At 50.9% G+C, this 57671-nt stretch carries 49 protein-coding genes and 1 pseudogene (2 of these 50 cut by a window edge); 34 read left to right on the top strand and 16 right to left on the bottom strand.

Annotated features, from left to right (window positions below):
- Positions 1-227, top strand: the 3' end of a protein-coding gene (locus tag X474_RS03690; RefSeq protein WP_197281959.1) for a cache domain-containing protein. 2299 nt of this gene lie to the left of the window's left edge; only the last 227 of its 2526 coding nucleotides appear in the window; its start codon lies off the left edge, out of view; its stop codon occupies positions 225-227.
- Positions 228-257: 30 nt separating this feature from the next.
- Here X474_RS03690 and X474_RS03685 read toward each other — a convergent pair whose 3' ends face one another.
- Complete coding sequence (locus tag X474_RS03685; protein WP_044346829.1) at positions 258-1196, bottom strand: YceI family protein; 939 nt, start codon at positions 1194-1196, stop codon at positions 258-260.
- Positions 1197-1609: 413 nt separating this feature from the next.
- Between X474_RS03685 and X474_RS03680 the strand changes: the two genes are divergently transcribed.
- From X474_RS03680 to X474_RS03660, 5 genes are all read left to right on the top strand, one after another.
- Positions 1610-6343, top strand: a complete 4734-nt coding sequence (locus X474_RS03680) for a PAS domain S-box protein (RefSeq protein ID WP_197281958.1) — start codon at positions 1610-1612, stop codon at positions 6341-6343.
- A gap of 14 nt (positions 6344-6357) precedes the next feature.
- Positions 6358-6885, top strand: coding sequence for a V4R domain-containing protein (locus X474_RS03675; protein WP_044346827.1), 528 nt, complete (start codon positions 6358-6360; stop codon positions 6883-6885).
- A gap of 50 nt (positions 6886-6935) precedes the next feature.
- Positions 6936-9680, top strand: a complete 2745-nt coding sequence (locus tag X474_RS03670) for a response regulator (RefSeq protein ID WP_052514819.1) — start codon at positions 6936-6938, stop codon at positions 9678-9680.
- A 4-nt stretch (positions 9681-9684) separates the two neighbouring features.
- Positions 9685-10809 (top strand): response regulator, encoded by a 1125-nt coding sequence (locus X474_RS03665; protein WP_197281957.1) that lies wholly within the window; start codon positions 9685-9687, stop codon positions 10807-10809.
- A gap of 260 nt (positions 10810-11069) precedes the next feature.
- Positions 11070-12650 carry a PASTA domain-containing protein gene (locus X474_RS03660; RefSeq protein WP_156360602.1) on the top strand — a complete coding sequence of 527 codons (1581 nt, stop codon included), beginning with the start codon at positions 11070-11072 and terminating at the stop codon, positions 12648-12650.
- Between the two features lie 86 nt (positions 12651-12736).
- Here X474_RS03660 and X474_RS03655 read toward each other — a convergent pair whose 3' ends face one another.
- The 3 genes from X474_RS03655 to X474_RS03645 form a co-directional block, all read right to left on the bottom strand.
- The gene (locus tag X474_RS03655; RefSeq protein WP_044346823.1) at positions 12737-13969 is read right to left on the bottom strand and encodes an MFS transporter; all 1233 of its coding nucleotides are present in this window, start codon (positions 13967-13969) and stop codon (positions 12737-12739) included.
- Between the two features lie 203 nt (positions 13970-14172).
- Complete coding sequence (locus tag X474_RS25980; protein WP_156360601.1) at positions 14173-14508, bottom strand: hypothetical protein; 336 nt, start codon at positions 14506-14508, stop codon at positions 14173-14175.
- 972 nt (positions 14509-15480) lie between these two features.
- A complete protein-coding gene (locus X474_RS03645; RefSeq protein ID WP_044346820.1) occupies positions 15481-16404 on the bottom strand; it encodes a LysR family transcriptional regulator in 924 nt (307 codons plus the stop codon).
- A 108-nt stretch (positions 16405-16512) separates the two neighbouring features.
- Between X474_RS03645 and X474_RS03640 the strand changes: the two genes are divergently transcribed.
- The 10 genes and pseudogenes from X474_RS03640 to X474_RS03600 all read left to right on the top strand — a co-directional run bounded on the left by X474_RS03640 (position 16513) and on the right by X474_RS03600 (position 26041).
- Positions 16513-16956 (top strand): PACE efflux transporter, encoded by a 444-nt coding sequence (locus X474_RS03640; RefSeq protein WP_044346818.1) that lies wholly within the window; start codon positions 16513-16515, stop codon positions 16954-16956.
- A 239-nt stretch (positions 16957-17195) separates the two neighbouring features.
- Positions 17196-17630 (top strand): MarR family winged helix-turn-helix transcriptional regulator, encoded by a 435-nt coding sequence (locus X474_RS03635; RefSeq protein ID WP_044346817.1) that lies wholly within the window; start codon positions 17196-17198, stop codon positions 17628-17630.
- A 52-nt stretch (positions 17631-17682) separates the two neighbouring features.
- Complete coding sequence (locus X474_RS03630; protein ID WP_044346815.1) at positions 17683-18243, top strand: flavin reductase family protein; 561 nt, start codon at positions 17683-17685, stop codon at positions 18241-18243.
- A 1359-nt stretch (positions 18244-19602) separates the two neighbouring features.
- On the top strand, positions 19603-20343 hold the full coding sequence (locus X474_RS03625) for a FadR/GntR family transcriptional regulator (protein ID WP_044346813.1): 741 nt from the start codon (positions 19603-19605) through the stop codon (positions 20341-20343).
- A gap of 53 nt (positions 20344-20396) precedes the next feature.
- Complete coding sequence (locus X474_RS03620; RefSeq protein WP_044346812.1) at positions 20397-21395, top strand: sialic acid TRAP transporter substrate-binding protein SiaP; 999 nt, start codon at positions 20397-20399, stop codon at positions 21393-21395.
- 97 nt (positions 21396-21492) lie between these two features.
- Positions 21493-21978 (top strand): annotated as a pseudogene (locus X474_RS27190) (TRAP transporter small permease); the annotation flags it as partial.
- A gap of 138 nt (positions 21979-22116) precedes the next feature.
- Positions 22117-23403, top strand: a complete 1287-nt coding sequence (locus tag X474_RS03615) for a TRAP transporter large permease (protein WP_353743124.1) — start codon at positions 22117-22119, stop codon at positions 23401-23403.
- A 78-nt stretch (positions 23404-23481) separates the two neighbouring features.
- Entirely contained in the window at positions 23482-24753 is a 1272-nt protein-coding gene (locus X474_RS03610; protein ID WP_044346810.1) for a nickel pincer cofactor-dependent isomerase, group 22, read from the top strand.
- A gap of 195 nt (positions 24754-24948) precedes the next feature.
- Positions 24949-25290 carry a hypothetical protein gene (locus X474_RS03605; protein WP_044346808.1) on the top strand — a complete coding sequence of 114 codons (342 nt, stop codon included), beginning with the start codon at positions 24949-24951 and terminating at the stop codon, positions 25288-25290.
- A 220-nt stretch (positions 25291-25510) separates the two neighbouring features.
- A complete protein-coding gene (locus X474_RS03600; RefSeq protein WP_044346807.1) occupies positions 25511-26041 on the top strand; it encodes a carboxymuconolactone decarboxylase family protein in 531 nt (176 codons plus the stop codon).
- 63 nt (positions 26042-26104) lie between these two features.
- On the opposite strand, the gene X474_RS03595 is transcribed toward X474_RS03600, so the two are convergent.
- Positions 26105-27013: a LysR family transcriptional regulator gene (locus X474_RS03595; RefSeq protein WP_044346806.1), complete on the bottom strand. Its 909-nt coding sequence runs from the start codon at positions 27011-27013 to the stop codon at positions 26105-26107.
- 137 nt (positions 27014-27150) lie between these two features.
- On the opposite strand from X474_RS03595, the gene X474_RS03590 reads away from it, so the two are divergent.
- Together X474_RS03590 and X474_RS03585 are read left to right on the top strand one after the other, a co-directional pair.
- Positions 27151-27753 carry a flavodoxin family protein gene (locus tag X474_RS03590; RefSeq protein WP_044346805.1) on the top strand — a complete coding sequence of 201 codons (603 nt, stop codon included), beginning with the start codon at positions 27151-27153 and terminating at the stop codon, positions 27751-27753.
- A 59-nt stretch (positions 27754-27812) separates the two neighbouring features.
- Positions 27813-28463: a lactate utilization protein gene (locus X474_RS03585; RefSeq protein WP_044346804.1), complete on the top strand. Its 651-nt coding sequence runs from the start codon at positions 27813-27815 to the stop codon at positions 28461-28463.
- A 61-nt stretch (positions 28464-28524) separates the two neighbouring features.
- Here X474_RS03585 and X474_RS03580 read toward each other — a convergent pair whose 3' ends face one another.
- The 3 genes from X474_RS03580 to X474_RS03570 all read right to left on the bottom strand — a co-directional run bounded on the left by X474_RS03580 (position 28525) and on the right by X474_RS03570 (position 32992).
- Positions 28525-29073, bottom strand: coding sequence for an SAM-dependent methyltransferase (locus tag X474_RS03580; RefSeq protein WP_044346803.1), 549 nt, complete (start codon positions 29071-29073; stop codon positions 28525-28527).
- A gap of 40 nt (positions 29074-29113) precedes the next feature.
- Positions 29114-31207, bottom strand: coding sequence for a TonB-dependent receptor (locus tag X474_RS03575; protein WP_044346802.1), 2094 nt, complete (start codon positions 31205-31207; stop codon positions 29114-29116).
- Positions 31208-31534: 327 nt separating this feature from the next.
- Positions 31535-32992, bottom strand: coding sequence for an aldehyde dehydrogenase family protein (locus tag X474_RS03570; RefSeq protein ID WP_197281956.1), 1458 nt, complete (start codon positions 32990-32992; stop codon positions 31535-31537).
- Between the two features lie 467 nt (positions 32993-33459).
- Between X474_RS03570 and X474_RS03565 the strand changes: the two genes are divergently transcribed.
- Positions 33460-34116 carry a class I SAM-dependent methyltransferase gene (locus X474_RS03565; protein ID WP_052514815.1) on the top strand — a complete coding sequence of 219 codons (657 nt, stop codon included), beginning with the start codon at positions 33460-33462 and terminating at the stop codon, positions 34114-34116.
- Between the two features lie 31 nt (positions 34117-34147).
- Here the strand turns inward: X474_RS03565 and X474_RS03560 are convergent, their stop codons facing one another.
- Entirely contained in the window at positions 34148-34594 is a 447-nt protein-coding gene (locus X474_RS03560) for a MarR family winged helix-turn-helix transcriptional regulator (RefSeq protein WP_044346801.1), read from the bottom strand.
- Positions 34595-34801: 207 nt separating this feature from the next.
- Here X474_RS03560 and X474_RS03555 point away from each other — a divergent pair, with 207 nt between their 5' ends.
- From X474_RS03555 to X474_RS03540, 3 genes are all read left to right on the top strand, one after another.
- The gene (locus X474_RS03555; protein WP_044346799.1) at positions 34802-36295 is read left to right on the top strand and encodes an L-lactate permease; all 1494 of its coding nucleotides are present in this window, start codon (positions 34802-34804) and stop codon (positions 36293-36295) included.
- A 36-nt stretch (positions 36296-36331) separates the two neighbouring features.
- Positions 36332-38392, top strand: coding sequence for an acetate--CoA ligase family protein (locus X474_RS03550; RefSeq protein ID WP_044346797.1), 2061 nt, complete (start codon positions 36332-36334; stop codon positions 38390-38392).
- A gap of 314 nt (positions 38393-38706) precedes the next feature.
- Positions 38707-40248, top strand: a complete 1542-nt coding sequence (locus X474_RS03540) for a glutamate synthase-related protein (RefSeq protein ID WP_044346794.1) — start codon at positions 38707-38709, stop codon at positions 40246-40248.
- 101 nt (positions 40249-40349) lie between these two features.
- On the opposite strand, the gene X474_RS03535 is transcribed toward X474_RS03540, so the two are convergent.
- Entirely contained in the window at positions 40350-41219 is an 870-nt protein-coding gene (locus X474_RS03535; RefSeq protein ID WP_052514814.1) for a LysR substrate-binding domain-containing protein, read from the bottom strand.
- 112 nt (positions 41220-41331) lie between these two features.
- Here X474_RS03535 and X474_RS03530 point away from each other — a divergent pair, with 112 nt between their 5' ends.
- Complete coding sequence (locus X474_RS03530) at positions 41332-41676, top strand: carboxymuconolactone decarboxylase family protein (protein WP_044346792.1); 345 nt, start codon at positions 41332-41334, stop codon at positions 41674-41676.
- A gap of 159 nt (positions 41677-41835) precedes the next feature.
- On the opposite strand, the gene X474_RS26425 is transcribed toward X474_RS03530, so the two are convergent.
- Positions 41836-42087: a hypothetical protein gene (locus tag X474_RS26425; RefSeq protein ID WP_197281966.1), complete on the bottom strand. Its 252-nt coding sequence runs from the start codon at positions 42085-42087 to the stop codon at positions 41836-41838.
- Positions 42088-42108: 21 nt separating this feature from the next.
- On the opposite strand from X474_RS26425, the gene X474_RS03525 reads away from it, so the two are divergent.
- Positions 42109-42780 (top strand): thioesterase family protein, encoded by a 672-nt coding sequence (locus tag X474_RS03525; protein ID WP_231688281.1) that lies wholly within the window; start codon positions 42109-42111, stop codon positions 42778-42780.
- 35 nt (positions 42781-42815) lie between these two features.
- Here the strand turns inward: X474_RS03525 and X474_RS03520 are convergent, their stop codons facing one another.
- The 3 genes from X474_RS03520 to X474_RS03510 form a co-directional block, all read right to left on the bottom strand.
- Positions 42816-44012: a putative sulfate/molybdate transporter gene (locus X474_RS03520; protein ID WP_044346789.1), complete on the bottom strand. Its 1197-nt coding sequence runs from the start codon at positions 44010-44012 to the stop codon at positions 42816-42818.
- A gap of 9 nt (positions 44013-44021) precedes the next feature.
- A complete protein-coding gene (locus X474_RS03515) occupies positions 44022-44783 on the bottom strand; it encodes a sulfite exporter TauE/SafE family protein (RefSeq protein WP_044346787.1) in 762 nt (253 codons plus the stop codon).
- Positions 44784-44878: 95 nt separating this feature from the next.
- A complete protein-coding gene (locus X474_RS03510; protein ID WP_044346785.1) occupies positions 44879-45232 on the bottom strand; it encodes an ArsR/SmtB family transcription factor in 354 nt (117 codons plus the stop codon).
- Positions 45233-45406: 174 nt separating this feature from the next.
- Here X474_RS03510 and X474_RS03505 point away from each other — a divergent pair, with 174 nt between their 5' ends.
- Both X474_RS03505 and X474_RS03500 read left to right on the top strand, forming a co-directional pair.
- Positions 45407-46273, top strand: coding sequence for a bifunctional helix-turn-helix domain-containing protein/methylated-DNA--[protein]-cysteine S-methyltransferase (locus tag X474_RS03505; protein ID WP_044346784.1), 867 nt, complete (start codon positions 45407-45409; stop codon positions 46271-46273).
- Positions 46274-46661: 388 nt separating this feature from the next.
- A complete protein-coding gene (locus X474_RS03500) occupies positions 46662-47492 on the top strand; it encodes a sulfite exporter TauE/SafE family protein (protein ID WP_044346930.1) in 831 nt (276 codons plus the stop codon).
- Between the two features lie 171 nt (positions 47493-47663).
- Here the strand turns inward: X474_RS03500 and X474_RS03495 are convergent, their stop codons facing one another.
- Positions 47664-48605, bottom strand: coding sequence for an alpha/beta hydrolase (locus X474_RS03495; protein WP_156360600.1), 942 nt, complete (start codon positions 48603-48605; stop codon positions 47664-47666).
- Between the two features lie 31 nt (positions 48606-48636).
- Positions 48637-49227, bottom strand: a complete 591-nt coding sequence (locus X474_RS03490; RefSeq protein WP_044346928.1) for a TetR/AcrR family transcriptional regulator — start codon at positions 49225-49227, stop codon at positions 48637-48639.
- Positions 49228-49562: 335 nt separating this feature from the next.
- Between X474_RS03490 and X474_RS03485 the strand changes: the two genes are divergently transcribed.
- The 8 genes from X474_RS03485 to X474_RS03450 form a co-directional block, all read left to right on the top strand.
- Positions 49563-50513 (top strand): patatin-like phospholipase family protein, encoded by a 951-nt coding sequence (locus X474_RS03485; protein ID WP_044346783.1) that lies wholly within the window; start codon positions 49563-49565, stop codon positions 50511-50513.
- A 229-nt stretch (positions 50514-50742) separates the two neighbouring features.
- A complete protein-coding gene (locus tag X474_RS03480; protein WP_044346782.1) occupies positions 50743-52548 on the top strand; it encodes an ABC transporter ATP-binding protein in 1806 nt (601 codons plus the stop codon).
- A 109-nt stretch (positions 52549-52657) separates the two neighbouring features.
- Positions 52658-53479 (top strand): hypothetical protein, encoded by an 822-nt coding sequence (locus tag X474_RS03475; protein WP_044346781.1) that lies wholly within the window; start codon positions 52658-52660, stop codon positions 53477-53479.
- Between the two features lie 52 nt (positions 53480-53531).
- Positions 53532-54329, top strand: a complete 798-nt coding sequence (locus tag X474_RS03470; protein ID WP_044346779.1) for a glycosyltransferase family 2 protein — start codon at positions 53532-53534, stop codon at positions 54327-54329.
- On the top strand, positions 54326-55204 hold the full coding sequence (locus tag X474_RS03465; RefSeq protein WP_044346778.1) for a glycosyltransferase: 879 nt from the start codon (positions 54326-54328) through the stop codon (positions 55202-55204). The genes X474_RS03470 and X474_RS03465 overlap by 4 nt, the downstream gene beginning before the upstream one ends.
- Positions 55201-55953, top strand: coding sequence for a glycosyltransferase family 2 protein (locus X474_RS03460; protein WP_044346777.1), 753 nt, complete (start codon positions 55201-55203; stop codon positions 55951-55953). Before X474_RS03465 ends, X474_RS03460 begins: the two co-directional genes overlap by 4 nt.
- 2 nt (positions 55954-55955) lie before the next feature.
- Positions 55956-56897 carry a glycosyltransferase family 2 protein gene (locus X474_RS03455; RefSeq protein ID WP_052514811.1) on the top strand — a complete coding sequence of 314 codons (942 nt, stop codon included), beginning with the start codon at positions 55956-55958 and terminating at the stop codon, positions 56895-56897.
- A protein-coding gene (locus tag X474_RS03450; RefSeq protein ID WP_052514809.1) for a glycosyltransferase family 2 protein crosses the window boundary here: on the top strand, positions 56894-57671 show its 5' portion. 176 nt of this gene lie beyond the right edge of the window; the window shows 778 of its 954 coding nt (coding positions 1-778); its start codon is at positions 56894-56896; its stop codon lies off the right edge, out of view. Before X474_RS03455 ends, X474_RS03450 begins: the two co-directional genes overlap by 4 nt.

Genomic DNA, 57671 nt, shown 5'->3' with positions numbered 1-57671 from the left:
GGTTTGATCTGGTCATCCTGGACCTGGGCATGCCGGGCATGGGCGGGAAAAAATGCCTGAAACAACTTCTGGCCCTTGATCCGTCCCTAAAAATTCTGATTGCCAGCGGTTATTCGGCTGACGGCAGGATTCAAGACACACTGAACCAGGGAGCCTCGGCCTTTATCGCAAAACCATTTCGCGGAAACGAACTGCTGAAGGCGGTAAGACGCCTGCTGGACCGCTGAAAAGTCAATCCGGCAAGTCGTTTCAAACATTTAAATCGCCGAATCTTGCCTGGGGCCGGTCACTATCCGCAACTCCAGGCTGATCAGGTCATAGACCAGATGCATGCCCAGGAACTCAAAAAACCTGGCGGAACCATAAATTATGCCCCAATTTGTGCGATCAAGATCAAAGTGAGCTTCGGCCAAAAGGCAACCCTTTTTAGTCAGGTTAACCGTGGACAAAAAATCAAGACTCGCGGTCTTGCCCCTTAGAAGCAAGTCCCCTGCAATCTTATAGTTGGGAGAGCCGCGAAAAGGTTTCTCCAAAAGATGGGAATCGGTAATTCTGAAACGGGCATGGGGGAAAAGCCTGGTAAAGAAAAAGTCATCTGATTTCAAATGATCAATCAAAACAGGATGGAATTTATCACCTTTCAAATTCTCATTGCTTATGCTTTCCATATCCAAGGTGAAGACTCCGTTTATGGAGCTGTTTTTAACTTGAAGGGTGGCATCCGATAATTGCACATGCCCAAAATGGGTGGTGGTGGCATTGCGGCCAATCCATTTCAGGGTGCTTCGAGTTATGTCCACCGGGTAATTACCGTCTTTAATACATAAATAAACGCCCGTATCCGACTTTTCGGATACAGCCTCTCCCTCAAGGGCAAACCCCGCCTCAGACCAGGCCTTAAGGCCTCCTTCCAAGACAAGAACCTGACCATAACCGGCGCTTAGCAATTTTTCCTCGGCCACCAAAGCATCCATGGAACTTTCACTGGAACCGTAAACAACCACTGTTTCAGTTTTGTCCGAAACGGCCTGCTCCATGGTTTCCAGGAAGTCCACCTTAAAAACACAGGCATTTACAGCCCCCGGCAGATGAGCCCTTCGGAAATGACTCTTGGTCAAGACGTCCACCAGGACCAGGTTTTCGGATCTGCCAAGCCACTCATGAAGATCCTCTGCCAAAAGCCTGTCATGCCCCATAGTTAAGCTCCTTTGTGGAGTTTTCACTTTGTCGCCGCACTTGATTATTCAGCCATCATGCAAGTCAGACAGCCGACTGAAGGTTTCAATCTTTCTTTCCCCACTTTTAACTTCCCCAACCCACCTTTTGTTTGATAGATCATCACCGAGCGCAACACATATCCTTACCGGATTGAACTGTACGATTGACCCTATAATACCTATAGGATAATCTGATAATTAGCCTCAGACAAAATCTATATGAAGCCGACTTGAAAAACCCGATACCCAAAGGCTAAGGCCCAATTTCGTCCTACAGTCATAAGGTCATTCTAATGCATCTTAAATCACAAAGAAAAAGACCAACGATTGCCACAAAACCAAGAAAACACAAAGCAGCCCAGAGATGCCTGCTCAAAAGGCCTGTTAAACTTTTGCCGGTTCAAATCCTTCTGATCATTTTGCTTTGCCTGGTTCTTAATTCCGCCATGGCAAGCACCTCACCCGTACGTTTCCTATCCTCGGTTCAGCTCAAAAAAAACATTTCCTTTACCTTGCTTATCCCGCGAGAAGATCCTTTTTGGCAAAAAAATACCGAGTTTGCCAAAATAATGGCCAAGAGCCTGGATATCAGGCTTAAAGTCAAGGCCTTTCAAGACGACCCCCAAAAGCTCTTCAACCTGACGGAGGAGGCCTGCCGTGAAGGCACTGACGGAATAATTTTTCAGTCATTTGAAAACACGGGCGAAAAACTGCTTGAAGTTACAGAAAAATACAAGGTCCCTTCTTTTCTGATCAATACTCCACTTTTAAAAGCGGATTTCTTGCCTCGCAGTAAATACAGATACTGGTTGGGGCAGATGATCCCGGATGACTTGAAGGCCGGGACCACCTTGATTCAGCAACTTATGGACCAGGCCCGGAAAGGGAGAGTGCACTCCCACCATATTTTAGCCATAACCGGCGATCCCAATCAGGAGGCGTCAATAAACCGCCAAAAAGGTTTGGAAAAATACTTGAAATACGCCCGTGACGTAAAAAGCCTGACCATTGTCCATGCAGACTGGGACCCCAAAAAAGCAGTCGCCAAATTCAAGGAACAAATCAAACAAAACCCGCAAATCAATATAATTTGGTGCGCCAACGACAACATGGCCCTGGCTGTGGCGGAAGCTGCGGAAAAGGAGATGCCTGGAAAACAATTTTACATAGGAGGAATAGACTGGGAGGCGAGAGCCATCAAGGCCATAGGAGAAAAAAAACTTGCGGTCAGTGTGGGCGGTCATTTTGCCGAAGCAGCCTGGGCAATCCTTTTGCTCTACGATTACTTAAACGGAATGGATTTCGCTACGGAACAAATAAATTTTCACAGCCCCATGATAGCCATTAACCAAAATAATTACCTTTTATTCACAGACTTGATGAGCCTGAAGCCGGATGAAATGGACTTTCGACCCCTTTCCAAAATCCATAATTCCAAAAGAACCGGGTATGAATTTAATTTGCAAAAGTTGGCTACCAACCTGGAAGACTTCACTCAGGCAGCGGCCAAAAATTTCAGCCTCACCCCCCGGGAGAAGAACTTTTTAAAAGCCCACCCCCAAATAAGCCTGGGTGTGATGGATGCCTGGCCCCCCATGAACTTTATGGATAAAGAAGGCAGCCCCAGTGGTATAGGAGCGGATTATATAAAAGCCCTGAATAAACTTTTAGGTGGTGTTTTGAAAATAACACCCGCTCCTTTTGCCCAAAACTTAAGCCAGGTGAAAGATAAAAAACTTGACGCCCTGATGGATGTTACACCCAAACCGGAAAGGGAAGAATTCCTTAACTTCACCAGACCCTACCTTACCATTCCCCATGTCATTGTGGCCAAAAGAGACGGCCCTTATTACGCCGCTGAAGAAGATCTGGCCAATAAAACACTGGCCCTGGAAAAGGGCTTTTACTCGGTAAAGTATTTCCGGGATAAAGATCCGACCCTAACTATCAAGGAATACCCGAACACCGCCCTGGCACTTGACGCAGTGGCCCGGGGTAGCGCAGACGCTTATGCGGGAAACCGGGCGGTCGCCACCTGGATCATGGACAACGAAATAATGCAAAACCTCATGGTCCAGGGCAGGATCAAAAGGCCCGGTTCAGTCCTGGCCATAGGAGTGCGCAAAGACTGGCCCGAGTTGGCGACTATTCTCGACAAGGCCCTGGCAGCCCTGCCTGTGGACCAGATAAGGGAGGTTCAAAGACGCTGGACAGGACAAGAAGGCAAACAATGGGAAAGCCTCAGTTCACAGCTTTCCCAATCGGAAACGGTTTTCTTAAAAAAGCATCCTGATCTGCGTCTTGGGGTCACTTCCGCCTGGGCTCCTTACAGCTATCTGGATCAGGAACAAAAACACGCCGGTGTGGCCTCGGATTATCTGAGAATCATAGCAAAAAAGTTAGGAATAACCCTGACCCCGATCACGGGGTTAAGCAATGAGCAGACCCTGAAGCAAATCAAAAAAGGGGAGATTGACATAATCCCCACCATTATGCCAGGCCCTGATCATGCCGAGTTTCTTGACTTTACAAAACCCTATCTCCGGTTGCCTCTCTTGGTTATAACCCGTAAAGACGCCCCCTATATCTCCAGTCTTTCAGGGCTCAAGAAAAAAGACATCGCCATGATCAGGGGACACACACCCCAAAAGCGGCTGGCTGAAGACCTTCCCGGCCTCAATTACCTTTGGTTTGACAACCTGGAAGAGGCTTTCAGGGCTGTCTCCGAAGGAAGGACATTTGCCATAGTAGAAACCTTAGACGCCCTGAATTTCGCCAAAAACATCCTTGAAATAGAAAACTTAAAAATCGCGACACCTACAGACTATTCCATTGAAATAGCCATGGGGGTGCGTAAAAACCTGCCTCTTTTGGCCACCATCCTGGACAAAGGGCTAAGCCAGTTTACTGACAGGGAAAAATCCATCATTAAGGAGAAGTGGGGCAACATAAGGGTGCAGAAACGCACCGATTGGCAAATGGTTGTAATTGCAGTCGTCCTTACGGGGATGGGTGTGGGAATTGTCTTGCTGGTCTTTTTCTGGTGGAACCGCAAGCTGGCCGGAGAGGTGGCCCAGCGAAAGGCCGCAGAAGAGCGCTTTAAGACCATGGCAGCCAACGTGCCCGGGGCCATATTTCAAACCAAAATCATGCAAAACTGTGAGCTGGAACATCTCTATCTGAGCCAGAAGACTAAGGATTTCTTTGGGTTTGATGCAGAGGAGGTACTCCAAAAAAAATTACTTCTGAAATTCCATCCGGAAGATCAAAAGCGGATCAAAAGAGAGTTTCAGTATGCCTTAACCCATAAAAATATTATCAATATTGTAGGCCGGATTGTTCTGCCTGACGGCACAGAAAAATGGATCCGATTATCTGCCTCACCGAGTTACTCGGAACAACATGGGCTGATCTATAACGGCTTTATTCTGGATATAAGCAAACGCAAAAATGCGGAGCACGAATACCTGGCCAGCGAGCGCAAAATCAACGCCATGAGTCGAGCGGTGGAAGACGCCCTTATAATGATAGATGACCATGGCAAGGTGCTTTTCTGGAACCCGGCTGCGGAAAACCTTTTTGGCTACACTCAGGAAGAAGCCATGGGGCTTAATGTACATAGCCTCACTGCGCCGCCCCATTATAAGGAACAAATTCAAGCCGGTTTTAAAAGATTCGCCATGACAGGAGAAGGAAATGTTCTGGGGAAAACAGTTGAAATAGAGGCCAGCAATCGAAAAGGGATCCTTTTCCCAGTGGAGGTGACCCTCTCCTCTTTTCAATTTGATGACAGATGGTATGCGGTAGGCACGGTCCGGGATATCTCGGAAAGGAAACAAGCCGAAAAAGAACTAAAACAATCCAGGGAAGATTTCCGCATTATCGCCGATTACACCTACAACTGGGAGGCCTGGCACGACAGAGAAGGCAGGCTCTTATGGATGAATCCGGCGGTTAAAAGGGTCACAGGCTACACCAAAGAAGAATGCCTGCAAATGCCGGACTTCCCCAAACCCATTATCCATCCCAGTGATTTTAAACTCTGGGGAAAATGCCTTATGCAGGCCCAGGAGCAAAATCAGGGAAGCGATAAGATCTTTCGTATTATCACTAAAGAGGGTGAAGAGCGTTGGGCTTCCTTGTCCTGGAACCCGGTCTTTGACCAGGAAAAACATTTCACCGGTTTCCGGACCAGCGTAGAAGACATAACCTATCGCAAACTGGCCGAGGACCAGTTGAAATTTACTCAATACACCGTGGATATGGCAGTCCAAAGTATATTCTGGGTGGACCCCATCTCAGGAAAAATTGTCTATGTAAACGACGCCGCCTCCATATCGCTCGGGTACAGTAAAAAGAAGCTCCTGGAATTAAAAATCAGTCAAATTGATCCTTCTTACGAGGGAGAAAACTTTGCTCAGCTTGTTTCTTCCTTACGGAGAAAAAAAGTCTTGAACATCCAAAGCAAGCATCTGGCTAAAAACGGAAGCACCTTGGATGTGGAACTCTCCCTCTGCCTTTTAACCCACAACCAAAGGCAAGTGATTATTGTATTTGCCAAGGATGTAACTGAGCAAAAAGAAGCGGAAAGAATGCTCAAAGAGAGCCAAGGCCGACTGGACATGGCTCTCACCGCCTCCAACACAGGCCTTTGGGACTGGTACCCCGAAAAAGACATTCACTACCATAGCGATCAGTATTTCATGCAATTGGGATACAACCGCGGGGATTTCCAGGGAGTCCAAAACCCTTTATTGGAAATGATGCATCCGGAAGACATTATCCGTTTTGAAAAAGGCATGGAGATTTACACCTCCGGCCAATCAAATAATTACAACCAGGAATTCCGTTTAAGGGCCAAAGACGGCTCTTACCGCTGGATACTTTCCCGCGGCAGGGTCATGCAAAGAGACCCCCAAGGAAAGATTCTGAGAATTCTGGGGGTGCACCTGGATATTACCAAACGTAAAAAAGCCGAACAGGAGCTAAAGGAAAATCTGGAAGAGCTTGAACGCTTCAGCAGGTTGGTGGTCGGCAGAGAAGAAAAAATGATAAACCTCAAACAGGAAATAAACAGCCTGCTGAACAACCTGGATCAGGAGCCCAAATATAAAATCGTAAATTAAACAGAGGATAAAAAATGTTTAAGGAAGAACGAAATAGCGCCCAGTTTAATTGGTCCATGATCGGTGATATTGAAAAGGGCAGGCCCAATCTGGGCAATAACATGGAGGTGGCTGTATATCGCCTGATGCAGTTCACTATGCGGGATATAATGATCAAGAACCTGGGGGTGGAGGCGGCTGAAAAAATAATCTATGAAGCGGGGGAGCTCGCGGGTAAGGAATTCTGCCTGAAGTTCGTTACCAAGGGCAACGATTTGAGTGACTTCTTGCGGGAAGTTCAAGAAATTATGGAAAAACTCAATATCGGAATCGTCCGCATCGAACACTATGACCCCCAAAAACAGATGATCACCCTTACCGTGGCCGAGGACCTGGACTGTTCGGGTTTGCCGCCCTGTGGCGAAACCATCTGCACTTATGACGAAGGTTTTCTAAGCGGCCTGGTCAGTCAGCACACGGGAATCAGTTTCATAGCCAGGGAAACGGACTGTTGGTGCAACGGAGACAGGGTTTGCCGCTTTGAAGTAAAACCGGCACTATAAAAATAAGCGCCTTTTTCAATTCAATCCTCTTTGAGCCGAGGCAATAGTGCATGGCGGATTTTAAGGCCCAGGACATAGATAAAATTTCAGAGCTTTTCTATCGTCTGCTACATGGCGAGACGCCGAAGCCCATATCACTGCCTTCTGATTATCCTGAGAATGAAATCAAGCAGGCGGTGGGCTATATAAACAGCTTCTTGGATCAATACCTCGCATCTGCGGAATTGGTTCGCAAATTATCTTTGGGCAAGGTATTTTCAGCGCCTCCCCAGAGCAATTTAAGCCTTGCAGCCGCAGCCAAAAACTTACAGGCTTCCTTGCGCAATCTCACCTGGATTACCCAACAGGTGGAAGGAGGCAATTTCAGCCACAAAGTATCTTTCATGGGCGAATTCGCCGAGGCCTTCAACAGCATGACCCATCAGCTGAAGACATCTTTTAGGGAGAGAAACGAGGCTGCGGAGTCCATGCAACAGCAGATCAACGAACTGGCCCGGGCCAGGAGGGCCATGCTGAACATGATGGAAGACTTAGACGAGGAAAAGGCCAAGGCCGAGAAAGCCACCCAGGCCAAAAGTGACTTTCTGGCCAACATGAGCCATGAGATAAGAACCCCCATGAACGCCATTCTAGGCCTGAGCCATCTGGCCCTGAGGACAGACCTTACCGAAAAGCAACGTGACTATCTGGAAAAGCTCCAGCAAAGCGCCCAGGCCCTTTTGGGGATTATAAACGATATACTGGATTTTTCTAAAATAGAAGCGGGCAAGCTGGATATGGAGACTATTTCATTTTCCCTGGACCAGGTTCTGGCCAACCTCTCCAACCTGGTCACCTTAAAAGCCCAGGAAAAAGGTATTGAGCTACTCTTTGATATTGACCCTGAGTTACCCCGCTCCCTGAAAGGAGACCCCCTGCGCCTGGGGCAGATCATGGTCAACCTGGCCAACAATGCGGTTAAATTCACCGACAAAGGGGAGATAGTTCTTTCGGCCCGTTTACTGGAGCAAAAGGACAACCAGGTAAAGGCCCGATTTAGTGTTCGCGACACCGGCATAGGCATGACTCAGCAGCAGATAGATAGACTGTTTCAGGCATTTTCCCAGGCAGACACCTCCACCACTAGAAAATACGGCGGCACAGGCCTGGGCCTGACTATCAGCAAGCGCCTGGTGGAGATGATGAATGGCGAGATATGGGTGGAGAGCGCTCTTGGAAAAGGCAGTGAGTTCATATTCACCGCCATATTCGGCCTGGATAAGATGAAAAAGCCTGAAAGACTTACCCCAGACCCGGATCTGCGAGGACTTGAAATTCTGGTGGTGGATGATAATGCAACCAGTCTGCAGATTCTCACAACCATGCTTAAATCAATGTCGTTTAATCCATCGACCGCTTCAGATGGTAGACAGGCGGTTGAAATGGTGCAAAAGGCTGCCTCCCAAAAGCCCTTTGAACTGATCCTGATGGACTGGCATATGCCTGAGATGGACGGCCTCAAGGCCTCCAGAATAATTCTGGAAGACAAGAATCTGCCCAAAATCCCGGCCATAATAATGGTAACCGCCTATGGCAGGGAAGAGGTAATCAAGCATGCGGAAAAAATAGGCATCAGCGGTTTTCTTTTAAAACCGGTTGGTCCTTCCCTGCTCCTTGACACCATAATGACCGTTTTCGGAAAGCAGTCCCAGATTATAGAAAAAACAACAACCTTTGAAAAAGAAAAGGGAGGGGCCTACACCGAACTCACCGGGGCCAGGGTGCTTTTGGTTGAAGACAATGAGATCAACCAACAGGTGGCCCAGGAGATACTCGAGAATGCCGGTCTCTCCGTAGAATTGGCCGAAAACGGAAAAGTGGCCCTAAAGAAGCTGGAAAAACAAGAATTCGAAGCGGTTCTAATGGATGTTCAGATGCCTGTCATGGATGGTTATACCGCGACCAAGGCATTGCGTAAAATTAGGCGTTTTCAAAACCTGCCTATTATTGCCATGACCGCCAATGCCATGGCCGGTGACAAGGAAACCGCCATTTTAGCTGGGATGAACGACCATGTAGCCAAGCCCATAGACCCGGATCAGCTATTCAGCTCTTTGAGAAAATGGATCAAACCCGCGAAACAGGCACCCCTCTCCCCTTCCCCTTCATCTTCCCCCAAAAGCGCAAAACTTGAAACGGAAATTGAGTTGCCCTCTCATATACCAGGCCTGGACATCAAGGCAGGGTTGACCCGGCTGGGAGGTAATAAAAAACTTTACTGGAACCTGCTGATCAAGCTCGGAAGCGAATATGAGGGCATGGCAGATGATATCAACCGGGCCTGGGAAAAAGGAGAAAAGGCGGAAGCCGAACGCATGGCCCATAGCGTCAAGGGGGTGGCCGGTAATGTGGGAGCCATGGACCTGGCCCAAAAGGCCGCCGACCTGGAAACCTGTATGAAGCAGGAAGATAAAGAAAACCTGCCCGGACTGCTGGAGGCTTTTTCCTTCTCTTTAAGCCAGTTGATTTCCGCCCTGAAACAGATTCAGCCCGCTTCTTCTGAAGAGCCCCGGGCCGATGATTCAGGAACAGAGGCAACGCCCCAGGAGTTGGCAGAGGCCGTAAACACCATCCTGCCCCATCTTAAAGCCAAAAAGCCCAAGCCGGCCAAAGAAGCCCTTGAAAAAGCCGAAGGCCTAAACTGGCCATTTGAACCAAGGGAGGATTTTATACAGCTCGGCAAACTTATCAAAAAATATAAATTCAAGGATGCCGCTCTCGCGGCTGAAATTCTAATAGAAAAGTTAAAAGGATGACACCATGACTATCAAGGAGCTAAGCGAATGTAAAGTCCTGGTGGTGGATGACACCGAGGCCAACCTGGACATCCTGGTGGACGCCCTGGGTGATTTGTATGACCTTTCAGTTGTCATGGACGGAGAAACAGCCCTGGAAGCGGTGGCCGAAGAGCCACCTGATATTGTCCTGCTTGATATTATGATGCCCGGTATGGACGGTTACGAGGTTTGCACCACTTTAAAAGAAAACCCACAGTTCAAAAAAATCCCCATAATCTTCCTAACTGCCCTTACAGAAATAGAGAATAAAACCAAGGGTTTTCAGTTGGGCGCAGTGGACTACATAACCAAGCCCTTTGAGGTGCTGGAGGTGCAGGCCAGGGTCAAAACCCACCTGTCACTGGTTCTGGCCAGCCAGGAGCTGGAACAGCAGAACCAGATACTGGAGCAAAAGGTTCTGGAACGCACCATGGAGCTGGCCCAGACTCAAGATGTGACGATTCACAGCCTGGCCACCCTGGCTGAGACCAGGGACAATGAAACCGGCGGTCATATCCTGCGCACCCAGCGCTATGTCAAAGTTTTGAGTGAGCATCTAGCCCAAAATGAAGCATATAAAGACCAACTGGACAAGACCACGATCGATCTATTATTTAAATCCGCCCCTCTGCACGACATAGGCAAGGTGGGGGTGCCGGATGCAATTTTACTGAAGCCGGGGAAACTGACAGACCAGGAATTCGATATCATGAAAACTCACGCCCGGCTGGGTTATGATGCCCTGCTCAAGGCCGAAGAGGCCTTTCACATGAAGGAAAAGCCCTCTTTTCTGCGACACGCCCGGGATATTGCCCTTACTCATCACGAAAAGTGGAACGGGCGAGGCTACCCTCAAGGTTTGTCGGAAGAAAAGATTCCCCTTTCCGGAAGATTAATGGCTGTGGCAGATGTTTATGACGCCCTGATTTCCAAAAGGGTCTATAAACCGGCACTTCCACATGACAAGGCTGTGGAGATAATTGCCGAGGGTAAAGGCGAGCACTTTGATCCTCTAGTGGTGGAAGCCTTTTTAGAGCTTAGGGATGAATTTAATAGAATAAAAGAACAATTCGCTGATCAGCATTATGAAAGCACGAAAACAGACTAAGGCGGCTGACCGAGAAAGGCATTTCCAAAGACCGGCTTCCAAAATGCTGGAGATCCATCAAAGCAATAAGCTATCTGCAATTAAAATTCAGGGCATTGAATCTACATAACTCTTTTGTGTTATCATCAAATTATATTGAAAAACACCTCTATTGCCCCGGCCCTGCCCGCTTACCGCTGACCAAGCACTTGCCCCAAAGCAGCATCTGCCGCAACAAAAATCAACCCCTTGGCGCCAAAACAAAAACAGGGATCAGTGCCATGAACAATCGGCTGGTCAGGTATTTGTGCTTTGTAGTTGGATTGTTTTTTTTATTATGCCTGAACCAGGGAGAGGCCTGGGCAGGTCAATGGCGGTATATCGGTTCAGCCAAACCCGGGCATATGTATTTGGCCGACAGTGCCCCGAAACTTTTAAAAGTGCTTCCCACAGGCAAAATCTATTTCAGATCCAAAGATAAAAAATATTGCCAGAAATTTTTTATTCTTTACCAGAGAGCAGGTCGGGATCAAGGAGACCGGACCTATCCGGTTATAAAGGCCCGGCGTTGGGAAGATGTCATTGACTGGATAGACAAAAACAAACTTTACAAAAATTTCCCTCTTTATGAACTGTTCCATTTCTGGAATAAGCACATGCCCGACACAACCACCTGGAAACGCCGTTTCCCTACTTTAAAAGCCATAATTACTTATAAAATCGCCTGCGAAACCGGCACTCCCGGCCTGGCCAACATGCGCGTAAATCATTACCCTCCGGTAAAAAGAACCGTGTATGAGAAGCAATGGGTATGGCACTCGAAATGGTGGATTACAGGCGAATACAAAAAGGTGCCCGTAAAAAAATGGATCAGCCCCCCTGCATCACGCAAGGCCCTGGGCAAGACCCAAATAAAAGAAGAAATTGTTTATGCCCTGCCGCCTGGCAGGCATCAGCTGGAAATAAGGTCCAAGGTGGATATAGATCCCAACCACCCGCTGGTCAAGTTCAAGCAAATCTATAATTGGAAAAAATACGCAAAACACCCCATTGAAATAATTGCTGATAAAATCGCGGGCTATATAAGCATCAAAAGCATATTTAAAAAGGCCGCAACCTCTCATGCGCAAAATACGGTGAGTGTCTATCAGCTGGATATCCCCGCCATCATGCCGAACTTAAGGGGCATGCACAAAACAAAGGCCTATTACAAGTTACAAAGTTGGTCTTTGAAACCACGCTTTAAAATATTTTACACCGGCAACAAAAGACTGAATGATCAGGTGAAATCCCAAAAGCCTGCGGCAGGCACACTGCTCAAGGCGGGCGCGGCTGTTGATTTCATTTACTATGTGCATAACCCCAAAAGCAAAAACCAGGTGCGGAAGACAGGCAACCAGCAAAAGCCCCCAAAAGTAAACCGTGAAGAAATCAGGGCCAAGGTAAAGGCCCTCAAAGATAAATGCTATAAGGATTGCCAGAAAATATGGCAGGCGTGCCGGGATAAAAACTGCGCTCCCCCGGGATACTCGGGCTGTTCCTCAGACTGCGGCGGCTGCCCTGGCGACCCTTGCGGATGGGTTTTGAATACAGACTGGTTTACCATAGACCCCTCTTACGGAGCCTGTGCCAAAGGCATTGTTTCCTTTGCCCAAGGCAAGGGAAAAAGCTGTTCAAACAAATTCCTGGCCGATAAAAAACCGGGTCGTATTATTCGCTACAGATCCTGCATGCAAAAGGCCTTTAAGGCTTGGGTTGCCCGCTGGGATAAAAACTGCCGCGAGCCCGCCTGCAAAAAAAAATGCATACAGGCAGGGAAAAAATTCAAGGCCCTGGTGCAGGGTTCCTGCATCTGCCAATAGGGTCGGCCGTTCAGGTTGTCCAAGGGCCCCTGAACGGGGACTAAGAGCTTTTCGCTAATCGGCCCCTGTTCCTGATTTTCTTGGACCTAATTCTCCACCGTTTCTTTGGGCAGTTTCCACAGGGCCAGGATGCAGGCGACTATATAAAGAGAACCGGCCAGGAAAAACACGGTCCTGACCCCCAGGGCAGCCGAGATGCCAACCCCCAAAAGCGGGCCCAGCATGCGAGCGCCGGAGTTAACCGAGCTGTCCAGGCCATATACCGCCCCCTCATCTCCATGCTTGGTCAGATGAGCCAAAAGGGCGCTGATACCGGTTACGGAACCGCCCAAGGCTACGCCGTAGAAAACCTGCAACACCAAAAGCTGCCAGGCGTTTTGGGCAAAACCATGGCTAACGAAAAACACACCAGCCAGGGCAAGGCAGACAATCAAAATTTTACGGTGACTGCCCCGGTCACCGACCTGCCCCAGATAAACCGAGAAAAAAGCGGTGGCCAGAGATGAAAGTCCAATCACCACACCGGTAAAACTGTTTACTCCTTCCGGGTCTTCAAGCAGAGTCAAGGCAAACAAAGGCAGAATGGGAATAAATAGAATCCGGCTCATCTGATTTATAAAGCGCAGGCTGTAAATCAACATAACCCCGGGAAGGGAAAGTATCCTGCGCCAGGATGCTATAAAGGAAACTTTCTTATCACCTTTGTTTACAACCGGCTCAAACTCCTCTTCCACTCCCCAAAGGGTGATGAAGCCGGCCAGCAATAGCAAAATGGCAGTAACATAAAAGGCGGCGTCATAGCCAAAGGCATCTGCCACCACGCCGCCTATCACCGGCCCCAGCCCCAACCCCAGGCCCACGCCCACCGTCATCATGCCCATGGCATAGCCCATTCTTCCCCGAGGCACGCAAGCAGCCACCAGGGCATTGGTCGAGCCCATTATGCCGGTGATCATTCCCTGAATCATGCGTAAAAAAACCAGCTCTTCCGCGGAGCTGACAAAAGCCATAAGAGACATGATCACCACCCCGCCGAACATGGCTCTTTCCACCATGATTTTTCTGCCCCAGCGATCAGACAAAGCCCCCCAGATGGGAGAGGCGATCATCATGGAAAATGCCTGGCCTGAATAGACCAGACCAACACAAAGGTCGACCCCCAGGGAGGTCGCGGAACCCAATGATTTCACGTAAAGCGGTAAAAAGGGAAATATGCTGGAGAAGCCTATCATCGCGATCATCCTGGCGAAAAACATTACATATAGAGTTCTCTGCCAGGAGGTGTTGTTGATTTTGTCTATAAAAAATGAAAAACGCATTAATCGAAAAACCTGCACCATAAAAGGCGTATTCAGTATTGGATCACTTTTCCTACCAATACGGAAACCCTAAAAAGAGAAACGGCCAACCATTGCTGACTGACCGGAAAATCTTTGCATTATCCCCCGCAAAGGGAAGTTTTAAACTTTATTACTGTTTTTTAAAAAAAATATACCCAATCTTAATAAAAACAAGGGCTTTCTTATTTCTTTTCTTTTTCCAATTCCCGTAAAACCGAGTCAGCCATCTCGGGAAAGTATTTATGTAGGCAATCCGGACACATGCTATGGCTCACCTGAGCTTGGGATTGAGCCCCCAAAAAGTCCTCAACACTCTGCCAGGTATCATCATCTATCCTGATTCTCTTGCACCAGCTGCACATGGGTAAGAGCTCCCGCATTGTATCGAGTTCATCCTTAGTCTGGTTCAACTCCTTTTCCAGGCGCTGTTGATTGACCTTAAGCATACCCAAGACCGTAGTTAACACACCCAGAAGCGTGGCTGTCACGGCCAGGGTCTGACTGTTCTGGTAGGCCATGAAATCCGTTTGATCTGTTCCGCCAAATAAAAAAGGCGCTAATCTCATAGCAGAAAATATAAAAATCAATAAAAAACCGGTCATCAAGAGTTTTTCTTCACCCTCGACCACCTTACCCAGATGCTTTCGGGCAGCTATGAAGAGTCGAAAACTATATGCGGACACTACAAATGAAACGATAATAATACGAGGAAAAACATAAGGACTTGTAAGCCAAAAATAGGTGAGCAGCATAAAAGAGGCAACCAAGCCAATCAGGGGAGGCCAAATACGGGATCGTATCCCTAAAAAGCGATCCAAACCAATCCAGATCAAAAGCTGATTCGCAAAAATAAGACCGTTTGCCAAAATAACAGTTATAACTCCAGGGAGATAATGCCTGAGGCCTATCAATAACAGACCCAGCATCAGGCATACCATGCCCAAGGTCCACAACCCAAAGCCGGGATAGGTCTTCCTGGTAAAGCTCATATAAAGCATCACCAACACCAAAACCAAGTTAACTGCCATATTATTTAAAAACAAGGTCCTCAAATCAAACATATAAAAAGCACCCGTTAACCAATCGAAAAAAAGAATAATCTAAAATTTATTTTATTCTGAATAGCAAATCCTTGTCCACAATTTTAGCTGAAATTATTCTATGTTGCTCACCCTATTGTTAGCTGGAAAGCAAGCAAGATACAACTATCAAAAGTTAAATATAAATACGGTTTTTTGAAGCCAAAAGTACTATGATTTATTTACATATAAACAAAATTCCAGAAAAAATTCCACCACTGATTACCTTTAAATCATCCTCTTTGGTGGAATTTGACTTTTTAGTTGCCAACACCGGGCTTCAAGCAAAGATGCTGATTAATCCGCCCCCACACCAAGCCGAAACCCTGGTTTAGGCAAAACAACCTTGCTTCAGAGGTGATTCCGGCCCACGAAAAACCAAGGATTTCAAAGGGGGTGTTGAAACTTTGCTCAATATCCCACAGCCTTTTTTATCTGGAAAAATTCCTGCATAAGCCACATTCCGGCGTGGCCCAATGAACGGCTTTGTGACCAGATAAGATAAATGGGGGCCTGGTATGGGGCCATTTCCTGCCAAAGGGGCAGACGCACCAGCCTGCCCGAGCTCAACTCCTCTTCCACCAGATGCAGCGGTAAAAAGGCATAGCCAACTCCGCGGCAAACCAGATCACGAATCACATAAGAACTTTCCACCATCCAGGTTCGGCTGCCAAAAACAAAGGAATCCGGCTCCCTTTCCCCTCCCCGGCTGGTGATGCAGAGCTGACGGTGAGGTTCAAGATCCTGGGGCCTGATTCGTTTTAAAGCGGCAAGGGGGTGGTCTTTTGCCGCCACCGGGAAAAAATTCATGTAAGCCAACCGCCTGGCCGACATGGCCTTATCCGGAAAATCGTAAGGCACTAAAAGCCCCACATCAGCCCTGCCTTCCTCCACCAGGGTCTGGATATCGGTCAACACCCCATAAAGCAGCTCAAGCTCGGTTTGGGGGAATTTCTCCGCAAACCGCTCAAGGACCCGACTCAAGAAAGGCTGGGGGATTATCTCGTCCACGGCAATGCGTATATGGGCGTCTTCTGTGCTGGCAAAGGCGTAGGCCCGATCCAAGAAACCGTTCACCCTTCTCAACACATTTTGAGCATCCTTTAACAGGACTTCCCCTTCCCTGGTTAGAACCGGATATTTTTTGCTGCGGTCAAACAACTTCACCCCGGCCCCCAGCTCCAGGTTGGTCACGGCAGTGCTTACCGCGGATTGAGCCTTACCCAAACGCCTTGCCGCGGCGGAGATGGAACCTGTCTCAGCAGCCAGGACAAACGCCTCCAACTGATCAAGGGAAAGATGAGAGAACCTTCTGCGCCACCAAGTATCGATCATAATAAATCCATCTAAAAATCAGATAGAAAATAACTTTTACCAATCTATTTTAGCGATACAATCCCGCAGTGGACAAGTCCTGCGCAAAAGAGATTTTAGGAGAAAACAATGAGAAAAACCTGGGACCGCGCCAGGCATGCAATTCTGTTTGAGGTTGTGCTGCTGGGCATCAGCATTTTGGTGCTCAACCTGATGCTGAAACAGCCTTCTGCTGCCATAGGAAAAACCGCGGTAACTTTAACCATTTTGGCCATGCTCTGGAACGCCGTTTACAACTATCTTTTTGACAGGCTTCTTTTGGCCTTTAAAAGGCCCTTATACCCCAGAGGCTTCCGACTCCGGGCGGTTCATTCCGTCAGTTTTGAGTTGGGTTTCATGAGCATAACCATACCCATAGTGATGTTTCAACTGGGCCTGAATCTGTGGCAGGCCTTTTTGTTTGACCTGGGCTATGTGGTGGGCGTGCCGATCTATGCCCTTGTATTTAACTGGCTTTATGATGTGATATTCCCGGCGCCATCCTCTCCGGCAATGGCCGGGGCCGGAGATTAGATAAAGCCCTCAACCAAGGGAACAAGACTTGCTGAATACTGCCAGGCCCCAAAAACAATCCGGGGTCTGGCAATTTTTACTTACCCGCCGGACCCAAAAAAACTTTTAATAAAAGAAATGCTGCTGCAAGGCCTGCATACCTGTTTCATTGCCGATCAGGACCCACTTTTTCAGTCAATTAATTTGACAGCATTCAAATTCTTTGTTATTTGTATGTACAAACATCTAACAGGGTCGGCATGAAATCAAATCAACACATACTGCACAACTGCCTCTATTTCACAGCCAACTCCCTCTCCAGGGTGATCACGAAAATGGCTGAGCAGGAATTTGCCTTAACCGGACTCTCGCCTTCACATGCCTTTCTGGTCATGCTGGTTATGGAAAATCCGGGTATTGGGCAGACCGAACTGGCCCGCGAACTTAACCTTGCCCCATCCACAGTAACCCGATTCATAGACACCCTGGCGCACAGGGGATATTTGGAACGAAAAAGCAAGGGCAAGGCATCCCGCATATTTCCCACCCGGGCGGGAGAGGACTTGAGAGGCCCCATTAAGCAGGCCTGGAAAAAACTGCACCAGCGCTATGCCAACATACTGGGGCAGGAAAAAGGAGATGAACTTGCAAGGCAAATAGACCTGGCTTCAGCAAAACTTGCCGAGACTGTGTAATTTTTTTAGCATTTGTTTTTTGTATGTACAAACAATAAACAAGGAGAACAACATGCAGGCACTGGGACCGGTAAACGCCCTTTACCCCATGCCCACTACTTTGGTCGGGACTGTTATCAACCATAAAATTAATTTCCTGGCTGTGGCTCATGTCGGCATTCTGAACCACGGCGAACCGCAATACCTTTCCATAGGCCTGAGCAAGGCCCACTATTCCAACCAGGGCATAATCACCAATAAATCCTTCAGCATATGTTTACCCAATCGCCAAATAATGGCGCAAACCGATTATTGCGGGATAGTAACCGGAAAAAATACCGACAAATCAAAGGTATTTGACAGCTTTTTCGGAGAGGTCCCGGGCGCGCCCATGATCAGTGAGTGCCCGGTCAATATGGAGCTTAAACTCCATGAGGTATTGGATTTCAACACCCACGACATTTTCATAGGTGAATTGGTTCAAACCTATGCCGACCCCAGTGTGCTGACCAACGGAAAGATAGACATGGCCAAGCTTGACCCTCTGCTTTTTGACATGGCTTCAAAAAAATACTGGGCCATCGGCCAAGCGGTGGGGGATTGTTGGCGTGAAGGAAAGGTGTTGAAAAGATAGAAGATTGAAAGCCCTCTTACCTGATCATCCCAGGGCCTCTTGCCCTTAGGCCTGAAGAAATGCCCACGCCACCCCTCACAAGAGGACGGGTGCGGGTAAAGTAAAAGAAAGGTGGCCCGCATCCAGTGGATCAAACCACCCAAACAGGGTCAAAACCATTGAGCCGGTGGGATGGGGGAATTTGCCAATACCCGCCTCGTAGAAGATAGGGGAATACATAGTCCTTCCTTTGGGGTTTCACAGGTCTTTCATGTGCAAGGCAGCTCGCAGCAAGGGGCAAGGGCCCAAAAGGCCTAAAAGGGTGTTAGAAGAGACCGATAATAAAACTTTTACACAACACACCAGTCCACCACATATTTTAACTGACAACCTATTCCAGGGTTTGCTAAAAACTGGCGAGATTATAGAAATCAATAGCAGGGGCTATTTTCGGCTACTTCTGACAAGAGCAGAACAAGGTTGCGCAGCTTGGCCAGGCGGTACACTCGCACACACTGACGCTCTTTATGCAGTGTTTCAGAGGATCAATCCGCCTGAAGAAACTACTTCAGTCAATAACTTGTCCATACAAGTTATTTCAACATAAAACCTCCAGCCTGCTGATCCCGTTAGTCATTGCCTTGGGTTACAGATGGCATCTGATCAAAAAACGCGGCGATTCTCCTCAATGATTAAGCCTGGCTGCTGGGCCCTTAAACCAGGCTTCTCCTGAAACGCCTTTTGGTTGATTTATCCCATATAAAGCAGATTCTTTGGTGCCTTATGATTTTTCGCGGAATCATTCAGGCATATTTAACATGTTATAAGTTCCAATATCCCTTTTAAATTTGATTCATATCCACGTAATAAATACCGACAAAGTAACCCCTTTTTTGCAAGACAGCATTTAATATCTTTCTAAAATTACGCCTGTATAACCTTAAAAAATTCACACATGATGCATAATAAAACTTTTTAGTCCTATTTAATATTTCTACAAAAGGCTACAAATTATCAAAAAATCTTTTTCGAAGTTTCACCACACATCCCCCTTTTTCAAAAATAAAGTTGCCATAATCAACTAATTATAAAGGAAATTCAAGCAATAGGTATCACCATCGCTTTACTATTGTTTTTAAAGACATATTTACCCCACTAGCAGCTATGATTACTCCAAAAAGCTAAACGGTCAGCTTTGAGATACCTTTTGTTACCCTTTTCACTTTTTAGTTTTACTAATAAGGGTAATCACTTACAAAACAAGCTCAAAAAAGTCATTGACAAGTCATACATAAAAGCATTTTAATCGTCCAATGATTGGTCAACCAAACATTGGACTACCAATAACCATACTCCAGCCACAGAAAAGGGGTGGACAATATGGAAACGCCAGACAACTCGGTAATCAGACGCACTGCCGTGGATCAAGTTTTCGACTTGGTGCACAAATGGTTGCTCTCTGGAACTTTCCAAGCTGGCGATGTTCTGCCCTCTCAAACCGAGTTGGCTAAAAGATTTAGTGTAAGCAGGAACACCCTGCGGGAGGCCATGTTCAAACTGGCGGCCCTTGGGCTGGTGCAATCCAGACAAGGGGTGGGCACCGTGGTGCAGGCCGGTGCTCCTTCCACCTATCTTGGCTCTATTTCGGAACAACTCCTCCTTGAGCAAATAACCATTACCGAATTTATTGAAGCCCGTATGTTTACGGAAAAGGCCATTGTGCACTTGTGTGTCCACAGGGCCGGACCGGAACTTGTCACGAATCTTAAAGCCAATTTAGAGGCTCAGTTACAGGCCTTGGAGGATAGGCGCGACGCTCTTTTCAATGACCTGGACCTTCAATTCCACAGAGAATTGGGAGAAGGCTGCGGCAACAGCGTAATGCGCAAATTCTTTCAGACCTCAGCAGATCTTCTGAGCGCCTTTGCCAGTAAAAGCTACCTGGTGCCGGGAAACCTGGAATTTGCTTATCAGGGGCATGCCAAAATTTTTAAAGCCATCGAGCAAAGGGATGCTGCTCAAGCCGAAGAGGCAATGGTTTGGCATATCAAGGAAATTGCACTTAAAACGCTAAAGTTCTTAGGTCTTGAACTGGAGTACGAGTTGCCGCAGTTGCGCTGATCGTCTTCCGGACAAGTAGATAGCAACACCTAGTTATTCAAGGAGAACTCAAGATGAGAAAGTATCGTATGCCTGCCCTGATGACAGCCCTGGCCCTTGCCGCGGTCTGCGTCTTTTCCATTACGCCGGCTTTTGCCGCCAAAACCCTGAAGTGGGCCCACTCCTACGAAGTGGACAACCCCTATCATATCCAGGCCCTGTGGGCTGCCAAAGAAATCGCCAAAAGGACCGACAACCGTTTTGTGGTTAAAGTCTTCCCAGCCTCTTCGTTGGGCAAAGAAGTTGACATCAACGAAGGCCTGACCTTGGGCACCGTGGATATCATCCACACCGCCGCCGCCTTTACCGGCCGCACCTACGCTCCCCTGGCTATGAGCTGCTATCCCTATGTGTTCCGTAACCTGGACCACTTCTTCGCCTTTGCCAAGAGTGATATCTTCCGTCAGTTCGCCAACAAATACACCGAGATCACGGGCTCCCACGTCTTCTGCACCAGCTACTACGGCGCCCGTAACGTGACCACCACCGATCTGCCCATACGTAAGCCCGAGCAGATGGCCAACCTGAAAATCAGAATCCCCAACGCTCCCTCCTACGGCATCTTCCCCAAGGCGGTAAACGCCAACCCCACCCCCATCGCCTTCTCCGAGGTATACCTGGCTCTGCAGCAGGGTGTGGTCGATGCCCAGGAAAACCCGCTGACCATCATCAAGTTCAAAAAATTCTTTGAGGTGCAGAAATACATCTGCCTGACCCAGCACATGCTGGACAACCTGCTCACCATCTGCAGCGGCCAGATGTGGAACAGCCTCTCCGACAGTGACAAAAAAATCTTCACCGATGTCATCCTGGAGATGAGCGATCGTATTTCCACGGATATCGTGAACGCCGAAAAGGAACTCTCCGCCTGGTTCGAAAAACAGGGCAATACCGTGATCTACGACGTGGACAGAAAAGCCATGGCCGCCAAGGTCGCCGAGTATTACAAGGCCCATAAGTCCGAACTGCCCTGGACCGATGAAATCTGGGCTAAAGTGCAGGCTCTGAAGTAACAATCAGCTCGATGCCCCCCACCCCATCGAACCACCGGTACGGTGCTTAGGCGCCTGCCGGTGGTCCGGTGGGTTTTTATTGCAGAGCAGGAAAATCATGTCCAACACCGCCAAAAATATAAACAGCCAACAACCGGCCATGCCGGAAGAAACATTGCGAAAACCGGAAGCCATTGAGGATTACGTCGCACTGCTGGCTTTTTGGATTTTAGCAGCAATTGTCTTTCTTCAATTTTTCACCCGTTACGCCTTGAACAGCTCCTGGGGCTGGACCGAAGAGATCGCCAGGGTTCTTCTTATTATAAGCTCCCTTTTGGGCTCAGCCCTGTCCGTACGCAAGAACACCCACATCATGGTGGAATTTTTCTACCGCTACTTGAGCCCAAAGGGAGGCAGGGTTCTCTCCACCATTGTGGATATCCTGCGTATTGTTTTCTTTGCCCTTTTGGCAGTGGCCTGTTACCGCCTGGCCAGTAAAACCTTTGGAGCTCTGGTCTCTATTGATTTCCCCAAGCGCGCCCTTTATTTCATATTCAACGGCTTGATTGCGCTGAACTTAATTCGTTCCATTCAGGTGGCCATTCAGCACTGGAGGCAAGGCGGCAGTTCACTTAACCTGACCGCACCGCCGATTACAGACCCCACCTACACACCATCCTGGAGAGACTGGATCGCCCCGGCCCTGCTGGCTGTGCTGGGCATCCTGACCTTGTGGGCCTATCTGACTGAAAGCCACATAGGGTTTTTATTTGCCCTCACTTTCCTGGTGATCGTAACCGGCCTGCCGGTTGCCTTCTGCTTAGCCGGCGCTTCTTATGTATTTGTGACAGCAACCGGGTCAGCCCCGGATATCGTAATCGCCCACCGCATCATAAACGGCATGGACAGCTTCCCCTTGCTGGCCATTCCCTTCTTCATCCTGGCCGGTTCTTTGATGAACAGCGCGGGCATCACCAACCGCCTTTTTGACTTTGCCAAGGCCCTGGTAGGCTGGCTGCCGGGCGGACTGGGCCATGTCAACGTCGGCGCTTCCATCATCTTCGCCGGTATGAGCGGTGCGGCAGTGGCAGACGCAGGCGGTCTTGGAACCATTGAAATCAAAGCCATGCGGGACGCGGGCTATGATCCCGACTTTTCGGTGGGCATCACCGCCGCGTCCTCGACCATTGGCCCAATTATTCCTCCCAGCCTGCCGATGGTTGCCTTTGGCGTCATGGCCTCCTGTTCGGTGGGGCAGCTCTTTGCCGCCGGTTTTATCCCCGGACTTTTAATGGGAGCCTCCCTGATGGTGATTGTGGCCTATATGGCCCACAAGCGTAACTACCCCAGGGAAGAACGCTTCAGCCTGAGCCATGTGGGGCGCAGCTTTAAGAGCTCTTTCCTCTCGCTCGTCACCCCGGCGATCATTGTGGGCGGCATCCTCACAGGTGTCTTCACCCCCACCGAATCGGCCATTGCCGCAGTGGCCTATGCCATCGCCCTGGGCTGCTACTACCGAAGCCTCTCATTTAAAAGGCTTATCAGCGTGAGCATGGAAACCTTGGACACCATGTCCACCATTTTGATGATCATCGGCGCGGCGGCGGTCTTTGCCTGGATCCTGACCAGCAACCAGGTGGCGGACAACTTCTCCTCCTTTGTAATGGAGAACTTTGAATCCAGGTGGATGATCCTTTTGACCATCAACATCATTCTTCTGGTGGTGGGTTGTTTTCTGGAGCCCATCGCGGCGATCACCATCATGGTGCCGGTCTTGATGCCTTTAGCCAAGATGGTTGGCATCGACATCATTCACCTGGGTGTATTGATGGTGCTGAACCTCATGATCGGCCTGCTCACCCCGCCGGTGGGAACGGTTCTCTATGTTCTTTCCAGGGTCTCCAATCTTAAATTTGAAAGATGCCTGTCAGGTACAGCCCCGTTCTTCATCCCCTTGGTGACGGTTCTGCTTCTTGTCACTTATTGCGAACAGATCTCGCTGTTTTTGCCCTCACTGATCTATCGCTGACCATGAACTTTCCCCTGCGCCCTTTCATAAAGGGCGCAGGGAGCTTGCCTCCACAGTAAAAAGGTTTAAATCAGGCCCATGAACACTAAATCAACCATGAAACTATTCCGGGACCAAAGCCCGATTCCCGAGCTTAACGACCCGACTGCCACCTTACGCGAATTGCTAAAAAACAAGGCCCCGGTCATAAAAAAAGGCCAGGAAATAGGCCTCACCATAGGCAGCCGTGGAATTGACCGCATGCAGGAGCTGGTCAAAGAGGTAGTGCTTCATATCAAATCCCAAGGGGCCCAACCGGTGATAATTCCGGCCATGGGCAGCCACGGCGGAGCCACCGCCGAAGGCCAGAGGGAGGTTTTGGCCTCTTACGGCATAACCGAAGAACAAGTCGGCGCACCGATAAGGGCTGATATGGAGACGATCGAACTGGGGACAGACCCGGAGAGCGGGCTTCCGGTTTATTTCGATCGCCAGGCCTCGCTCTTAGATGGCGTGATCCTCATGAACCGGGTCAAGGCCCACACTGATTTTCATTCCACTTATGAAAGCGGATTAATGAAGATCAGCGTAATCGGTCTGGGCAATCACAAAGGGGCCGAGCATGTGCATTTCCACGGCCTGGATGGCCTGACAAAGCTTATTCCCTCCTTTGCCCGCACCATCTTGAGCAAGGGTAATATCTTTTTCGGCATTGCCCTGATGGAAAACGCAAGCGACACCCTGGCCGAGATCCACCTTCTGCAAAAAGATGAGATAGCCGATAGAGAACCCGGACTGCTCTTAAGGTCCAAGGAATATTTGCCCAGACTGCCGGTGGGCAACCTTGATGTAATGGTGGTGGAGCGTATGGGCAAAAATATAAGCGGTGTGGGCATTGACCCCAATATCACAGGCCGCAGGGGGATCAGAAGCGATGCTGACAATGGGAATGCCAGCGGCATTGCCAATCGCATTGTCTGCCTTGACCTGACGCCGGAATGCCACGGCAATGCCCTGGGCATGGGACTCGCCGATTTTGTTCCCCGGCATTTTTATGAGCAGATCGATTTCCAGAAAACCTATGCCAACGTCATAACCAGCGGTTTTGTGGAGAGGGGTTTTGTGCCCCTGGTCATGGAAAACGACTTTCAGGCCATAGACACCGCCATCCAATGCTGCGGCCGCAAGGTCGATGATGCCACTGTACGGCTCTTACAGATTCAGGACACCTTAAGCGCCCGCCAGGTCCTGGTCAGCCCGGCCTTAATCGACGAGGTGGCAGAACTGGGGCATTGGCAGGATATGGGTGAAGTTGAATACCTGTTTGACGACCAGGGCACGCTTAAGACCCGTATTAAGTCGCTTACCTGAAATTCAAAAAATACAGATTACTAAGCCCTTATTCCTTTCTCATGGATAAGGGCTTTTTCATGCCATGGCCAGGGGTGACAGGCACAAAACACCCTTATTGAAAGGCAGGTATGATAAGTCTGGTAAGAAAGAAGCAACCGACCGCAAGAATTCCTTTTTTAACCGGACAACCCCAAAAAACGGAAGTGGCTTGAAATGGATCTTAAAAGTGCAATCAAAAGATACAAGGATTCTTTGCTGCCGGACCTCCAGGATTGGGCGTTAGAGGTTGAACTCATCAGCAGGCGCGCGGATGATCGAGAAGACATAGAAGCCGCCTGGGAGAGCTTAGCTGAGGATCAGCGCCAAACAGTGCGCCGGGCTGACGCTGTTTTGATCTCAAACGCCGAACAGGTTGCTGAATTCTGGAGAACCGACGAGGTGGGCTTTGATCGGGACAGAAGCGGGGACATCCCCCTGGATCACTGGTGGTACTGGCTTGATAAAATAGCAGAAGGCGTCTACCCCGAAAAATACCTGCCAACGTGGGCAAAATGAATTAGGCCGGACTTCGTCACTTATTGGGGTAATGTTGGATTTTATCTTTTAAGGTCAAAATTTTTAACAGAATCCTTGCCAAATTATGCCCCGGGCTGTTATTGCGGCCTCACTGTCTCTTAAAATCTCGCCTTTGACAAAAACGTCTTTAATGGCTTAGGCTGAAAAAACACCCAAAGCGCTGGTCACCTGATCCAAACCCGAAGCCAAAGGAGTTGTCATGGCTCTGATCAGGACCATACCCCCGGCCGAGGCGCAAGGAGAGCTCAAGGAGATCTATCGATCCATCAAAAAAGTGGCGCCTGTAATTCCCAAACCTCTCTCCATGCTGAGCACCAGCCCGGAGCTCACATCCATGTATTTCAAGCAGATCATGTTTTATTTGAGGAACCCCGGCCTGGGCATGGATTTATTGGTGCAGATCCGCCTGCATGTGGCCCATGAATTCGACTATCCCTATTGCGTGGGTTTCAACTCAAGCATCTTGCAGTTCCTTACCGAGATAACAGACCAGGGTCTGGAGGAGCTTAAAAAAGACCCGACCAAGGCGGAACTCTCAGATAAGGACAAGGCCCTTCTTCTGTTTGTGTTGAAGGCGGTTAAAGCACCGACCACAACCACAGCGGAAGACATAGACCAACTAAGGGCCCTGGGCTGGCAAGACCGGGAAATTCTGGAGGCGACCAATTATGGCGCGGATATGGTGCGCCATGGCATTGTATTCAAGGCCTTTAAAATGGACCAGGATTAAACACCGGCTCAAAAAAAGGCTGTTTGATCGCATACGGGCTAAAGAGCTGCCTCTTTAAATGCCTCAGGCGGGCAACGAAGGCAGTTCCTTTTTTAAAATTTTCTCAATCTCGCCCATCTGCGTGGGGTAAAAAGGTTTTTTAGGTTTGGCGAGATAAAGATAATTATTTAAGGGTTTAAACCCTTTCCAGAGGATTTTTACTTTTTTTTCGGCCAAGGCCCTTTGGCACAAAAAATCAGGGGCCACCCCCAACCCCGGTCCGGCGGCCAGGGAGCGCACAATAGAGTGGATATTCGGCACAATAAAATTGGGCCTGAAATCCGGCAGCCCATTGAAGTTTTGCTGCCAGAACCTTCTGAGATGCTCGTTATCCCCTGTGATGCCGTACCATTTTTGGGCCTTTAGCCAGGACAACAGGCCGGCATTGTCATTTTCTGAAAGCGCCTTTTTAAAACCGCTCTCATCTGTTCCCTTGCCTGCCAAAAGGACAATGATTTCCATGGAAACAGGCTCATACAAAATATCCTTATTCTCCAGCCTGTGGTGGGTCACCACCAGATCAACCACCCCCTGGCTGAGCTTCTGCAAAAGCCCCTGGTACTCGCCAAACTCCAGAATCAGGTTAAAGGGCAGATGAGGGAGGTGTTTTTCCAAAGTCTCCTGAAAGGTCTCGTAACACATGCCAATGGTGAGTGAGGGCAGATCTTTTTGAGCACAGCTTTGAAAATTCTTTTCCACCTCTTCCAGAGATCCAAGGGCGTCTGAAACTGCGTTGTAAAGCAGCTTGGCCCGTTCCGTGGGCTTAAGCCTGCGATGCATGCGTTGAAAAAGTTTATATCCCACATGCTCTTCCAGTGATTTCAAGTGCAGGCTCACCCCGGGCTGGGAAATAAAAAGTAATCGGGCGGCATGGGTCATGCTGCCTGTCTCATAGATAGTTTTAAAGGTGCGAAGCCATTCCAGGTTTATCATGCCGCCCATCTATAAATATTTTAATGTTAAACTGATATTTACATTATTTGTATTATGTCTGAACCTTAGGCAGAATTCAAACAAACCAAAAAACCAACCAGGCAGACCTGCTAAATTATTTTTAAGGAGTAAATCCCATGCGAGCGTTAGCCATAAACGGCAGTCCCAGAAAAGGCGGCAATACCCAGATCCTTTTGGAAAAAGCTCTGGAGCCATTAAACCGGGCAGGTTGGGAGACGGAGTTAGTGCAGATAGGAGGCAAAAAAATCCAGGGCTGTCTTGCCTGCCGCAAGTGCGCGGAAAACCTGGATCAAAAATGCGCAGTAAAGAAAGACATCTTCAACGAAATAATGGGAAAAATGATATCGGCTGACGCTCTTATCCTGGGATCACCAACCTATTTCACCGATGTGAGCGCGGAGATGAAGGCTCTTTTAGATCGTTCAGGACTGGTGGCCCTGGCAAATGGCAGGCTTTTTAAAGGTAAAATAGGAGCAGCTGTGGCCGCTCAGCGCCGGGCGGGCTCCATTCATGTCTTTGACACCATAAACCATATGTTTTTGATGAACCAAATGATCATACCCGGCTCCATCTATTGGAACATGGGCCTGGGCCGGGAAAAAGGGGAAGTCAAGGAAGACGCCGAAGGCCTGGCCAACATGGAAAACCTGGGGCTGACCATTGACTGGTTGGCTAAAGCCATCAAACCGCAGATGGGCGCTTTCCCCGGCGCAAATTAGTTTTTAGGGTAAAACAATAGCTATAATTTAAAAAGTCACATGACACCAAGGAGATAAAAATGTCCGACCCTATCGCCAATTTCTGGAAAATCCGTTTGCACGACACCAAAGAAGCCCTCCTGGAAAACAACTTTGAAGTGTATATCGCAGAAGATCTGGCCCAGGCCAAGGCCGTTATCAAAGATGAAATTCTTCCCGGCCTGGAGTTCAAAAGTGTGGGTCGGGGAGGCTCCCTGACAGTGGACGCCCTGGGTTTTGATTCGCTTCTGGACCAGGTTGAAGTCACTAAATATGACCCCTTTGACAAAGACCACTCAGATGAAAAAAAATTCGAGATGAGGCGTCAGGGCCTGTTGTCCGACCTTTTCTTCACCGGCACCAACGCCCTTACCGCAGACGGCAGGCTGGTCAACTTAGACGCCTTTGGCAACCGGGTGGCGGCCATGATGTTCGGCCCCAAACATGTGATCATCCCGGTGGGCAGGAACAAGATCGTTCCCGATCTCGAGGCTGCGGAGCAGCGTATAAAGGATTACACCGCCCCCACCAATGCCATGCGCCTGGCCCGCAAGACTCCTTGTGTAAAGACCGGCCGCTGTATGGACTGCAGCAGCCCGGACCGCATCTGCAGCGCCTGGACCATTATTGAAAAATGCCTGCCCAAGGGCAGGATCAAGGTGGTTCTGATCAATCAGGACCTGGGTTTTTAAATAAAAACCGAACCCGGCCGACCTCAGAACTTATAAGGGTCGGCCGGGTTCGGCAAAAACATCAGTCTCTGAACTTATCTTCCAGGGCCTTCATCCAGGGGGCGATGGTGACGTCTTCTCTGCTCAAGTAATATTTGCTGTAGGGCTTGATATCCAAAATCGGGCTTTTATCAACCGCTTCCAGACCAAACACATTCAGCACATTATCCTCGCGGGAAAGCACCTTGACCACCGTCACCAAAAGGGGATTGGGCCGGGCCGGGCTGCAAGTGGCGAACACGCCGACCAAGGGCAGGTCCTTGAATCCGGCTGGATGCACCTTGACCGCCCGGCGGCCTTCGGCCGGTAGAAGATGGGGCCAGTAGATAACCAGGGCATGGGAAAACTCCTCTATACCCTCAATAAGGCCGGTGTAAGCCGGATCAAGCACGATCCTGCTTTCAACCTCGGCTTCAGTGATCTCGGGCATTTTGCCGTCTCGGTGGGCAATACCGTCTTTGCTTCCCTTTAAGCTTGGAGCTGTGAGCGGGCTTTCCACCCAACCCACCGGCGTAATTGTCAAAGGGCTCAAAGTTTCGGTATTGGCGCTTGCCTGCGTATTGTCCTGCATAATCCACTCCACGGCGCTTGCCTTCAGGAACGTTTTTAAATTAGAAAGTAAAGCTCACCCCACCATAAACCAGAGTGCCGGGCAGGGGGTAATCCAGCCTTACATAACACTCTTCATTAAACAAGTTCTCCACTGCCAGGCTAAAGGTTACATCGGTCTTTGGAAAAGACATGGTGTAGGATCCCCTCACATTGTGCAGCCAATAGGGGTCCAGGTCATACATGGGCTCGTATTTGGAGTTCATGGCAGCCACCTGAGGCGGCACAGCCGGAGCGCCCCCGGCAAAACGGCTGGACACGAACTGGGACTGCCACTCCAAAAGCAACCCCTCAAGCGGCCTGCTGCGCAGAGTGAGGTTCAAGAGATGCTCAGGCGCATTGAAAAGTTCGTCAGTGGCATAGAGCTTTTCAATAATCTCGTCACCCTCTTTTTTATTCTTGGTAAAGGTGTAGTTGGTCTCCACCTCCAGGAACTGATTAAAGGTGTACACCCCGCTCAACTCAACACCCCAGATACGCACCTTATCCACATTGTAAGTGGGAGGATAGGACACGGGGTAAATGGTTATGTAATCCTTAAGATCCTGATAAAACAGGTTGACCTGAAAAGCATGATTTTCGCCGGACTGCCTGACGCCCAGCTCGTAGTCCCAGCCCTTGACCGGCTTCATCTGGCCTATGAGGCTCTTCCATCCCTCTATGTATTGGGGAGGGATCAAGAAAGCCGGAGCTCCGGCAGGCTGTTTCAAGCCGTAATAAGCCCTCAAAACGGCCCTTCCGGCAAAGGACTTCAAGGTGTGGGAGCCGGACCAGCGGTACATGTCTGCCATGGCCGGGGCTTTATAGACCTGACCGGCAAAGGCAAAGGCCTGGAACCCGCTGGGAAGGTCATAGGTCAGGCTTCCCCTGGGAGAAATCTGGTCGTCATCCAGCTCGGCTTGGGTCTCGGGGTTTTCATTGACAGACTGAACCTTGTTCTTGAAATAATCGTAACGAAGGCCAAAGGTGAGGTTCAGTTTGGGCAGAATCTGCCAGGAATCCTCGACAAAGGCCCCTGCCAGGTCCTGGTCAAACTCTATGGCTCCGCTCTCCTGGCCATAATAGGTCCAGTCCGCGTCGCCGTCGCTCTTTGAGTATTCCCCGCCGAGTTTCAGGCTGTGCGCGCCGAATTTATGGTGCAGTTTAGCCTTTACGGCCGGGGCCTTGAAATCCAGGGTGTAGTCATAGGTGTCCCCCACCTGCCAGGTCTCCTGGCGGTAGTCATCATCCCGCTTGTGCTGCATGTAGGAGATGCCGAGGTCAAACCAGTCAGAGGTATAGGCCGCCAATATGGTATTGGTGTCCTGTTTAACCTTGCTGCCTTCTATATAGTCTCGGGCGTCACTCCATACACTCCAGTTGATCCTGTCATCCAGGGCAAGACCTTCTTCGCGTTTCAGGGCGAAACCGGTAATCTGAAGATGCCCGGCCGAGCCCAGATCCACCCCCACGGACCCGCTGGCGCTCATTTTTTCAACGTCATTATTTTTCAGGTATTCATCCCGGGTGCGCGTGGCGGCGCTCACGGCCCAGTTGACCTTGCCCACGGAACCCGAATTAAGAGCCTTGGCCTTGAAGTCATTAAAGGTTCCGTAATTAAGGGAAACCTTGCTCTCAGTCTCTTTTTGGCCCTGCCTGGTGATGATGTTTATGGTGCCCACCAGGGTGTTGCCGTATTCCACCGAGCCCGCACCCCTTATCACCTCTATGCGTTCTATGTTCTCGAGGGGAATGGCTTCCCAGACCAAAGAGCGGGCATAGTATTTACCCATCTGGCCCAAGGGCATGCCGTCTATGAGGACCCGCATATCCTGATCGCCCAGGCCCCTTAAAAATAGCTGCCTGCCATAGGTCGAGTCTTGGATGTAAATGGAATTGGTCAAGCTCAAAAGATCGGTGAGATCATTTATCTGGCCTGCGGGAATTTGATCATCCGGTTTTATCACACTGCTCACCGGAGAGGAAAGGGCCTCAACCGTGCTCATCTTGGCCCTGACCTCCACAGGAGGCATTTTCTCGGTGGCCCAGGCGTTTGCAGTGACACAGAGACAGAACAACAGAAAACCCGAACAGAACTTCAACTTGCTCTTCGGCATAAAAATTCTCCCAAGGACAGGGCACAGCTATGCCTGTCCGCAAAAGGAACCTTCTTGGCTTAAATTTTGGGGGTTATTATTGGAATGCTATCTAAAAAAAGGGAGGTTTCTTACCACCGATGTGATCGCTTGTACACCATGCGGAAAACCATGTCAAGCCAGGCGCGGGGGGGAGAGGTAAGGCCAGCAAGCCAATTTAATCAATATAAATAAGGTCTTATTAATAAAAGCAACCAAATTGCTTCTTTTGATAACTGTAAGTAGCAAAGCCTTTAAAAAGCGCGCCCTTTGGTCCGGGCGCGCTTTGAGACATATTTCAAACAACAATCAGAAGGGATACTCGCGAGGCGTCAACTGGGCGCTTACCCATCTCAGCTCGGTGAACTCCTCCAAAGCGGCTTTGCCGCCAAAGCGGCCCCACCCGCTATCTTTCATGCCGCCAAAGGGCATCTGGGGTTCGTCATGCACGGTCTGGTCATTGATATGCACAATCCCGGATTCTATTCTTTTTGCCAGGCGAAGCCCCCTTTGCAGATCCCCGGTGAAAATCGAGGCGGTAAGGCCATAGTCAGTGGCATTGGCCATGGCCACCGCAGAGTCGTCATCCACCGCCTCTATAATGGAAAGCACCGGGCCAAAGGTCTCTTCCCAGGCAAAATCGGAATCCGGGTTTACATTGGTGACAATGGTTGGCTGATAGCAGGGCCCCTGGGGCTTGCCCCCGCAAAGCAGCTCCCCGCCATCGGCTATGGCCAGCTGCACCCCGGCATCCACCCTTATAAGCTGTTCTTTATTGATCAAAGGCCCGATGATGGTATCCGGCTCCTTGGGGTCGCCGACCTTGAAGCCGGAAACCTTTTTAAGCAGTTTCTCCATGAATCTTTGAGAAACCTTGGGATGAATGATCACTCTTCTGGTGGACATGCAAATCTGGCCCTGATGCAGAAAAGCGCCAAAAGCGGCGGCGTTTACCGCCGCCTCCAGGTCCGCGTCATCCAAGACCAGCATGGGGTTCTGTCCGCCAAGCTCAAGAGCAACCCTTTTAAGATGCTTGCCAGCCTTTTCCGCCAGGCTGCGGCCCACCTGGCTGGAACCGGTGAAATTGATCCGCCTGACCTTTTTATTCTCAATGAACTCATCGCCCAGAGCGCCGCTTTGGCCCGGAGCATTGATTACCAAGTTAAAAACGCCCTTGGGAAAACCAGCCTCGTGAAACACCTCTGCCAAGGCGATTCCCCCGGCCACGGCAGACTCGGTAGAGGGTTTCAGCACCACTGTGTTGCCATAGGCCATGGGCATGCAGACAGACCTGAGGGATAGAATAAGAGGCGCGTTCCAGGGGGCGATGCCGGCCACCACCCCCACCGGCTGGCGAATGGCCATGTTAAAGGAGCCGGGCAGGTCCGAAGGTATGATCTCCCCTTGAGGCTGATGCACCTGGGCCGCGGCCTCGCGCAAAAGACCGGGGGTGAAACTGGTCTGGAACATGGCAAAGCCAAAGGTGCAACCCGTCTCCCTGGAAAGCACCTCAACCAGATCACTTTGCTTTTTCTCTAAAATCTCGGCGGCCCTCAAAAAAAGGGCTTGACGCTCTGCGGGAAGGGTCTCGGACCATGAGTCAAAAGCAGCGGCCGCCGCATCAACAGCCCGTTTGGCATCTGTTCTTTGCCCGGCCGCAACCCGGGCAAAGGGCTCGCCGCCAAAGGGGTCCATGTCCTCATAGGTCCCGTGGTCAAGGGCATCGGTCCATTCCCCGTCAATATACATCTTATATTCCCTGGCCAATTCACTTTCCCCTTTCCCCTGGGCCCGGCTAGTCAAAACCTTTTGCCGGAAAACCGGGAATTACAGGTTAGTTATCTTAAGCGGATCATTTAAAAAGAACCATTCACACTCAGCAAGAACAAAGACCTGCGCCTGACCTGCCGGAGGTCATAAAAGCGCACCCCTTGAGCATACTAATTCGATCTAATATGCCTGACCAATAATACTCCAGCCGTCTGTGCAAAGTACAGCCGACGATTACAGCTCATTTAAAGGCTCTGCAACGGTTGAAGCCAAGTGGAAAAGCCCTGGCTTGGGTCACATCCCGGGTCTCTTTTTGTCGCCGGCGGGGTTTAGTATATCCATGCTTTGGCTACTGTGGTATTCCACAAGGCATCAAGCAAAGTTTCCAAGGCAGGCCGCGCGGCAGAACTTTAAACTGGTCCTCTTCTCCACTTCAGAACGGTTTTAAATTGGAGTGAAAAAATATGCGTGAAAACAGCGACCTCATGATATTCCACCAGATACGGGAGCTGGCGAACCTCAAGAATAAAACGGTGCTTGAAATAGGCTGTGGAGACGGGCGCATCACCTCTTTATTGGCAAAAGAGGTAAAAAGCCTGACAGCCGTTGATCCGGATGATGCCTGCCTGGAGAGGGCCAGGCAGGCGGTTTTGGGGGTTGATTTCCAGGTCGGCAGCGGTGAGGAGTTGAAGTTTCAGGACCGGCATTTTGACCTGGTGATCTTCACCCTTTCCCTACATCACCAAGACAGCGTCAAGGCCCTGACCCAGGCTGAAAGGGTGATCAAGGATCAGGGCGCGATTCTGGTCTTGGAGCCTGTACCAGAGGGGGAGATTGAAAAAATCTGCGAAGTGGTTGACGCGGAGGCCCATAAAAAACACGCAGCCCAAAAAGCCATAGGCCGAAGCGGCCTTTTTCTGAAGCACTCAACGATCTTTAAGGCTCAATGGATTTTTGATGACCTCTCAAACCTCTGGGCCTGGCTGGCTGATTATTACCAAACCACCATTAACACTAAAATGAAAAAGGAAATCCTGGCCACACTTGGAAAGAGGCCCAAAGAACCCTTATTGGTGGGGGATCTTATGATTGCCCAGCTCTTGTTTAAACCGGGGGTCTGAAATAACCATCTGGAAACGATATCTGCCGGAGTCAGCCTTTTTGCAGCATATCCTTTAACAGGCTCAGAAAGGCATCTTTTTGCCGCTCGGGCCAGTCGGCCAGCAGCACCCGGATATTTTCCCGTTGAAGCGCCTCAACCCTGGCCAGCACTTGCCGCCCTCCCTGCTCCAGGGTCAGGATGGTCTTGCGCTCGTCTGCCTTGTCCCTGGTTCTGCTCACAAACCCGGCCTTTTCCAGGCGCTTGGCAATGCCTGAAAGATTGGGTGAGGAGACCAGCAGTTTCTCCGCTATCTCCGTGATGGAGCTTTTGCTGTCCGGGCAGCCATCAAGCAAACGCAACACATTGTATTGCGAAAAAGAAAGGTGATGCTTGGCAAAAATAGCAGAGGATTTCCGTTTAAAAAGTTCAGAGGCCCGGACAATCGCCATCATTACCCGTTCGTTCGTCATGATGTCGTTTTGCCTGTCTGCCTGCATTGCCCCTCCCCTGTTCCGAACCGGCATCAAGAGCCTTGTTCACCACTTTACCAGCCTCCAATCCATTTGACACGTTATTACTTAACATGCTATTTAATAACATGTTAAGTAAATAGCCGCACCTTGCGCATCCTCCGCCAATGACCATGTCGGCTAAAGCACGCCACAACTCTGAAATTAAGTCTACCGGAGCGGAAAGGGGCAACCATGGAGGTCTTTATACTTAGCTGGACACCGGTTGTTTTCCTGACTTTGCTGGCGGTCTTCTTACGCCGCTCCGCCCTGGAGCTGGCCGTATACGGCCTTTTATTTTCTCTTGTTCTTTTGTTTTTATTTTTCAACACCTCCCTGGAAGTTGCCTTCTGGGCTGCCCTGGACGGCGTTTTCACCACTCTGCCCCTTCTGTTGGTGATCTTAAGCGGCATATTACTCTCCAACATTTTGACAGACACCGGCTCGCTTGTGCGTATTGTCCAATGGTTCAAAAAGGGAGCAGGCAACGCCTTGAACCGCAACCTTCTCATCACTTTCGGGGTGGGGAACTTCATGGAAGGAACCGGGGTGATAGCGGAACCCGTGGTGGCGCCGATGTTGCGGGCAGCCGGGGTCTCACCCCTGGGTTCGGCAGCCCTCTCCATTATCGGCTATGCAGGGCTGATGACCCTGGAGATGGCCGGGATCGTGATTATCATCCTTTCCCTGGTCACCGGTCTACCGGTCCATGACCTGGGCCTGGCCACAGCCTGGATCTCCATCCCGGCGGTGTTGTTCATGGCCCTTTCAGCACCCATATTCCTGCCCACTGGGGGAGCCCGAACCAAGGTGTGGATCCTTTCCCTGGGAATGGGGCTTTTACTGGGCTTATCCGCCCTGGCTGCGGTGCAGTGGCTGGGTGTCGCCGTTTCAGGCACCCTGGCTGGACTGGTGGTGATTTTATTTCTGATTATTATGGGTTCAGGCAGACTACAGATGGACTTATCCATATTGAAGGACCTGGCGCCCTTTGCGTTTCTGATCCTCTGCCTTTTTTCAGTTAACTCCATACCTTTCTTGAGGGAGCTCACCTTTGCCAAACTCTCCCTTAAAGTTAACCTCATACCGGTCCACTCAATAACCTTCAGGCCTTTATTTTCCGCCTATCTTTATATTTTTCTGGCTTGTTTGCTGGCAATCAGGCTACAAGGAATCAGGAAGGGCAAGTTAAGGGCAATCTTAAAAGTCACCTTGTCCAAGGGTTGGCGGGCCTGCCTGGCCATGGGCCTGTTCGGGGCCATGGGGCAAGTGATCAGCTATTCCGGTTATTTACCAGGCTTTGAGAGCCTGAATCAGGCCCACAACATCCCCTTTATCATTTCTCACGGACTGATCGGGGCAACCGGGGATTATTATCCGCTCTTTGTGCCGTTTCTCGGTTGGGTGGGAACCTTTTTAACCGGTTATGGGGTGGCCTCTTTAATGCTGTTCGGCCAGTTACAGGTGCAATCAGCCCAACTTCTGGGTGTTTCCCCCACTATTTTGGCTGCCGCCCTGGCCGTGGGAAGCGCCCTTGGCTCTATTTCCTCGCCCTTTAAAATCGCCTTGGCCTCCCCCATGGTGGGGGCCATGGGGCGCGAGGGCGAAATACTGCGCATAACCATACCCCTGGGCATTGGCGCATCGCTTCTGGTGGGGGTTGTTGTCTGGTTGTCCGGTCAGTTTTAGTTGCCGAGTCAGCCAAAAGGGAGATCTCAGGGGACCATGCAAAACATTCTCAAAGGATTCCTGGAACCGGCCAGCATCGCTGTGGTGGGGGCCAGCGAAAACACCATGAAGCCTGGCGGAAAAATTGTAGAGAATCTCATCAGCAAGGGTTATGAGGGAGCGCTTTTTTTACTGAACCCCAAAGCACAAACAGTGCAGGGTAAAAAGGCCTTTGCCTCCCTGGCCGAGCTGCCTCGCACTCCGGACCTGGTCTATATCGCCATTCCCGCGCCTTTGGTGGGCGACACCCTTGCCGAGCTGGGCTCCATGGGGGTCAAACGGGTGATCATATTAAGCGCCGGTTTTGGGGAGATCAACGAAAAGGGGCGGCAAGAGGAAAAGCGCCTGGCCGAGATAGCGGACCAATACGGCATGGTCATCCTGGGGCCCAACTGCCTGGGGGTCATGAGCCCTGTCCATGCAGGCAAGTTCGCGGGTCTGCTGCCTGAAATGAAGCCGGACGGCCTGGACTTTATCAGCGGTTCCGGGGCCACGGTGGATATCCTCTCCGAGCAGGCGGTGAGCCGGGGACTTTTCTTTAACAGCTTTTTCACGGTGGGCAACTCGGCCCAAACCGGTGTGGACGATGTACTGGCCCTCTTGGACCAGGACCACACGCCCCAAAGTCCCAAGCATATCCTGCTCTATATGGAAAAGATCTCCTCCGCTGAAAAACTTTTAAATCACGCCCGCAGCCTGGCCCAAAAAGGCTGTGTCATCGCAGCCATAAAATCAGGAGTGACAGAAGACGGCGAACGGGCGGCGGCTTCGCACACTGGGGCCATGGCAGTCACAGACACCGCAGTGCAAGCGCTTTTCGACAAGGCGGGAATCATAAGGGCCTCAAGCAAGCTGGAGATGGTGGATTTGGCCTCGGCCCTGGTCATGGCCAAGGGAAAATTCAACGGTAAAAGGGCCTGTGTGGTGACAGACGCAGGCGGCCCGGGGGTGATGACCACAGACGAGCTTAACCGCCAGGGCATCAAAACACCCTTATTTAAACCCGAGACCCAGGCCAAGTTGGCAGAACTGCTGCCGCCGGGAGCCGGGGTGAAAAACCCGGTGGACCTTCTTCCCACCCGCACCCCTTCACAGATAGCAGAAACCATGAAGATCATCGCGGAAATGGAAGCAGGGAACCTGGATTACATCCTGATCCAGGTCGGCGACCCCGGATTCCGGGACAACTGGCCGGTTTATGAGGCGATCCTAAAGAGCATGGAAACCCTGGACCTGCCTGTGTTCGCCTCCTTTTCCACCTCCATATCCTCTGGTGAGGCCCTTAAAAAATACCGGGCAAAAGGCAAATGCCATTTTGAAGACGAGGTCTCCATGGCCAGGGCAGTGGGGCGCATGGCAAACCGGCCGAAAATTCACCCGCCCAAGCCAGACCCGGTCGATTATGACAAGGCAAAGGTTGCCCAAATTTTAAATGGCGCGACCGGAGTGGTTTCTCCGGACAAGCTCCGTCAGGTGCTCATGGCCGCAGGCATACCAACTCCCAAGGAGCTGATAATCACCACGGAACAGGAGCTTAAGCAAGCCGAAAGCACGGTTCCCTTACCCTGGGTGATGAAGGTGGTGGGGCCTTTGCACAAAACCGATCTGGGCGGAGTGGTGACCAACGTGAGCCGGGAAGCGGCGGGCAAAACCATTGAGCGCCTGATGAAAATAGAAAATGCCCAAGGTGTCATGGTGCAGGAGCAGGTCCAGGGAATTGAAGTAATCATGGGACTCAGCCGAGAAAGCGGATTCGGGCATCTGGTTGCTTTTGGCTTGGGCGGTGTCCTGGCCGAGGCCCTAAAAGACGTGCGTTTTGGCCTGAGCCCGCTTGTGCCTGACGAGGCCTTGACCATGATCAATTCCATCAAGGCCCTGCCGGTGCTAAAGGGTTATCGGGGCCAACCGGGCATGGACTTGAACCGTCTGGCCGATATCCTGACCAGGGTCTCTCTCCTGGCCAGGGATGTGCCTCAGATAAAGGAAATGGATATTAATCCGCTCAAGGGCCAGGCGGAAAACCTGAGCGCAGTGGATGTGCGGATCATCATGGACTAGCGGTGAGTAATATCCTTGAGCCCTATAAAGGCCCAGGTGTTTAGGTTGAAATGCGGCAAGGGAAAAGACGCTTTTCCCCTTGTGCATTGCCCTGTCGCGTATCCGGCCGGTCGCCACTTTCAGCTGAACGACAAGCCGGGGAGAGGTTTAAGCAGCCTCTCCCCGGCTTTTTGGCCGGCTATTCATTTCTCAAGACAAACCGGCGTTTCAGCCAACAAACCAAAAAATACTGGGTAACAATAGGGATATGGAGTATGAATAGTTCATACCTGTATACATGTCTTACAAATCAATCCTGAAAAGGGAGAAATAAAATGAGCTATACTCCCGCTCTTGGCACCCCTGTCACCAACACCCGGATGAGAAGCCCCAAACACGCGGCCGACATCTCCGGCATGTGCGCCGTTTGCACAGCCGACTGCCTTGGCCCCTGTGAAATCGGGCTTTCGGCCCTGCGCGGGGCAGAGGCCATCCTGCCCCATGCCGCAGACATAAACCAGTTTGCATCCGAGAAAAAGTACCCGCTGGATTTCTCCCATTTCAATATAAACGGCCGGGTCTTCGGCGCCCTGGGAACCCAGGAGGATCCCTATGAGGCCACCTATCCCAAGGCCCTGATCAGCTCCACCTTTGGCCTGGCCAAGCCGGTAAAGGTCAAGGCTCCCTTTATCCTGCCGGCCATGGCCAAACTGGCCTGGAAAGAATACTTTGCCGGCGCCGCCCTGGCAGGCATCCCAGTGGTGATCGGCGAGGATGTCATTGCCAAGGACCAGGGCCTGGTCACAGACGGCCACCGGGTGGTGGAATCTCCGCTCCTGGCTGAAATGGTCTCCTGTTTCAGGCAATATCAGCGTGATTTCGGGGATATTGTCTTGCAGGCCAACTTTGACGACGAGTACCACGGAGTGCTGGAATACGCCATTGACAAGCTCGGCGTGAAATCCGTTGAGCTTAAATTCGGCCAGGCCGCCAAGGGCATTCAGGGCATGGGCCTGGTGCCGGATATCAAAGACGCTCTCCGTTTCAAGGCCCTGGGCTATATTGTGCTTCCCGACCCCACCGACCCGGCAGTGGCCGAGGCCCATGCCAGGAGAGAGGGCCCGATCTTCGAAAAAATCGGCAAGCTGCCGATGTGGACCCCGGAAGACCTGATCAAGCGGGTGAAAGAGCTTAGGAACCTGGGCGCGGAAAGGGTCTGTTTCAAGACCGGCCCCTTTGATCCCAATGATATTGCGACAATTTTAGAGATCGCCTCTGAAGCCGGGGTGGACCTGGTCACCCTGGACGGGGCGGGCGGCGGCACAGGCCACAGCCCGGCCAAGATGATGAACGAATGGGGCATGCCCACCGTCATCCTGGAGGTTCTGGTCTGTAAGATCCTGAAACGCATGCAAGAGGCAGGCAAGCCCCTGCCCCCGGTTGCCATGGCCGGAGGCTTTGCCACAGAAGACCAGATATACAAGGGCCTGGCCCTGGGCGCTCCCTTTGTGGGAACTATAGCCATTGGCCGGGCGGCCATGGCGGCTGCGTCCGTGGGGCGCGAGGTCGGCAAGGCCCTTTTGAACGGAACCCTGCCCAAGGAATACGCCGCTTTTGGCAACAGCCTGGAAGAGGTCTTCAGCGACCTGCGTCTCTTAAAGGCGGAATACGGTCAGGAGGCAACCCGTATACCCAGCGGGGCCATCGGCCTTTTCTCCTTTATCAACCGCGTCTCAGTGGGATTGAAAATGTTCATGGCCTTGAACAGGAAATTCAGCCTGGAGCAGATCAAACAGGATGATATTGTGCCCATAACCGAACTGGCAGCCAAAACCACCGGCTTGGCCACCTATGAGGAACTTCTGGCAAAAATCTGAACAAAAACTTCTTTTGCCTTAACCCGCTAAGCAAGGCCAGAGCCCTTTTATTGCAGGGCTTTGGCCTTAAATATTCTTCTTGAAAATTGCCTTTTTTCTTTTCAGACAGGCTCGCCCACCTTTTTAAGGGAGCTGAATTCCTGGACTATGTATTGCTTTAAACATTCCAGGGCCTTACTCTGCTGATCCCGGGCCTGGTGCAGGCTGATCACCGCCCGGGGCAAATCCGGCAAAACGCCCTTTTCAAGAACCCGCAGCTCAGGAAACGACAAACTGACCCCAATGGGAGCCACGGCGAAGCCTGCCTTGACAGCACTGAGCAGCCCGGCAATGCTGGGGCTGGAATAGGCAATGCGATAGCTAATGCCCTTTTCGTCCAGTGCCTTAAGGGCCCACTTTCTGAACAGGCACCCCTCATGAAAAAGGGCCAGGGGCAACGGCGATTCCTTTTCCGGCAGGGCATCCCGGGAAGCCGCCCAGGCCAGGGGTTCATAGCGCAAAAATTCCCCTCCCTCATCTCCGTGAGCACTGTTGCACAGGCAGATATCCAATTTATTATTTTTAAGCATCCCTAGAAGCTCGTCGGAGAGGCCGCAATAAAGATCCACCCTGACCAAGGGGTATTTAGACTGAAAATGCCTTAAAACCACGGGTAGGTGTTGGGAGGCATAATCTTCAGCCGCACCCAGGCGAACCACCCCGCCGACCTCGGGCCTTTTCAAGGAAGCCAGCGCCCGATCATGCAGACTGAGCATCTGCCTTGCGTAATCCAACAACTCCTCGCCATGGGGAGTTAGTTCAACCCCCCTGGAAACCCTTTGGAAAAGAGGCTTTTCAAGCTCATCTTCCAGTCTTTTGATGATATTACTCACCGCCGATTGGGTGAGGTTCATCTGCCTGGCGGCGCGGGTGAAATTACCGGCCTGGGCGGCGGCCATGAAAATGCGCAGGTTGTCCGGAGTAAGATGCATATGCTTATCCATAAAATTTTGTAATGGATACCATCATAAACATTCACTTGTCAAATACATACAATTCTCCCATAAATAGACCAACTCAACTCTGCATCAAAAGGAGGGAAGCATGCTGGAAAGCCAGATTGAACTTAAAAACCAGATCCATGAGCAATCAAATAAATACAGGGCCTTGATGCCGCATATTGCCCAAGCCTATGAGGACCTGCCCAAGCAGGTCTACGGAGATGGAGCGCTTAAGGGCAAGACCAAGCGCCTGATGGCCATGACAGCCGCCCTTATCAAGGGTTGCCGGGCCTGCATTTTGTATCAAGCCGAAGAAGCCCTCTCCCTGGGGGCCACCCCGGAAGAAATTCTGGAATGCATTGGAGTGGCCTTAAGCCTGGGAGGCACCTTGGCTGAAGGCGAATCAAGCAGGCTCATAGGTTTTTTAGAGGAAAAAGGCATTATCTGATCAAGAGTCAATCGCGCAAAACCCGGTTTAGAGGGTTATCCACAAGCAGCCCTCTAAACCGGTCCAGGCCCAAGTTGCCTGAAAACTTCTTTTACTATTCAATAAGCCTTGGCCCAAAGATCAAAAGCAATCCAAAAGCTGAGAAACATCCCGTCCAGATTAATTCAATTCCCTTTCCGGCCCACTTCCCCTAAACGACGGAAATCTGCTAAAACCAAATAGGGGCGGTGTTTTTTTCCGGTATAGATTTTTTACGCCAGGAGCCAGCGCCTTGATTGCGGCCATACCAAAGCTGAAAGGTTTTTCATGCCCAGCTATAATCTTTGTGATTCTTTTTTTTGCCGGACAGGTCAAGGGAAATATCATCCAACCGAAGCCACCATTGGTCCCTGGTCGCCCTTGTTGCAACATGGGGGGCCTCCTTCATCCCTCTTGACCCATTGTTTGAGAACCTTTCTCAACCCAAGCGGCGACTACCGGATCACCAGGATTACCATTGACCTTTTGGGGCCGATCCCTGTAAAGCCCTGCGAAATCAGGGTCAGGCAAATTCGCTCCGGCAAAAAAATCGAACTCTTGCAAGCGGAATACAGGGCAGAGGGCAAAACAATTCTTAAGGCCCATGCCTGGCGCATGAATGCGGAAGAAGACGCTTCGCCCAGGATTTCACAGGGCTACATCCCTCCCGAGCTGCCGGGCCCGCAGGTGCAGATGTATTTCCAGGGAGTTCTGTATTTTCCCTATGCCGAATCGATTGAATGGCGTTTCACCAAAAGCGACTATGACACCCTGGGGCCCGGCGCTGTGTGGGCCAAACCCAAAATACCCTTGATCGAGGGAGAGGAGATAGACGATGCCGAGGCCCTGGTGCTCATACTGGATTCCGCCAACGGGGTGAGCGCCGAGCTGCACAGCAGGGACTGGATTTTCGTGCCGGTTGACATGACGGTCGGCTTTTACCGGGAGCCAATCGGACCCTGGCTGGGCATGGACGCCAAGACCTCTATCGGAACCCACGGCTATGGCCAGACCACAACCCAGACCTTTGACAAAAAGGGAGGCATTGGCCACAGCATGCACACCCTTTTTGTGCGCTCAAGGTAAGCAACTTTCTTGCAGCTGATTAGCGCGCCCGGGGATCAGACAGATAGTTTTTTCCACTTAAGGACCTGGGCCACGATCATGCCCACTATAAAGCCCGCAGCCAGGTTCGCGGCCAGGGTGATCCCCAAAATCAAGGTGGCCACAAAAAAATCCTTACGGGTCTTAAGCTCCATGATGGTCAAGGTAAGCTGGGAACCGGCAAAGACCAAAAGCACCCCCAACACACTCATGGGCAGAAGATTAAAAAGGCCTGTGATGTTGTTGCCGAGTAAAAGGGCCAGGCCGGTAAACAAAACCCCTATCATGAGGTTTGAACCCGCACTGCGGGCCCCGAAGCGGTAATGGGCGGCCAGTCCGCCCGCGCCGTGACAAAGGGGCATGCCGCCCAGGCTGAAGCTAAGGAAGTTGGCCAGGGCCATGCTCACGCAGGCCTTTCGATTGGTGAGCTTGTCTGAGGCCTCCCCAAAATAATCCCTGGATAAATCCGTATAGGCCAGCACTGCGTTTCCCAGGGTCATGGGCAATTGGGGCAAGACCAGGGCAAAAAGGGCAAAGGTGAAATCCGCTTCGCCGGGAAAACCAAAGGGCAATAACGCAGGCAAATAAAACCCAAGCCCCTGGTTTGTGAAATCCATCCTGGCCCCCAAAAGCAAACCTGTGGCCAAGCCGCCGACAACCACCACCAGTCCGGCCGGTATTTTGGTGTTATCCAGCAACAGCAGGGTTACCACCGCGGCCAACACGCCTATGACCAGGCTAATGGGTAGGGGACCCAATGCCTGCCAGGCCAGATGCGGCTCCACCGCCTTTTGCAGGACCTGATAGGTGGAGGCGCCGATCATGAATTTTATTCCGCCCGAGACAAGCAAGGCCCCGGTTGAGAGCTGCACTCCCCGGATCACCGCAGTGGGGGTTATCTTTCGGATCAGGTCTATGGCCCCGGTAAGGCCGATAATCAACAAAAAAAGGCCCATTATCAAAGACGACGCCAGAATCTGCTCCGCGCTCATGGCAGTGGCAATGGCATAGGCTCCGATCACCTTCATGGGCTGGATCGGCACTGTGATCCCGAAATAGATCCCGGAAAGCACATAAAACAAGCCAATACTCAAAAACAAACCCAAAGGATTCAAACCGTTTATAAGAACCATGGCCATGGCAATGGGAAGCAGGGTTCCCAAATCACCCAAAGAACCGGCCAGCTCCATCCGGTTAAACACAAACTTTTTCATGTCGCTCTCCTAGAGCGTAAAAAAAGCCTGGTGCAGAAGTTTCAGGCACAAAACAAACAACACCACACTGAACAAGAAACGAATGGTCTTGCCCTTTAATCTGGAACTCATGATCCTGGCCCCGGCCTGGCCGCCTATAAAACAGGCCACAGCCGCTGGCAGGATGAACCACCAATCAACGGATTCCCTGGAGGTGTAACCTAAAAAACCGGTCAGGGAAGAAAAACAGACTATAAAAGTGGAAGAAGCCGCCGCAGTCTTGGTTGGGGTTTTGAGCACATAAATCAAAAGCGGCACCACAAACACACCTCCGCCTATGCCGAGCATGCCGCCCATAAGCCCGATCAGGCCGCCGATCAAAACCCCGCCGATTATCTTTTGGGCGGGTTTTATCTGAGCGTCTTTCTTTTCTTGGGGGGAAAAGAAAAGCATGCGCACCCCGGCCAGGGCCATGACCACTGCCATGGTGATGAGAAAGGGCTTAAGCTCAATGCGCAGGTTTATAAAGGAGCCCAAGGGCGCTGCCAGGCTGGAGGCCGCGATCAAGGGTATGGCCAGGGTGAAATCCACCATTTTTTTACGGGAATAGGCATAGGCGGCCGAAGCCGCGGCCACCAGGTTCAGAAAAAGCGAGGCTGAGGCGGCCTGGGCCTTGGCATAGCCCAAAACCAAAAAGAGAGGGGAAAAAATTAGTCCCCCGCCCAAACCCACCATGGTCAGCAAAAGGGATATAAAAAAGACCGCCGCAATCAGAAGCACTGAAATATTCATCTATCTTTAACTGCCTTGTTTTATATTCCGGAATTCAATCGGAACCCTTTTCCATGGCCAAGCCATCTTCCTTTGCTTTTATTTTGGATTACAGCCTATTTTTTGAGCAAATCTTCGGCCGGTTGGAAGGCCGAGGGGCAGGTGTGGTGTTTTATTGCCATCCCCCCGGACCGGTCTCTGGTGAGCAGTTCAGCCACTTCACCAGAGATCCTTTTAAGGGCTGAAGCATCCACCACATAGTGGGTCCAATACCCTCTTTTTTCTCCCCAGACCAACCCGGCCTCGCGCAACACCTTGAGATGTTGGGAAACAGCAGGCTCGGAGATGCCCAGGCTCTGGGCCAGGGCCCCCACGCACAAGTCCCCTTCGAGCAGCAGATGTATGATCTGCATGCGCTTATCATCGGCCAGGGCTTTTAAAGACTGCACTAACTCCACGGCTGAATCCATTTAAGTAATCACTTATTTATTTAATAAAACTTTCATCAGCTTTGTCAATTAAAAACAAAGGAGCTTCCCCAGAAAACAATCTCCCGGAATTAATAGCTGGACGCGCAATAATCGGGCGGAAAAATAAACCAGGGCGGAATAGTATAAAGAAGCATCTGCATCAGGGAGGACCAGATGAATAACCGGGAATATATACTTAGGACAGACGATTACCGGGTAGTGGAACAGGCCATCAGGTTTATGGAAGATAACTTCAGGTCCCAGCCAACCCTGGAGGACATGGCAAAAAACCTTGGCCAGGACAAATACCAATTTATCCGTCTGTTCAAGAGATGGGCCGGAGTGACTCCGTTGAAATTCCAGCAGTTTCTCACCCTGGATTACACCAAAGCCAAACTCTTGGAATCAAAAAGCCTGCTCAGCGCATCTTTACAGGCAGGGCTTTCCGGTCCCAGCCGTTTGCATGATCTGTTTGTGAATTTCGAAGCAGTTACGCCTGGTGAATTCAAAAATAAAGGCGCAGGGCTTGAGATTAGTTACGGAATCAGTGACTCGCCTTTTGGCCCCTGCCTGCAGGCTCTCACCAAACGGGGCATCTGCCATCTGGCCTTTATGAGCAGCTCAAATGAGCAGGAACTGCTCGCGGGTCTTAAAAATTCCTGGCCCGGGGCCAAATTCGTTCGTGACGATCACAAGGCCGGGGAAATAGCGAAAACAATCTTCACCCTGCCCGCCAAAAGGCCGGACAAACCCTTTAACCTTTTGCTAAAGGGGACAAACTTTCAAATCAAGGTCTGGCAGGCTTTACTAAACATCCCGTCCGGTTTCATGGTGACTTACCAGGATGTGGCTGTCTGGCTCGGCAAGCCCAAGGCCTTTCGGGCCGTGGCCAATGCCGTGGCCATGAACCCGGTGGCCTACCTGATACCTTGCCACCGGGTGATTGCCAAATCAGGCAAGATCCACAAATATCGTTGGGGCTCTCAGCGTAAAAAGGCGCTTGTCGGCTGGGAAGCAGCCCAAAGCTCCCAAGAACAATAATTACACCCTGCCCCCCTCTACCTCTATTCCCTAGGTCTTATTCCTTCAGCCCTATAATTTTCCTGTTTGACAAAATAACCATATTCAACTATACCCCCACATCATGAAGGAGATTCTCCCCCAACCGGATCAAACTCCTCAAGATGCCGACTTGATTCACTCTTCCAAGGAGGGGCTTTGGGTGGCAGTCCGCTTCTCAGACGGGGGAGACAACCCCTATGCAGCCAGCCTTATGGGAAATTTGCGCCACTGGCTGGAGAATGGTCGTGAAATAAGGGCCCTGATCAGAATACTTCCGGGAATAGACCGGGAGAATAGCTGTAAGAAACAATCTATGTATCGCCAAATGACGATATGTATTTCCATAAAAACAACAGGAGATTACACAATGGAAATGCAGTCAGCACAAATCATCGCCTTACTGATTACCGGAATCGCGGTTGGGTTTGCCTCGGGCCTTTTGGGCGTGGGCGGATGCTTTATCATGGTTCCGGTCCAATTCTGGGCACTGAAATCCATGGGAGTGGATCCCACAATCGCAATTCGAATTGCCTTTGGCACAAATTTACTGGTGGTGCTTCCCACTGCCTTCAGCGGGGCCATGGCCCACAACAAAAAGGGAGCAGTCAAGTGGAGAGCGGCAATTGCCTTTGGCGTTACCGGCATGGCCGGAGCCGCCTTGGGGGCGTTTATCGCTTCCCACCTTCCGGCCAAGGTGCTGACCATGGCTTTTGGTCTGGCCGTGATTTTGGGGGCGGTAAGAATGCTGACAGCCAAACCGCCCAAGATTAACGAGGAGCCCTCGGACAGCCTGTCGGCTTTTGTCCTCTGGGGCATCCCCTTGGGGATCATATCCGGCATCATCGGCATTGGCGGCGGTGTTCTGATAATCCCGGTAATGGTTTTCTTTCTCAAATTCAAGATGCACCAGGCTGTGGGCACCTCAACCGCGCTAATGATCTTCACTGCCTTTGGGGGGATAATCTCCTATCTGTTAAACGGATTGGGTGTGCAAGGCCTGCCGCCCTATTCAACTGGATACTTGAACTGGTACCAATGGATAATCCTGGCCGGGGTCAGCATCCCCTGGGCCGTTGTGGGGGCCAACACAGCTCACCTGCTGCCGGCCAAGCAACTGAAATATATTTTCATAGTGGTTATGTTTTACATGGGACTCAAAATGTGCGGGCTCTTTGCCTACCTCAACCTGCCCCTTTAAAAATTCCATAAAAAAACAGGCTGGGACCCCGCATTGGGGCCTCGGCCTGTTGATTATAACTTGGCCATATCCATCTCAGGCAGGTTGTTGCACCAGAGTCCTACTAAAAAAGCCGAGTCAAGAAAGCCCAAGGGCTCCCAGGTGCGAAACCCGGCAGGACTATCTTCAGTTTCACTCCTGGACTGTTTGCCCCAACCTGCCACTGCCTTGGTATTTCTCAGGCAAAACCCCTTTGCCGGACAAAGTCTCGGGTTCTGTGCCCAAGTACTCCTCCTCCGGTTGCCCTAAAAATTCAAGCGTCGCTTTAACCACTGAAGCCTCTCTTAGAATTCGCAAATGCCCCAGCCCTTCGGTGCTCATAAGCGTTGACTCGGGCCAGGATTCGACCCAAAGGTGTGAATCTTCAAAGTTCACCTGACGGTCCTTTACATCATGGATCAAAAGAAGGGGTGCGCCCATGGAAGGGGCCAGGGAAGCGCCCCGCACCTTCTGAAAGGTGAAAGAAAACCTTTTTTCCAAAAGCTCCTGGCTGCCCCGGGCGACTTTGTGAGAAAAACCAAAGAGTCTGGCTGCACGATAAAGATAGTCGCCCACGTTTTCCGGCGGGGAAATAAAAACCAACTTTTTAGCGGCTAATCCCCTGCTCTGGGCCAGGGTGGCGGCGGCTCCGCCCAGGGAATGGGCCACCACTGCCTCTATGGGGCCGAAATGATCAGCCACCTGACTTAAGGCCGCGGCCATTTCAGGCATGCCGGTGAGTTTTCCATCCGCTTCCCCATGGCCCGGGGCATCAAAAGAAACCACCTGATAACCTTTTTTCAAAAGACCCGGCACCAGGGTGGTGAGCTGGCTGGCCCGTCCGGACCAGCCGTGAACCAACATTACAACGGGGCCTTGGCCCCAGGAGTAAACCGGGAACTTGCGCTTTTCATCAAAAGTAAAAATGCTTGTCTCGGCCTTGGCCATGCAGTCAATTTCCCAGGCTTGCATCTCCCTGCGGGAAGGGGTGAGGAAATAACGTTCCAAAAAACCCGCTGAAGCGCGGGGAGCCACCAGGGAACCTATTTTTGCCATCGGCTTAGTAAAACGAACGATCGTGCTTATTTTTGCCAAAACTCATCCTCTGAAAATCAACGCCAAACGCTTAGCTGGATTTTGAGCTTGTAATCAAGCGATCAAAGGCATTGAGCGCTCTCAGCCGGGCGTCTTTTCTCCCCATTAAACGGGAAAAATGGTGAAAGGTGAATATTAATCCCCAATATTCAAACACAAACTGCTCTATGTCAAGATCCGGCCTGAAATGACCTTCCCTGACCGTCAGGGAAACCGCCTTGGCCAGGGTGTGTTCCGCTGCCTCAAGGTGGCTGATCAGGGTTTCCCGCACCAGGCCCGATTTATCATCCAACTCTATGGATGCTGCTAAAAAAGGGCACCCGCCGCTAAACTTGCCGGTGTGCCACACAAGCCAATGCCGGAACAGGGCCTTTAGCCTGGGCAGCCCCTTTTTCTCCTTTAAAGAAGGCTCCACAACCACCTGGTTGAACAATTCAGCCGCAGTGTTGAGCACCTGTATTTGCAGGTCTGTCTTCGATTCAAAATGCGCGTAAAGCCCGCTTTTGCTCATGCCGGCCCGTTTGGCCAACACACCAATGGTGAGCCCCTCCAGGCCCACCTCGCTGGTTAAGTTCACTGCCTGCCGCAAAATGGCCTTTTTGGTGTCACGCGCTTTTTTCATGCTCATAAATTAGCACGACCGGTCGTAAAAACAAGGCAATAATACCATTTTTCAGATTTGAAAAATCCGATCCAGCGATCAAAGATGAAATTACAAGCAGTGAGCTACAAAAACGGGGTGCGCTGGTTTATCACTGGAGACTACGGGCGCATGGATGAGGACGGCTTTTTATTTTTGGACAATTAATTATTCAAAACGCTTTTCCCTGCTGTGCAAACAAAATTCAGGGTTGGAGTTGTTTTTTAAATATAAGCCTTAATTATTTACAGTAGAGTTCAAGGTGTCATAAATTGAGGAGTGTAAACCCAAAAACATTTACATCAGAGAAGTTTAAAATGCCGCAATGTGTTTCCGGGGGAACCCAAACAGTCGGTCTGGCCCTGGGCAGCGGCTCAGCCAGGGGCTGGGCCCATATTGGCGTGATCAAGGCGCTCAATGAAGCCGGAATAGAAATCCAATGCGTGGCCGGTTCCAGCATCGGGTCCATTGTGGGGGCGGCCCTGGCCCTGGATAAAATACAAAACCTGGAGGCATTTGCCAGGCAGCTGAACTGGAAACAGATTGTTTCTTTTTTGGATGTGGTTTTCCCCAGATCCGGGTTGATCGACGGCGAAAAAGTGACAAATTTTTTCCGCAGCCACATGCAGGACATAAAGATAGAAGATATTCCCTTGCCCTATTGCGCGGTTGCCACCAATCTGACCATGGGCCGCGAATGTATTTTAAACAAGGGAGACCTCATTGAGGCGATCCGGGCCAGCATATCCGTTCCGGGCATCTTCACCCCGGTTAAAAAAGACAACGGCTATCTGGTTGACGGCGGCCTGGTTAATCCGGTGCCGGTGAGCGCGGTGAGAGGCTTAGGAGCGGACTTTATTATCGCCGTGGACCTTAGCCATGACTTGTTCAACAAAGATCCCGAGCCCGAGCAGATTGCTCCTCCTCAGGCAACCGAGATCGAACCGCCCAACCTTGCCAAATGGAAGATCGCCCAGGATCTGGCGGACCGGGTCAGGGAGTTCAGCTCCCCTGCCCTTTCCCAGATGCGGCAATGGATACAAAAAGATCCGGGGCCGAACATTTTTGATGTTTTAACCACCTCGATCAACATCATGGAGGCCCAGATCACCGCTGTCCGGCTGGCTATGGACCCGCCCGATCTTTTGATCCAACCCAAGCTTGGGCATATCCGATTCATGGAATACCACAAGGCCGACCAGGCCATAGCCGAAGGATACAAAGAAGCCAAGGCCCAGCTGAAAAGAAGCGGTCTGATCGACTATTAAACTTCTCATAAAAATTTTATTCAAAAGGGGTAAAGACGTCTTGCCTTTCAGAGTGAAAACCGTCGAATTCCACTTCCCATTTCTTCTCTCTATACATGCAGGTAATTATCAACTTGCCTTCAGCCAGCATTAGGTGGCAAACTCCAAACGATGCATTTCATTAATCCTGTAATCAGACTAAAGTTAATGCCTCGGCAAAAGCGGGTCTGTTAAGAGATGAATAGCTTAAATGGCGGAAATCAATCATCTGTTCACCAATAAAACTTCTGAGGCCTATTCCCATTTAAAAATCAAAAATACAACCATATTATTACTTTTTGTCCTCACGGTTTTGATGGCCTTATTTGAAGGCGCGGGACTCGGCATGCTGCTGCCGTTGTTGGCCTTTGTGCAAAGCGGAGCGCCTCAGGGGGACGGGCTTTTGCATGATTTCATGCAAAAGGTTTTGAGCTGGTCGGAAATCTTTGGCAAAGACTATGAACTGGTTCTGCTTCTTTCGGCCACCTTGCTGGTTATCATGGTGCGCTATTTTATAAACTACCTCAGAGACGCCCGCCTGGCCCGGCTTCGCCTTGATATCACAAGACGCCTGCGCAAGATGCTGCTTGGGGCACTTTTACAGGCCGGTTTGGGTTATATAGCGGAAAGCAAAACCGGGGAGCTTCAGGCCGGGTTGACCACTGAATGTGAACGCGCCGCCGAGTCAGCCGCGGCCAAAGTCGCGGTAATCACCTCAGGCATTTTAATAGTCATTTATATATCCCTGCTGCTTTTGCTTTCCCCGTTATTAACCCTGTTCACCATACCGGTTCTGGCCTTGGTCGGACTTTTACTTAATTGGCAGCGGAAAAAATCCAGGAACCTGACCTATTCAGTCAGCCAACAAAACATGAGTTTGGGGAATCAGGTCTCTGAGACCCTGCGGGGCATAACCCGCATCAAGATGCGCGGCCAACAAAATGCCACAGGGAAAAAGCTCTCAGAAACCATAGAACGTATCTTCACAGGCATGCTTGGCCTGGAAAAGCTGCGGCTCTTGGTTGAAATTTCCATGCATCCCCTGCTGGCATTGGCCGGGCTCACCGTTATCTACCTGGCAGTTAAGATAATCCAGGTGGACATGGTCATATTGGGCGTATTCCTCTTTATTCTATTACGCATGGCCCCCCAGGTGAATCTTCTGGTCTCCCTTTGGGCCTATTACAACTCTTGCAGGGCCAGCCTTGAACGGGTGACAGGGCTCATCAGACAGGCGGAAGCCTGCGAGGAGGCCACAGGCGGGGGATTAAGCCTCTCCCTAAACAATCCGCCCGAGATAAAAACCACGGATGTGACTTTTAAGTATTCCGGAGCAAAAGACAAAACCTATGCCATAGAAGATATCTCCTGCCAAATAGCAGCCGGTTCCCTGACAGCCGTTGTGGGAAGAAGCGGGGCAGGCAAATCCACCCTGATCAGCCTCTTGGCAGCCCATCACGCCCCCACTAAAGGGCGGATTGAATTCAACGGAGTTCCCTTAAAGGAATACTCCCTGTCAAACCTGCGCAGAAGAATCGGGCTGGTGGAACAAAACCCCTTTTTATTCAACAGCACCATAAGGCAAAATCTTAATTTTGGCAGGCAGACGCCTTTGGATGAAACGGGCCTGCAAAACGCCCTGAAGGAAAGCGGAAGCCTGGATTTTGTGGAGCGCCTGGAACAGGGCCTGGAGACCCTGGCCGGTGAGCAAGGCTCCCGCCTTTCCCAGGGCCAAAGGCAACGCCTTGCCATTGCCCACTCCCTGGCCATAGATGCCCGGCTCTTGATTCTGGACGAGCCCACCAGCGCCCTGGACAAAACCTCAGAGCTTATCATTGCCAGGACACTGCGCAGGCTGGCCGGCAAACTGACCGTGGTTGTAATTGCCCATCGCCTGGAGACGGTTCGCCGGGCGGATCTGATTCTGGTTCTGGATAAAGGACGCCTCACAGCCAAAGGCGACCATGCCTCTCTGTTGCAGACAAGCGGAATATACAGAGAACTGTTCGGCGACTAAAAACAGATTACGTATAAGCCCCATAGCAAAGAGGAAATGCGGCAAAGCAAAGCAAGCACCAACTTCCCAGAGGCAGCGGGGATAATTTCGATGACCGGAAAGGCCCACAATGTCTGAGTTGACTGTCTGCATAAGCGTGTGCGGAGATCAAAAATACTACAAGGCCATGCGGCAATGCATGGGTTCGGTTATTGAGCAGAGCCGGTTTAATCTTTTTATAGGCCATGGGCCGGAGTTCACTCCCAAACCGCCTGCAACTCCCCGAGTGCAACAAACCCGGATTTCCCTGCCTGATCTTCCCGGCGTAAGAGCCAGACCGTTTTTGTACAAATTCCTGACCCTCGAGAAGATGCTTGCCCGCACCCAGGGCAAATGGGTGATGCAACTGGACGTGGATACTGTAATGGTCCATCCCCTGACCACCCAAATGGTGGAAAGGGCGCTTGACGGCCATGCCCTGGGCATGGCTGAGCAGACCACTATTACCGGCTCGCAAATGACGCGCGCGGATTTTCTTAAACATTACACAGACCACAGCCTGGCCTGGATAGACCCGCAGGCCTCACCGCCGGAACTGAAAAACTTCCACTATTTCAACTCCGGTGTTGTGCTGGGGCTGAGATCGGAGTTCGAAAAGCTGGTGCCCTGGGCTCTTGAGGCCATAGGCCGCACCGGAAATGAACACCGGGTTGGGCAGCACATGATAGCCGACCAGGATTACTTCCAATATTGGGCCAACAATCTATATCCCGAAAGTTGCGCACTGCTTAATTGGCGCTGGAACCATTGTCGCCATTGGGACCAGGGCTTTCCCCACAAAGACGCCTATGTGCTGCATTTCAGCAATTTCTGCAACGGGATAGGACTTTTTAACCTGTGGAACATGAGATATCGGCGTTTTAGAGCGCTAAACCGGCATAGTTCGACCTGAACCCATTATCAGATAAGCCTATTGTCAAGACAGAGGCCAAAAGGAGTTTTTGTTGGACCTATCCATAATCATCGTAACCTTCAATTCCGAATCGGTCATCGGCGACTGCCTTGACGCCCTGGGGAAATGGGCCGGACGCACTCTGGTGGTGGACAACGCATCCAAAGACAATAGTGTCGCCCTGGTCAAAAAACGCGGGGTGGAGCTTAAAGAGCTTTCCCAAAACACCGGTTTTGCCAGGGGGGCCAACACCGGGGCCAGGCTGGCCAAGGGAAAAGTCTTGTGTTTTTTAAACCCGGACTGCCTGCCCAGTGAGGAGCTGCTGAAAAGAGGCTATTCGGCCGTGAACCAGGCCCGGGCCCTGGCCGCGGTTCCCTTTCTTTATGAAACAGGCGGCCTTAAAACAGATGGCCGCCAACCGGGCTACACCAGGCTCAAGCTGTGCCATGACATACTGAGCACCGCCTACCCCATAAAAAAATTTGATAAGCGTATTAAAAACATCTCCGGATACCATGACCGCAACTGGTCCTGGCCACACGGGGCCTGCTTTTTTATCAAGCGGGAAGTCTTCTTGAAGCTTGGGGGATTTGACTCGCGTTTATTCACCTACATGGAAGACGTCGACCTGGGTTACAAATTGTGGCGGGCAGGAGGCGGGCTAGTTCAGCTGAACCATGAAATACGACACCAGACCGCCAGCGGTTCCAATATAAGCATCGCCCACAGACGTTGGCTTATGACCGCGGGCCGGGTCAAATACGGCAAGCTGCACTACGGCACACTGTGGGCGGTAATGCTCGGCATGGCCGCCCTGCCCGGCCTGGTGATCAAAGGGCTTTTAAAATGATTTATTATTTTTTGCCGGACCCCGGTATTGCAGGCGGGGTAAAGGTTGCCTTTCAATTTTTAGAGGCCCTGACCCAACTGGGGGTGAGGGCGGTGGCCGCCCTGCCCGGAACCCAAGCGCCCCAGTGGTTTACAAGCAGTGTGGCCGTGGTTAACCGCAAAACAGCCCTGCAAAACTTAACAGCCAGGGATCATGCAATAATCACCTGGCCTCCGGATTATGAAATCCTACGCGAAAAAAAGGCGAAACTGGTCTTTCACTGCCAGGGCGTGGAAAACTTGGACGCCATATTGCGGGATAAAGACATTTTTATACTTACCTGCTGGGAAGACACCAAAAACCTGGCCCGTGAAAAATACGGCCGGGAGAGCGTCATGGTGGGCATCAGTGTTTCGACCTGTTTTTTTGAACGCCAAGTCCCCAAAAAGGACAACCGGGTGACCTACATGCCCCGCAGGGGGCTTAAGCATGCCCTTAAATGCCTCAAAATCAAAGGCCTTGATTTTGAGCCCTTGGATGGCTTAAGCGAAGGCCAGGTGGCCCTGAAAATGCAGCAGGCAGGCATCTACCTGGCCACCAGTGTGGGCGAAGACTTCGGTCTGCCGGCCCTGGAGGCCATGGCCGCGGGCTGCCTGGTGGTCTCGGTGCCGGTTCTCGGCGGCATGGAATACCTGACCCACTCGCAGAACGCCATAATCGCCGAAACGGAAAATTTAGCTTCCGCTTTATTTGAAATCACCCGGCCGGGAAAAACGGAACAACGTGAACTTTTGCGGCAACGGGCTGTGGCAACCGCTCACAACTATCATCCAAGGCTCCTTAAAAACAGGCTTTCCCGACTGCTCCAAAACGAACTAAGGGAATTTGTGCAGTGAATCAAAAAGGTATAACCGTAATCGTGCTTTCAAGAGGCTTAGACGCGCTTTTGGCCCAATGCATCAAGGAAACACGCCAGGCTATCCAAACACTTGAGGATAAGACCGACCACTGCGTGGTGGTGGTTGATAACGCCTCACCAAGGCCCTATGTCGAACGCCGCATAAACAACCTTGGCGCGGAACTAATGCGGTTTGACACCCATCATTCTTTTGCCGCGGCCAACAACCTGGCTGCCAAGCGCTATCCCAACCGCTTTTATTTGCTTTTGAACAATGATGTGCTTTTACATGAAAGGACCTTGGGATTTATGCTTCAAGAATTCAAGACCACACCCAATCTGGGCATATGCGGATCCAGGCTGGTTTTTCCGGACGGGACCCTGCAGCACTGCGGCGTGGTCTTCGGCCCCGGCGAAAAAGGCCCCTATCACCTTCTCCGCACCTCGCCCAGCGAATGCATGCCCCGGATCACCAGAGAATTTCAGGCTGTAACCGGAGCCTGCATGCTCATAAGGCATAAACTCTGGGAAGAAAACAAGGGCCTTTCCACGGAGTATCCCTTTGGCCTTGAAGATATTGATTTCTGTTTAAGGTCCCGGCAAAAAGGTTGGCGCATAACGTGCTGCAACCAGGTGGAGTCGCTTCATTTTGAGGCCACCACGCCGGGACGTTCTCAACTGGATGTAAAATCACGCAGATTATTTATGGAGCGCTGGCAAGGGCGCTATACAGTGGATGGAGAATAATAATGGCAGGCAAGATCAGCTGTATTGTTCATACCAGAAATTCCGAGGCAACCCTGGAAAAGGCGCTATCTTCGGTTGACTGGGTGGATGAGCTGGTTGTGGTGGATATGCAGAGCGAAGACGAGACCTTAAAGATCGCCGCCAACTACGCCGACCGGATACTGAAGGCCGAACCGGCTCCCCGCATCGACGGAGTGCGCAACACATTTTTAAAGGAACTCAACCATCAATGGGCCCTGGTGCTGGACTCAGACGAATACCTTGCCCTGGACGCCGCCCAAAATATAAAATCGCTTATCAAACAACATGGGGACAACTTTGACGCTTTTGCCTTCCCCAGGTTCAATTACCTGGCAGGCGTCCCCCTGATGGGCGGAGGACGCTATCCGGATCACCAGATTCGGCTTTTCCGCAACGGTTCAGTCAAGTGGCATGATTCCAACCATCAACTCCCGGAAGTGATCACCGGACCCGACCGCCTCATGAAACTCACCCCGCCAAACTGCCTGCACATACATCACCCCAACTATGAAAACCTGCAAGAGTTCATGGCAAAGCAAATCAGTTACGCGCTAAACGACACCTATCCCCAAGATCCGGCCGCCTTTGAATTTTCCGAATACATTGCCCGGGCCCATGAACAACTTGCCCTGCGAAGTGAACCCCAGACAGACGGTGACGTGTCTCATGCCCTGGCCCTGGTAATGGCTTGGGATTCTTTGCTAAGGGGCCTGATACATTGGGACCGTCTGGACCCTAAACCGCCTTTGAATTATTTAAGCGCCTTGCCCGCCGGGGCAACCAAGGTGCCCCACAGCAAGATTGCCTTACGCAAAATGCTCGGCCGGCACCTGGCTTGGAAGCACATCCTGGCCGCCTTGGTCTATCGTTTGCGCCGTTTGCTGCACAAATTCAAACCAGGCAGGAAAAGGGATTCTCAATGATTCATGGTGAAAAGGAAAGAATAAAGGAGGTGCACGACCCCAAAACCAGGGAGCCTTCAAACATAGCAGCTTCGTTGTCCGCCTCTTTACCCATGGTCCATATCATCATCCTTAACTGGAACCAGTGGCAATTGACTGCTGAGTGCCTCAACAGCCTTAAAAAACTTAACTATTCAAACTTCAAAATATTATTAGTGGACAACGGTTCCACTGACGATTCCTGCCTGGAGCTGCAGAATCGCTTCCCTGAGCAAGAAATTCTGAAGAGTAACAAAAACCTGGGCTTTGGCGGTGGCTGCAATTTGGGAATGCAAAAGGCTCTTAAAGAGGGTGCTGATTTTATCTGGCTGTTGAATAATGACGCCACGGCAGACACAAACGCCCTTAAGGCAATGGTCAACCTGGCCAGGGAAAAACCGGGGCTGGGGGCAATCGGCTCGCAGGTGCTGGATGCCAAACAGCCTCATGCGGTGCAGGCCTGGGGAGGGGGCCGGATAAGCCTGATCTGGGGGCGTTCATGGCATATCAAGGATAGAACGGCTGATACAAAATTGGATTACCTGATCGGGGCCAGTTTACTCTTAAAGGCAGAAGCCTTGAGGAAAGTCGGGTTATTCGACCCCGGCTTTTTTTTGTATTGGGAAGACGCGGACCTTTGCCAAAGGCTAAAAAAAGCGGGCTGGGGATTGGCTGTGGCTGAGGATTCCAGGATCTTTCACCGGGGCAATGCCAGTATGCAAGGTCAGGGCCGGAAATGGGCCCTTTTCTTTACCC

Source organism: Dethiosulfatarculus sandiegensis (assembly GCF_000931935.2).
GTDB lineage: Bacteria > Desulfobacterota > Desulfarculia > Desulfarculales > Desulfarculaceae > Dethiosulfatarculus > Dethiosulfatarculus sandiegensis.
This window is presented reverse-complemented; position numbering and strand designations above follow the sequence as displayed.

Bases quoted from the DNA above. Each gene is read 5' to 3' on its own strand.
- X474_RS03485 (WP_044346783.1), top strand. From the start codon at position 49,563: ATGCCGCAATGTGTTTCCGGGGGAACCCAAACAGTCGGTCTGGCCCTG.
- X474_RS25980 (WP_156360601.1), bottom strand. From the start codon at position 14,508: ATGGCCTACCAGAACAGTCAGACCCTGGCCGTGACAGCCACGCTTCTG.
- X474_RS26425 (WP_197281966.1), bottom strand. From the start codon at position 42,087: ATGTTGCAACAAGGGCGACCAGGGACCAATGGTGGCTTCGGTTGGATG.
- X474_RS03660 (WP_156360602.1), top strand. From the start codon at position 11,070: ATGAACAATCGGCTGGTCAGGTATTTGTGCTTTGTAGTTGGATTGTTT.
- X474_RS03640 (WP_044346818.1), top strand. From the start codon at position 16,513: ATGAGAAAAACCTGGGACCGCGCCAGGCATGCAATTCTGTTTGAGGTT.
- X474_RS03635 (WP_044346817.1), top strand. From the start codon at position 17,196: ATGAAATCAAATCAACACATACTGCACAACTGCCTCTATTTCACAGCC.
- X474_RS03645 (WP_044346820.1), bottom strand. From the start codon at position 16,404: ATGATCGATACTTGGTGGCGCAGAAGGTTCTCTCATCTTTCCCTTGAT.
- X474_RS03685 (WP_044346829.1), bottom strand. From the start codon at position 1,196: ATGGGGCATGACAGGCTTTTGGCAGAGGATCTTCATGAGTGGCTTGGC.
- X474_RS03665 (WP_197281957.1), top strand. From the start codon at position 9,685: ATGACTATCAAGGAGCTAAGCGAATGTAAAGTCCTGGTGGTGGATGAC.
- X474_RS03670 (WP_052514819.1), top strand. From the start codon at position 6,936: ATGGCGGATTTTAAGGCCCAGGACATAGATAAAATTTCAGAGCTTTTC.
- X474_RS03580 (WP_044346803.1), bottom strand. From the start codon at position 29,073: ATGCAGGACAATACGCAGGCAAGCGCCAATACCGAAACTTTGAGCCCT.
- X474_RS03630 (WP_044346815.1), top strand. From the start codon at position 17,683: ATGCAGGCACTGGGACCGGTAAACGCCCTTTACCCCATGCCCACTACT.
- X474_RS03655 (WP_044346823.1), bottom strand. From the start codon at position 13,969: ATGCGTTTTTCATTTTTTATAGACAAAATCAACAACACCTCCTGGCAG.
- X474_RS03520 (WP_044346789.1), bottom strand. From the start codon at position 44,012: ATGAAAAAGTTTGTGTTTAACCGGATGGAGCTGGCCGGTTCTTTGGGT.
- X474_RS03475 (WP_044346781.1), top strand. From the start codon at position 52,658: ATGTCTGAGTTGACTGTCTGCATAAGCGTGTGCGGAGATCAAAAATAC.
- X474_RS03530 (WP_044346792.1), top strand. From the start codon at position 41,332: ATGCTGGAAAGCCAGATTGAACTTAAAAACCAGATCCATGAGCAATCA.
- X474_RS03480 (WP_044346782.1), top strand. From the start codon at position 50,743: ATGGCGGAAATCAATCATCTGTTCACCAATAAAACTTCTGAGGCCTAT.
- X474_RS03590 (WP_044346805.1), top strand. From the start codon at position 27,151: ATGCGAGCGTTAGCCATAAACGGCAGTCCCAGAAAAGGCGGCAATACC.
- X474_RS03595 (WP_044346806.1), bottom strand. From the start codon at position 27,013: ATGATAAACCTGGAATGGCTTCGCACCTTTAAAACTATCTATGAGACA.
- X474_RS03505 (WP_044346784.1), top strand. From the start codon at position 45,407: ATGAATAACCGGGAATATATACTTAGGACAGACGATTACCGGGTAGTG.
- X474_RS03555 (WP_044346799.1), top strand. From the start codon at position 34,802: ATGGAGGTCTTTATACTTAGCTGGACACCGGTTGTTTTCCTGACTTTG.
- X474_RS03565 (WP_052514815.1), top strand. From the start codon at position 33,460: ATGCGTGAAAACAGCGACCTCATGATATTCCACCAGATACGGGAGCTG.
- X474_RS03560 (WP_044346801.1), bottom strand. From the start codon at position 34,594: ATGCAGGCAGACAGGCAAAACGACATCATGACGAACGAACGGGTAATG.
- X474_RS03585 (WP_044346804.1), top strand. From the start codon at position 27,813: ATGTCCGACCCTATCGCCAATTTCTGGAAAATCCGTTTGCACGACACC.
- X474_RS03465 (WP_044346778.1), top strand. From the start codon at position 54,326: ATGATTTATTATTTTTTGCCGGACCCCGGTATTGCAGGCGGGGTAAAG.
- X474_RS03535 (WP_052514814.1), bottom strand. From the start codon at position 41,219: ATGCATCTTACTCCGGACAACCTGCGCATTTTCATGGCCGCCGCCCAG.
- X474_RS03605 (WP_044346808.1), top strand. From the start codon at position 24,949: ATGGATCTTAAAAGTGCAATCAAAAGATACAAGGATTCTTTGCTGCCG.
- X474_RS03625 (WP_044346813.1), top strand. From the start codon at position 19,603: ATGGAAACGCCAGACAACTCGGTAATCAGACGCACTGCCGTGGATCAA.
- X474_RS03490 (WP_044346928.1), bottom strand. From the start codon at position 49,227: ATGAAAAAAGCGCGTGACACCAAAAAGGCCATTTTGCGGCAGGCAGTG.
- X474_RS03515 (WP_044346787.1), bottom strand. From the start codon at position 44,783: ATGAATATTTCAGTGCTTCTGATTGCGGCGGTCTTTTTTATATCCCTT.
- X474_RS03610 (WP_044346810.1), top strand. From the start codon at position 23,482: ATGAACACTAAATCAACCATGAAACTATTCCGGGACCAAAGCCCGATT.
- X474_RS03600 (WP_044346807.1), top strand. From the start codon at position 25,511: ATGGCTCTGATCAGGACCATACCCCCGGCCGAGGCGCAAGGAGAGCTC.
- X474_RS03675 (WP_044346827.1), top strand. From the start codon at position 6,358: ATGTTTAAGGAAGAACGAAATAGCGCCCAGTTTAATTGGTCCATGATC.
- X474_RS03500 (WP_044346930.1), top strand. From the start codon at position 46,662: ATGGAAATGCAGTCAGCACAAATCATCGCCTTACTGATTACCGGAATC.
- X474_RS03575 (WP_044346802.1), bottom strand. From the start codon at position 31,207: ATGCCGAAGAGCAAGTTGAAGTTCTGTTCGGGTTTTCTGTTGTTCTGT.
- X474_RS03550 (WP_044346797.1), top strand. From the start codon at position 36,332: ATGCAAAACATTCTCAAAGGATTCCTGGAACCGGCCAGCATCGCTGTG.
- X474_RS03510 (WP_044346785.1), bottom strand. From the start codon at position 45,232: ATGGATTCAGCCGTGGAGTTAGTGCAGTCTTTAAAAGCCCTGGCCGAT.
- X474_RS03540 (WP_044346794.1), top strand. From the start codon at position 38,707: ATGAGCTATACTCCCGCTCTTGGCACCCCTGTCACCAACACCCGGATG.
- X474_RS03620 (WP_044346812.1), top strand. From the start codon at position 20,397: ATGAGAAAGTATCGTATGCCTGCCCTGATGACAGCCCTGGCCCTTGCC.
- X474_RS03455 (WP_052514811.1), top strand. From the start codon at position 55,956: ATGGCAGGCAAGATCAGCTGTATTGTTCATACCAGAAATTCCGAGGCA.